Consider the following 57,386-nt stretch of genomic DNA (forward strand, 5'->3'; position numbering starts at 1 on the left):
TCTCGTCCTGACCCCAACACGCCCCCACACCCGCCAACCCATGACACAACGCGTCAACCATCTCACCCAGCGAATCCCCCACACCCAACATCCCGCGCCCCGACCCCACCCACGTGCCAGAACGCGCCACGTAGCCGGTGGGGGTCATCCGGTCACCCTCCTCGCCGTCGTGGAGCCGGTGTCCGGCTCCTCGGGTACGCGGTGGTGACCTCCCGCTTTCGGCTCCTCTCCCTTCGCCGAAACCGGCCTATACATGCGGCTCCCGCCGAAGTCTGAGAGTTCACCCAGATTTAACCGCTGTAACGCGGACATTACCCCGCGAGGGCGATCACAGGCTATATCCGGAGACGAACTTGTTAACTTCACTGTCATATCGGAGAAACGGTGGCCGCGTCCGCCGCGACGTGGCATGCGGCCTGGTGCCCGGGCCGCAGTTCGAGCAGTGCGGGCTCGTCCGTACGGCAGCGGTCCTCCGCCACCGGGCAGCGGGGGTGGAACCGGCATCCGGCCGGCGGCCTGGCCGCGTTGGGCACCTCGCCTCCCAGCATGGGCGCCGGGGTGCGCCGCGACGGATCCGGTACGAGCCCGGCGTCGCGGAGTGAGCGCGCGTACGGATGCAGCGGCTCGTCCGACACCTCGCGCCACGGGCCCACCTCCGCGACCTTGCCCAGGTACAGGACCAGGACCCGGTCGCTGATGTGGCGCACCATGGCGAGGTCGTGGGAGATGAACAGGTACGTGAGGTTCAGCCGCTCGCGCAGGCGTACGAGCAGGTTCATCACCTCGGCCTGTACCGAGACGTCGAGCGCCGACACGGCCTCGTCCAGGATGAGGACGTCGGGCTCGACCGCGAGGGCGCGCGCGATGCCGACGCGCTGCCGCTGGCCTCCCGACAGCTGCACCGGGTACCGGTCACGCAGCCGCGACGGGAGCCCCACCATCTCCATCAGCTCGGTGACCCGGGCGGAACGCTCGGCACCGCGCGCGGACAGCCCGTGCACGCCGAGCACCTCCGCCAGCGTCTGCTCGACGGTGAGGCGCGGATGCAGCGAGGCGTACGGGTCCTGGAAGACGAGCTGGACCCGCCGCCGGTACGGCCGCATCGCCCGCGGCCCGAGCGCGGTCAGCTCGGTGTCGCCGAGCAGCACGCGCCCGGAGGTGGGGTGCTCGAGCCGTACGAGCAGGCGGGCGAGCGTCGACTTGCCGCAGCCGGACTCGCCGACGATGCCGAGGGTCTCCCCCGGCGCGACCGTGAAGGAGACACCGTCGAGCGCGTGGACGACCGCGCCGCCCGCACCTTTGTAGTGCTTGACGAGGTTCTCCACCGTCAGCGTCTCGGTGTTGCTGATGAGTTCTCCTTCGTCGGAAGAGTGACCATGTCCGCGTGCTCTTTGGTTCACTCGCTTCGCTCGCTCACGAGTCCTCCTTCGCCCAGAGGCGCGCGTGTTCCTCGTTCGCTCGCTCACGCGGTCCACTCCTCCGGGGGCACGTGGCAGGCCGCCCGCTGTGGTCCGCGGTCGAGCAGGGGCGGCTCGGCGGTCGTGCAGACGTCGCGCCGCTGCGGGCAGCGCGGCCCGAACGGGCAGCCCGGCGGCAGGTTCGCCGGGTCCGGGGGAAGCCCGCCGATCTGGGTGAGCGGCGGCCGTTCGGCGCCCCGGTGCGCGGGCAGGGAGCGCAACAGCCCGGCCGTGTACGGGTGGGAGGGCCGGGCGAACAGCTCGGCCGTCGTCCCCTCCTCCACCACGCGCCCCGCGTACATGACCGCCGTGCGGTCCGCGATGTGCGCCACGACACCGAGGTCGTGCGTGATCCACACGACCGCCATGCCGTCCTCGCGCCGCAGCTCGTCGACCAGGTCGATGACCTGCCGCTGGATGGTGACGTCGAGCGCGGTCGTCGGCTCGTCGGCGATGAGCACCCGCGGTCGCTGGGCCACCGCGACCGCGATCATGGCGCGCTGCCGCATCCCGCCGGAGAGCTGGTGCGGGTACGCACGCAGCGCGCGGTCCACGGGCAGCCCGACGCGTTCGAGGGTCTCGGCGGCGCGGGTCCGTGCGTCCGCCGCCGCCATGCCGTGCGCGGTCAGGCCCTCGACGATCTGCGGCCCGATCCGCATGAGCGGGTTGAGCGCGGTCATCGGCTCCTGGTAGACCATGCCGACCTGCGCGCCCCGCACCGTACGCCGCTCGGCCTCGGGCAGCGCGACGACGTCGCGCCCGTCGACGCGTACCGAGCCGCCGCCGACCCGGATCGTGTCGGGCAGCAGGCCCATGACGGCGAGCGCGGTGAGCGACTTGCCGGAGCCGGACTCCCCGACCAGCCCGAGGGTCCGGCCGGGCTCGACCGCGAGGTCCACACCGCGGACGAGATCGACGCCCGTGGACCGTACGGTCACGGTGAGGCCCTCGACGGCCAGCGCGGCGTGAGGAACGACCACCGGGGCCGTCCTCTCGCTCCGTTCGGTCATGACCGGTCCTCCGCGGGGTCGAGGGCCGCGCGCAGCCCGTCGCCGAGCAGGTTGAGGCCGATGACCAGCACGACGATCACGGCCGCGGGCGCCACCAGCATCCAGGGCTCGGTGGTCAGGAACGTACGGCCGTCCGCCACCATCAGGCCGAGCGAACTCTGCGGCGGCTGGGTGCCCAGGCCCAGGAAGCTGAGCGTCGACTCCGTGAGTACGGCCCACGACATCGCGAGCGTGGTCTGCACGAGGATCGGCGCGGCGACGTTCGGCAGGACGTGCCGGCCCACGAGGCGGAGCGGCCCGAATCCGAGCACGCGGCCCGCCTTGACGTACTCGGCGTTCCGTACGGTCAGCGTCGGGCCGCGCGCGGTGCGGATGAAGATCGGCAGGTAGACGATGGCGATCGCCAGCGTCGTCTCGGGCCAGCCGCGGCCGAGCGCCGAGATCACGGTCAGCGCGAGCAGGATCGCCGGGAAGGCGAACAGCACGTCGGTGAGCCGTCCGACGACGGCGTCCGCCCATCCCCCGGCGTACCCGGAGACCACGCCGACGAGCGTGCCGGCCGCCGCCGCGGCAGCGACGGAGACGACGGCCACGCGCAGCGAGGCGAAGATGCCCGACAGCGCGCGGGAGAAGACGTCCCGCCCGAACTGGTCGGTGCCGAACGGGTGGCTCATCGAGGGCGGTTTCAGCCGCACCGCGACGTCCTGGGCGACCGTGTCGTACGGCAGGAGCCCGAACAGGCCGGCCAGGCCGCCGAGGACGATCACGCCGGTGACGACCATACCGATACGGCCGTTGCGGTCGGCCCAAAGGCGGCGCGCGACGCCCCGGCGGCCGGGCGGCGGCGGTCCGGCCGGGTCGAGGGCGGCGCCCACCGCCGCGGGCGCGGGTGGCACTGTCATGTCTCGGCCGTTCTGGGGTCGAGGGCGCGGTAGATGAGGTCGACGGCGAGGTTGACGACGACGAAGCCGGTCGCGATGAGCAGCACGGCCGACTGGACGACGGCGTAGTCGCGCTGCAGGATCGCGTTCAGCAGGAGCCGCCCGAGGCCGGGCAGCGCGAAGACCTGCTCGATGACGACGGTGCCGCCCAGCAGGTAGCCGAACTGGATGCCGACCATCGTGACGATCGGGACGCTGGAGTTGCGCAGCACGTGCCGCCAGCGGATGCGCCGGGGGAACAGGCCCTTGCCCCGTGCGGTGCGCACGAAGTCCGAACGCGCCACGTCGAGGTAGGCCGAGCGGGTGGTGCGCATCACCGTCGCCGCCAGGCCGACCGCGAGGACGAGCGCCGGATAGATCATCTGGCTGAGGTTCCCGCCGACCGACTGGGAGAGCGACACGAAGGTGCCGGCCGAGGGGAAGTAGCGGAAGACCGCGCCGAGCACGGCGACGACGACGGAGGCGAGGACGAACTCCGGCAGCGCCAGGCCGAGCAGCCCGGCGGACTGCACGCCGAGGTCGCGGGCGCCGCCGGGACGGCCGGCCGCGAGCACGCCGAGCGCGATGCCGAGCGGCGCGCCGATGAGCGTGGCGAGCACCGCCAGTTCGACCGTGACGGGGATCGCCGAGCCCAGCAGCGTCGCGACGTCGGTGCCGCTGTTCACCGAGACGCCGAGGTTGCCGTGCAGCACCTGGCCGATCCAGGTGACGAACTGGTGTGGGACGGACTGGTCGATGCCGTAGTAGCGGCGCAGCGCGGCGCGCTGGCCCGCGGTGAGCAGGCCCGCCTGCGTGCCGAGGTTCGCGTCGATCGCGTCGCCCGGTAGCAGGCGCAGCAGCGCGAAGACCACGACCGCGACGCCGATCAGGGTGCCCGCCAGCCCGGCGACCCGGCCTCCCACGGCGCGGAGCGCCGTCATTCCCCGGCTCACCCCCGCGTGGCGCTCTGCAGCGAGCGCAGCGAGTTGTCGGCGGTGATGCCCAGGCCCTTCACGTTCGGCTGCGTCGCCACGACGTTGTTGTCGGTGAAGAGCCACACCCACGGCGACTGCTGGAGCATGGTGCGCTGGAGCTGGGCCACGGTCGCGTCGCTGAGCCGCTCCTCGGTCGACGCGCCCGCCTGGGCGAGCAGCTTGGCGATCGGCGGCGAGTCCAGCCCGGCCGCCTTGGCGAGCGAGGCGCCGTCGCCGAAGTAGCGGGCGTACATCAGGTAGGGCGAGGACATGCCGCCGTTGAGCGCGAGGGCGACGTCGAAGTCGGCCTTGCTCCACCGCTTCACGTACACGTTGGTGGGCTGCTGGTCGATGGTGAGCTTGACGCCGATCTTCGACAGCTGGGCCTGGAGGTTCTGCGCCTCGTTGACGGCCGAGGCGTAGCCGCCGCTCATCACGAGCATCTTCAGGTCGACCGTCGTGCCGCCGAGCAGCTTCTTGGCCGCGGCGGCGTCGCCGGGCGTGCACGGCAGCCCGTCGGTCGGCGACAGGTGGTAGCCGGGGCTGGTGATCGGCCCGGTGACCGTGCCCTGGCCGGCCACGGCGGTGTCGACGACCTGCTTGCGGTCGATGGCGCAGGCGATCGCCTGACGGACGGGCAGCCGGTCGAGCGGCTTGCGCCGGCCGTTGAGCATGAGGGCGTGGTAGGCCATCGACGGCGTCTTGGCGATCTTGACGCCGCCGTGCGCCTGGGCGACGACGTTCGGGTCGGTGAGCACGCCGGCGTCGAACGACCCGGCGCGCAGGCCGGCCAGGATCGAGTTCTCGTCCGGGATGACGCGGAACTCCACGCCGGGCAGCTTGGGAGCGCCGCCGAAGTAGGCGGAGTTGGCGGTCAGGTCGACCTTCTGCCCCTGGGTGCGGCCGGCCAGCTTGAACGGCCCGGTGCCGTTCGCGGCCTGGGCGAGGCGTCCGGCCTTGATGTCGGCCGGGTCGAGGATGGCGGTGCCGGTCAGGGTGAGCGTGTGGAGGACGGAGCCGTCGGGGTGGCTCAGCTTGATCACCGCGGTGTTCGGGTCCGGCGCGGTGACCTTGGTCACGGCCAGCAGGTTCGACCGGACGACCGAGGCGGTGGCCTCGTCGCGGACGCGGTCGAGGGTGGCGACCACGGCGTCGGCGGTGAGGGCGTCGCCGTTGTGGAACCGCACGCCCTGCTGGAGGTGGAAGGTGAGCGTACGGCCGTCCTTGCTCGTCTCCCAGCTCTTGGCCAGCCCGGGGACGAGCCGGCCGTCGGCGTCCGTGCGCAGCAGCGTGTCGAAGATCAACTGGAGCGTCTGCACGGTGCCGAAGGCGGTCGCCACGGCCGGGTCGAGACCGTCGAGGTCGACCGTCCGTGCCACGACCAGCGGCCCGTGCGACTTCTTCCCGGCGTTCCCCGAGCCGGCCGGGGAGCAGGCCGCTACCACGGCCGAGACCGCCCCCGCCAGCGCGAAGGCGCGCAGGAGACGGTGTCTGAACATGCGCATGGGGTCCTCATCTCGCGCTGCGAAAAACAAGATGTACCACTATGGACCACAGTGACGTAAAAAAGTAACGCTCAGCCGCGAGTCTTTACCGGAGGTCCCTCGATGCCCGAACCCGCCCCGCTCACGGACGCCGTCACCGGCGCGGTCGGCGACGAGCGGGGCCCGACGGCCGCCGCGCTCGCCGTCGTACGGCGCGGCGCGGGCCCGCCCACCGTCGTCACGGCGGGATGGACCGGCCGGGAGGGTCCGGCTCCCCGGCCGGTCGAGCCGGGGACGCGCTTCGACCTGGCCTCCGTCTCCAAGATCGTGACGACGCTCGCCGTCATGCGCCTGCGGGCCGCCGGCGCGCTGGACCTGGACGCCCCCGTACGGTCGCTGCTGCCGGTGTTCGCCGGCGGGGCGAAGGACGCCGTCACCGTACGCGCACTGCTGCTCCACCGGGCCGGCCTGTGGGAGTGGTGGCCGCTGTACGCCCCCGCGGAGGACGGGGACGGCGTCCTGGGCGACCCGGCGGCGGCGGTCGCGCGGGCCGCCGCGCTGCCCCTGCGCTACTCGCCGGACTCCGGGCGGCACTACTCCGACCTGGGGTTCCAGCTGCTGGGCGCGATCGTCACGAGGGTCTGCGGCATGGATCTGCGGACGGCCGTCGCCGACCTCGTCACCGGGCCCCTCGGCCTGCGGGCGACCGCGTACGGACCGCTGACGGACCCTGACGTGGCGGTGACGTCCCGCGGCGACGCGTGGGAGCGGCGGATGATCGCGACCGGCGAGCCGTACCCCGTCCCCGTACGGTCCGTCCCGGCCGGGCGGGACCACTGGCTGCGGGGCGAGGCCGGCGACGGCAACGCGCACCACGCGTTCGCCGGCGCCGCCGGGCACGCGGGGATCTTCGCCCCGGCCGCCGAGACCGCCCGCCTGGGCGAGGTCATGTTCGGCGGCCATCCCGGCTGGCCGCCCGAGGTCGTCGCCGAGTTCGCCGCGCCCGGGCCCGACGCGGAGCAGGCGCTCGGCTGGCGGCGTACCGAGGTCACGACGCCCGATGGCGGGACGGTCACGGTGCTCGGCCACCCGGGCTTCACCGGGACCGAGCTGTCGGTCGCCCCGGCGCTCGGCCTGTCGTGGGCCCTCCTCACCAACCGGCTGCACCCCACCTCGACGCCGGTCGACGTGTCCGCGGCGCGCGCACGCGCCACCCGGCTCGTCCTGACGACCTGCTCGACGGGCCCGGAGAGCGGCACGACCGGCGGTTTCTGCCCGGATGTCGGAGTTTGACGCCTTCATCGCTTATCGATCATGCTGTTCGCCGAGTATCACTCCGACAGAGGACGGCGACGTGCGCATCGGACTGCTGGGAACCGGACCGTGGGCGGAGATCGCGTACGGGCCCGCGCTCCGCGACCACCCTGAGGTCGAGTTCATCGGGACGTGGGGACGCCGGCCCGAGGCCGCCGCCGCGATCGCCGAATCCTTCGGCGGCCGACCGTACGCGGACGTGGACGCCCTGATCGACGACTCCGAGGCCGTCGCGATCGCGCTGCCCCCGGCCGTCCAGGCGCCGCTGGCCGCACGCGCCGCACGCGTCGGACGCCATCTGCTGCTCGACAAGCCGCTCGCCGTGGACGTCGCGGACGCGCGGGCGGTCGTGGACGCGACCGCCGAGACGGGCGTCGCGTCGGTCGTCTTCTTCACCACGCGCTTCACCGGCGAGCCGGACAGGTGGATCGGCGAGCAGGCCGAACGCGGCGGCTGGTTCACCGGGCACGCGGACTGGCTGGGCGCGCTGGACAGCGGCGACAACCCGTTCGCGAACTCCCCCTGGCGCCGGCAGAAGGGCGGGCTGTGGGACGTCGGCCCGCACGCCCTGTCGGTGCTGCTGCCGGTACTCGGCGACGTCGAGAAGGTCGCGGCGGCCGTCCCCGGCCCCGGTGACACGGTCCACCTGGTGCTCCGCCACACCGGCGGCGCGTCCAGCACGGCGACGCTCAGCCTCACGGCACCGGGACCGGCCGCGGGCAACCGGGCCGAGTTCCGCGGCGAGTCCGGCGTCGTGTCCCTCCCGAAGAGCCAGGACACCGCCGTGACCGCACTGGCCCGGGCGATCGACGCGCTGATCGAGTCCGCCCACACCGGCCGCCCGCACCCGTGCGACGCACGCTTCGGCCTGCGCGTGGTGGAGATCCTCGCCGAGGCCGAGCGGCTGCTCTGACGGCACCCGGCCGCCACGCAACCTGGGTTACGGTCACGGACCTCAGTTCCCACGCTCATTTCCGAGCTTCGGCGGGCGGGTAGCCGATGGCCTCGAGAGTTCCGGTCAGAGCGGAGAGGTCTGCGTCGGTGTTGATGCGCCGGACGAGGTCGGCGGTCAAAGGGCGCTGCTCGAAGATCTGCCTGACATCGGCAGGGTCGAGTGTGACCTCGAAGTAGTCCTTGGCGTAGGCGCAATAGGCATCGGGAGTGCCCTCGGCCAGGAGACCGAACATCCAGCTCGAACCGTCGGGGTCTTGGGTCGGGCCTGACCGGGGGAAGTCGATGTCGCCGGTCTTCCAGGCGGGATCGTCGTGCAGCCGCCAGAGACAGACGGTGGCCGCGAGGAACGGGCCCGTGCCACCGTCGTGGCAGAAGGCCGGTTCGGTCACCTGCGCGGCGAACTCCCGGGGGACCGACTCGACGAGACCCGGCCAGGTCACGTAATCGTCATCGCCGTAGGGACTCATCGGCGACTCGTGATCGAATCCGCGGATGAAGGCACCGCAGGTGGTGAAGACGATCGAATACTCATCTCCGCTGCCGTTGTTCATCGACGCGAGTTCCTCATCCTCGCCCCACCGGCTGTCGAAGGCATAGGTCGCATAACCGTCGGGGCTCAAGATCGCATCCAGGAGGGCGAACGACTGGCTCAGCCTCCGGACGGTCGCTATGTCGGGCAGGCGCTGGGCGAGATCTACAGCTGTCACCCTTGGATTCAAGCGTCCGCCAGCGACAGAACCGTCATCAGACACCTCCGCAGCGGCCAAGTCGCACGGAGAGGCGTCACCCCGGCAAAGAGGGCCTGTTTCCATGTGAGTAGCCCGTAGAACGAGTCGACGGCCGGCTGACCCGTTTAGTTGGGGCCGGCCTGCTCGTCGGCTCCCGGGCACCGGTAGGGGAACCGCACCTGCCCGCATCCACGGCGCGAGATGCGGCGGCGGGCGGAACCATACGCAGCGAGGGATGGAACTGACCGGTGACGAAGTGGTCCACGAGGTCGATCCCGACGATCTCCACGGCAGGTCGACACCGGTGTCGAGCATGGTGGTGACGAAGGTGTGACGCCGCCGATCGGAGGGATCGCAGCGGTGCGGAGTGCCCCTTTCCCGCCCTCGCCGTCGTGGGTCCGCACCCGGTGGTGTGACGTGCTCCGTGCGCGGTCACCGGTGTGATGTGCTGGGCATGCGATGTGAGTAAGGGATTCGAACCCTTGCGCCTGCCCTCCGGCGCACCAAGAGATGAACCGGATTACCCGCCGGCTCTCGGGATGGTGCGCGCCCCCACGGTTGGCTACCTGCTCCGCATACCGTTGTCAGTCCAGCAGGTCGACCTCCCAATTGGTCCGCTGAATGAGCGTATCGACCTCGCGAAGCCGCCGGGCGAGATCATCGGCCTGGCCGCGCAACTCAGCCACCGGCAGCGCGGGAATCATCCGTAGTTCAGACCGCAACTGCCGCAACCCGCGCTGCCCCCTCCCCGACTGCGGCGCCGGCGGCGGCGGTGATCAGAGCGTGCCGCAGACGCAGCACATCACGGTGGGCGAGCGCGTCCGTCAGCGTGCCGGCCCCCACCTGGGTGGCGGCGTTGGTCCGATTGATCCGGCGGATCAGCGACTCGAGTTCACCGAACACCTCACCGGCCTCGGCGAGCAGAGCGGCGGCGTCCTCGGCGGGCGACTCACCCTCCTGATAACGGGCGCTGGCAGCGATACGAGCGCGGAGCTGTTCGGCGCGGCGCACCGCATCCGCACGCAGAGCAAGAGCCTCGGCAAGCTTCACGCCGACCAGTATGGCCGCTCAAGATCGTTCCTGCCCACTCGATATTCGTCCTCATCAGGACCACGGCCAAGGCCCCACGCACGATTCGCGGCATGAGCGGGTGATCTGTTCAGGCCAGGGCTCGGAGTGTAAGTGACCGCTACGTTGGTCGAGATGGCTAACGTCATCAGCGTTGCGTCGGAGCCGTGTAGGAGCCCTCATGGCCAAGTACGAGCCGTTGCAGAGCTATCTGGCCGCACGACCTGAGCAGATGAGTCGCGTCACGATGAGTTTCGATGAGATCGAAGCGCTCGTCGGATCGCTTCCTCCTTCTGCGCGTAACCATGGTGCATGGTGGGCGAACGACTCCAAGGTCCAAGCTCAGGCATGGCGGACCGCAGGTTGGCGTGTCGAGTCGGTCGACCAACGCGTCGGGCGAGTGGCATTCACACGAAGCATCGTTGGCGGTCCCCATCCCATCGCGCGGAAACCCAGGCCCAGCCCGGCAATACCGGCGCCCCAGCCGATCATGGTTTCAACATTGTCAGCCGAAGACGGAATGCCTGAGGCGCGGGCCCAGGCATTGCTCGTGACATACCTCGTCAGCGAGGGTTGGCGGATCCAGCGCGTCGCGGATACGACCACGAAGGAACAGGGGATCGACGTTCTCGCGACTCGTGGTGACCGGACCCTCGCCGTCGAGGTGAAGGGCTATCCGGGGCGACGGTATTCCGATCCGCGCCGCGTCGACGAGACCAAGCCGACGGCGCCGGCGACACAAAGATGATGGTCGCGTCCAGAAAGGCTGACTACAACGCCCGATTCCTGGGAGGTTTCGGTGGGACGGCGAGAAGCCGATATGCGTGAGCTCATCCGCGGGTGGGTAACCGCCGCGTGCCGCGAGTGGTCTTATCCGAATGTCTCTGAGCCCTACTTCGACGCCGTCTACGAGCGGCTACCGGTCGGCGTCCGGACGCTGGTGGCTTCGGGCCATCGAGACGGGCTGATCAAGCCGGTCGGAGGATACCGGTTCACGCTGCAGGGGCTGCCACCGGGTAAAGGCCCCTATGCATGGGTGAGCCGAAATGTGCAGGCGCAGGCGCCGGCCATCAACTGGGAGTACCTGATCCAGGCCGCCGAATACGCCCGAGTCTATGGGACACTCTCGCACAAGGGCTATCTCATCGCGGTGGAAGACCGGCTTATGGACATCACCGTCTCCGACCCTGATGGCGCCTTGCGATGGTACATCGAGGTCAAAGAGCGGGCGATCGACATACCTGGTCTCGTCGACCGGATCGGCACCTACGGTCATGAGGGTGTCGAGTTGAACGCACCCGACCGTGGCAACGATGCCCTCCGTAAGGCGAAATATCTGATCCAGTACCGGCCCGCCTACCTGTCCATCAGTGCCATCGGGCTTCGACGCGACTTCCAGGTCGCCTACGCGGCCGGGAACCGGTTCGCTCTGATCGACGACATGGTCCCGCTGATCTGATCCACGGCATCGGTTACGGCGCACAATCAAGCCTCATGACCATGCTGATCGTCGACATGAGCGCCCGATCAGCGGCACGAGCGGATAGTTGATCATAATCATGGCGCCTTCGTCGGGAAAATGCGTCGGACGTTGCCGGTCACCCAGTTCGGGGGGCGCCTCCGCTACTTCGGGACCTCGCTATCTGCGGCTCCGCTCGTGCAAAGCCCTCCAGTCACTGCCTGCAAGATCGCGGACTTACACCGTTAGTGCAGTAGCTCGATCACCGGGCTGGCTAACCTATTCGCTTGTGGAGCCTTCGCCAGCTTCGTGCTCGTCGCCGGCGCGTTCCTCGATGACCGGGTTCGACTCCTCGGCAGAAAGGTCCTGCTCGCGCTTGGCGAAGCTCCTCGCCTTGAGCTTTCGGTACCCGAAGGCGGCTCCCGCGACGACGAGGCCAGATGCGATCGTCACCCCGGCGCCGATTACTCCGCCCTTCGTGAAGCCGTCACCGAAGCCCTGATGGTAGCCGTGGCCCCATGCCGGGTTGCCCATGCTTGTCCCCTTACGCATTGCTCATGAATCGGGGTAGAGCCTAGCGGCGGGATGCCACCCGCCGCCCTCGTCATGAGCGGCAGGTCCAGGAGGCTGCGTCCGTTTGGGCTGAGGGCGAAGAGAGTCGAGTCACTCCGCCAAGATCTGGTCGTTGACGAGGCATTTCGGCTTGGCGTGGATGCCTTCGGTGTCGTCGGGCGTGACAGAGGTCTCTGGCGCATAGGCCGCGGTTGTCGAATGTGAACGCAGCGAGGATCTCTCGGTAGGGCTCGCCGATGACGGCCGTGTCGGCTGGCGTGGCCTCGTGCTGGGTAATGGGGATCAGGGTGGTTGCCAGGTCGGCCAGCTTGCACTCGATAGCGGCCAGCTCACCGGCAAGCTTGGTCATCTACTCATGCAGGTCGTCGCGAGCGGCTGCGGCCGCTGCTTGCCCGGGTTGTAACAGGCCATTTCGCGGCCTGCGGGCAGGCCGTGTTCCGCAGCAGATACCACATGCGTTCCAGCGATACCTCTGCTCCTGTCGCGGCGGCGGCCACAACCTACGTCGGCAGGCACCCGGTCGGGAAGATACCGCCAAATGATCTTGCGCCAGGCCCCGGCCGCTAGTCGGTCTATGTCTAACGGTAACTGCGCCACGTCGTCGCCAAGCGGACGAGTTCAAGACAACACGATCGCCTGCCCGCTCATCGGCAGAGCCGGACGTGTCCGCACGCGGATCGCCGATGGCATGCCCGACCAGCGGCAATAGCGGATGTTGACGGATGGTGGTCATGCCGCCAATGCAGACGGGCCGGCCCGACGATTCTTTGGCTAGGTCTGTCGTTCACCGATGATCTCGGTGGCCGGCAGGGTGGAGAGCACCTCTAGCGCGCGTAGGAACGCCGCCCGGTCGGCGGGGGCGAGGTGGGCGAGCACGCGGTCCTCGTTGCGCTGGATGTCGGTCTGGGCCGCACGGCGTTTCCGGCGGCCCTCGTCGGTGATAGTGACGAACCGCGCGCGCCGGTCCGCCGGGTCTCGGGTGCGTTCCAGCAGACCGTTGCCTTCTAGTTCGTCCAGCACGCCGATGATGCGGCTCTTGTCCGCGCCGATGAACTCCGCGAGCGCAGCCTGGGTGCGTACCGGCTGGCTGTCCAGGGCGTTGAGCACGACGTAGCCCCACATGCTCAGTCCATGTGCACGCAGCACCGGCTGCTCGGCGGCGATCAGCGCTCGTTGCAGCGGCGCGATCATCGCCGCGAGATCCCGTTGCCGACCGGTCATGATCAGTATGGTAACGACCTTTACCGGGTGATAAGCATGAGCATATCGTAGGCGCATGCTTATCAATGAGCTGCTGGGCCACCATCGCGCCGCGGTCCGCGCCAGCATCGCCATCGTCTCCCAGGTTCAAGCCGATGACCTGGGCCGACCCACGCCCTGTGCCGAGTGGACACTCGCCGACCTGCTTGCCCACATGACCGTCCAACATCGCGGCTTCGCCGCCGCGGCCCGAGGCCGAGGAGGCGATCGTACGGCGTGGCAGGTCCGGCCCATCGGCCCAAGCCCCGTGACCGAATATGCCGACGCCGCCGAGGATGTCCTTGCCGCGTTCGCTGAGCCAGGGGTGCCGCACCGGGAGTTTCACCTGCCGGAGTTCCGCCCGGTGTCGCACTTCCCGGCAGCCCAGGCGGTCGGCTTCCATCTGATCGACTACGTGGTGCACGGCTGGGACGTGGCACGCTCACTGCGACTCCCCTACCGATTGGCCCCGGAACTGGCCGGACCGGCACTGCGGATCGCGCTCGCGGTACCGGACGGTGACAACCGGTTGGCGCCCGGCGCAGCGTTCCGGCCCGCACTGGCCAGAAGCGACGACGCGGACCCGCTGCACCAGATTCTCACCACGTTGGGGCGCTCACCCGATTGGCCACAGGCCTGACACGGTTGAAGCCTTGCTGCGGACGCTGCACCCGCGCCGGACACGACCATCCACGGCCAACACCTGAAATATCCGTAATCCGGCATGAGCGGACGTGTCGCCAGCCGGTCAGCTTTGAAGCGGCCATCGATCACCAGTTCGCTTGGCACCTTGGAGATCACCTCGACCTCGACTCGCCCGCGAACGCCAGCCCTCCTGTGACCTCCCGAAGCCACGACCGACATGACAACCGACCTCGGTAAGAGGCACGCGGCGATCCTGAGGTGCGGGTTTCGGGCTGGGACCGGTCCCGGGACGGTGCGCTTACCGTCTGCTGTCCGATACGACGCAACGAACGTACGAGGGAGCACGCCCATGACATGCCCGTCGGCTGGAGTCCCGGCCTTCGCGCCGGTCGTTCTGGTCACCGTCGCGGCCCTGACGCTGGCCGGCTGCGGAGGCGGCGAGAGCGGATCCGCCGGCGCTTCGCCTTCCGCCCGGACGTCGAACCGGTCCGCGGTGCCGTCGCCCACACCGCGCCAGGCCGCGGACGGAACCAAGCTGAGCGCGTGCGAGGACGGCACCTGCGAGGTGACGGTGACCGGCCGGGCGCGGATCCCGGTGAACCGGAAGTCCGGGCTCGCCTCGCTGAAGGTGAGGTCGATCACGTCCGACGAGATCCGTCTCACAGGCATCGCGGCATCCACGCCGACGGGATATTCGTTCGCCACGTCGTGCGGAGGTGATGCTTCGTGCTCGACCTCAGTGGACAACGACAAGGCCGACGTGACGGCCCACGCCGGCGCGGAGATCACGCTCAACCGGCTCTTGATCCGGGTGACCTCCATCACCGGCGGATCCGCCATCCTTCGCCTGTCGCGCGCGTAGTTTCTTGAACGCGGACGCGGTCCGTCTCGGTTCCGGGCGGTCGTTCAGCGGCGGCGGGCGTTGGTACGGCGGGTCGGCTCCGCGGTGGCCGGGTCCTCCGGCCACGGGTGGCGTGGATAGCGTCCGCGCAGCTCCGCGCGTACGCTCCGGTAGCCCTCGCGCCAGAACGAGGCGAGGTCCGCGGTGACGGCGGCCGGGCGGCCGGCGGGCGACAGCAGGTGGACGACGAGCGGCACTCCGGCGACGCGTGGCGCCTCCTGCCAGCCGAACAGCTCCTGCAGCTTGGCCGCCAGCACCGGCCGCTCGCCCGTGTAGTCGATCCGGATCCGCGAGCCGCTGGGGACGGTGACGCGCTCCGGCGCGAGCTCGTCGAGCCGTGCCGCGCACTCCCACGGCAGCAGGCCGCGCAGCGCCGCCGTCACGTCGAGACGCCGCAGGCCCGCGCGGTCGCGGGCGGCCGAGGCCGGGTCCAGCGACGCGAGCAGGGCGTCGTCGTCCATCGCGGGCCAGGGCGGGCCGAGCTCCCGATGGCAGAACGCCAGCCGCGCGCGCAGCGCCTCGGCCTCGCGCGTCCAGTTCAGCAGGCCGAGCCCCTCGCGGCGCAGGCCCTCGCGGAGCGCGGCGCGGACGAGTGAGGGGTCGGGGTTGTCCAGGGGTACGGCGCCGAGCTCGATGGCACCGAGCCGCTCGACCCGGCGGGCCACCACGTCGCCGTCGCGCCAGACGACCTCCTCCTCCACCGTCGCCCCGACGGCGAGCCGCGCGGTCTCCTCATCGATCGGCACGGCCTGGCGCACGCGCGCCGACGGGGCGCCCGCCGCCCGGTCGGCGACCGCGATGGCGAGCCAGCCGGCACCGGTCAGCCGCGAGCCCCGCTCCGTGACGGCGGCCGTCCCCGACGCCATCAGGTAACCGCCGTCCCGCGCCCGCGCGACCCGTTCGGGGAAGGCGAGCGCGACCACGATCCCGGCGGCCGTCTCGTCGTCTGGCCCGGACACCGCCGCACGCCCGGACGCGCCCGCGCCGCCCCCGGACGGCCCCACGCCACCGCCGGACGGCGGCACGCCGGCTCGGAGTGCGCGGCGCAGCCGGCGTGTCTCGTCGCGGAAGGACGGCTCGCGGCGTCGCGTTCGCCACTGCGCGACCAGGTCGTCGTCACCGGAACGGCGGTCGTCGGAGAGCAGCGCCACGACCTCGGCCGCACGCTCGCCCACGTGCGCGGCGCCGTCGATGAGAGCGCGGGCCAGCCGCGGGTGCACGCCGACACGTGCCATCTCCCGTCCGCGCCCGGTCGCGCGCCCGCCTTCGTCGAGGGCGCCGATCGCCCGCAGCGTGGCTCGGGCCGCCCGCAGCGCGGCGGGCGGCGGCGGGTCCAGCAGGGCGAGCCCGGCGGCGTCCGGATCGCCCCAGCACGCCGCCTGCAGCGCGAAGCCGGTCAGGTCGGCCAGCTCGATCTCGGGCCGCGGCTGCTCGGGCAGCCGGTCGTGCTCGGCCGCGGACCAGCAGCGGTAGACCCGGCCCGGCGCCTCGCGCCCGGCCCGGCCGGCCCGCTGGTCCGCCGTCGCCCGCGAGGACCGTACGGTGGTCAGCGCGCCGAGGCCGCGTGCGTGGTCGACGCGGGGTTCGCGGGACAGGCCGGAGTCCACCACGGCGCGCACGCCCGGTACGGTCAGCGACGACTCGGCGACCGCGGTGGCGAGCACGACCCGCCGTGACCCGCCCTCGCGTGGCCGCAGGGCCGCCTCCTGGACCTCCGCGGGCGCCCGGCCGTGCAGCTGGAGCACCTCCAGCCCGGTGAGGGCGCCGGCCACCCGGCCCAGCTCGCGTACGCCCGGCAGGAAGCACAGCACGTCACCGTCCCCCTCTTCCAACGCCCGTCGCACCGTCCGCGCGACGTGGTTGAGCACCGCGGGGTCGACCGACAGCCCGTGCGGCGGGCGTACGGGCCGCGGCGGTGGCGCCCAGACCGTCTCGACCGGGTGCGCGGCCGCGTCGGCCGTCACCACCGGGGCGCCGCCCAGCAGCCGCGCCCACGCGGCGGTGCCGGCCGTGGCCGACGCGGCGACCAGGCCGAGGTCGGACCGGAGCGCCGCACGTACGTCGAGCAGGAACGCCAGCGCGGTGTCGGCGTCGAGGTGGCGTTCGTGGCACTCGTCGAGGATGACGACGTCCGCGCGCACGTCCGGGTCGTGCTGGAGGCGTTGCAGCAGGACGCCGGTGGTGACCACCTCGACCGCGCTGCCGGGCCGCCGCTCCCCGCGGATGGCGTACCCGACCCGCTCGCCGACCGGCTCACCGAGCATCCAGGCCATCCGGCGGGCGGCGGCGCGCGCGGCCAGCCGCCGCGGCTCGGCCACGATGACCCGCCGGCCCGTCTCGGCGAGGGCCAGCGGTACGAGCGTGGTCTTGCCGGTGCCGGGCGGCGCGGCCAGCACGGCGGCGCCCGCGGAGTCGAGCGCGCCGCGCAGGCCGGGCAGCGCGGCGGCCACCGGGAGGTCGAAGGAGCGCACGGCATCAGTCTCGCGGACGGGCGCCGGTGCGGCGGACGGTGGACCCACCGGCACACTGACGACCGGTGACCCGCCCGTGGAAGGGACGCGCACGGCCGACCACATGTCATCGCCCGATCACACGGGCGCGGCCGACGCCGCGCCTCCGGGTGGCGTCTCAGGCGTCCGGCGGCTCCGCCGCGGCGAACGGCGCGCGGAACGGTCCCTCGCTCTCGCCGGCGCGCCGGCCTCGCAGCGTGGCCTCGCCGTGGAGACCGGGGTCCGCGGCGAGGCGGCGCGTCGCCTCGCGGACCGCGCGCACGGCGTTCCGCAGGCGGCGGGGGCTCCACTCGCGGTCGAGCAGCTGCGACACGATCAGCAGGAGCCTCGCGGCCTGGGCGAGCGGCCCGCCGGGCTCGGCCGCGGCGCGCTCGACCGCGGTGAGGATGGCGTCCTGCTCGACGAACAACCAGGCGCGCGCCGCCTCGCGGGTGAGGCCGCGCGATCGGGCGCCCTCGCCCGCCTCCGACGGCGAGCCGCCGAGCACCCCGGCCGCCTCGCGCGCCGCCGCCAGGTAGTAGTCGAGCAGCCCGTGCACGGCGCGTACGCGCTCCTCCCGGGCGCCGGAACGGTTCAACGCGAAGATCCGGAGCAGGTCGTGGAAGCGGTACCGGTCCGGGGCACAGCTCTCCAGCAGGCTCAGGTCGGCGAGCGTCTGCAGGATGTCGTCGGCGCGCTGAGGCCGCAGGCCGAGCGCGGCGCCGGCGGCGCCGGTGGAGAAGCCGGGCCCGTCGGCCAGCGCCAGCAGCCGGAACGCCCGTGCCTCGTCCCTTCCCAGCAGGTCATAACCCATCCGGAAGCAGGTGACGGCCGCGGGCAGCTCCTCGATCCGGCCGCGGGCGAGACGGCGGGCCAGGGCGTCGATCCGCAGCGAGGGCCGGGCCGCCAGCCAGGCGCCCGCGCCGCGTACCGCGAGCGGCAGGAACCCGCAGGCGGCCACCAGGTCGAGCGCCGCCGCGCGCTCGGCCGCCACGCGTTCCGCGCCGGCCGCGCTCTCCAGGAGCGCCACCGCCTCGTACGGTTCGAGAACGTCGAGGTCGAGCCGCCGGGCCCCGGGCAGCCCGGCCATCGTGGCGCGGCTCGTCACCAGTACCGCGGTCCCGGGCGCTCCGGGCAGCAAGGGCCGTACCTGGGCCGGACAGCGCGCGTCGTCCAGCAGCACCAGCACCCGCCGGCCGGCCAGCTCGGACCGGTAGAGCGCCGCGCGCTCCTCCGGCGCCTCGGGGACTTCGCGCCGGCCGAGGGCGCGCAGCAGTCCCGCGAGCACGGCGTACGGCTCGGCCGGGCGATCGGCCATTCCGCGCAGGTCGACGTACAGGAGGCCGCCGGAGAACCGTCGCCGTACGGCGTGTGCGACGTGCACGGCCAGCGTGGTCTTGCCGACTCCGCCCATGCCGTTCACGGCGGCGATCGGCATCGCCCCGCCGGACTCGAGCACCCCGGTCAGCTCGGCGACGGCGCCGCGCCGCCCGACGAAGTCCCCGGTGTCCGGCGGAAGCCGGTACGGCATCGCAGGTTCCTCCGCGTGAACGTGTCGAGAAAGAGAGCCCTGCACCGGTCCGTCACCTCCGGTGCAGGGCTCCGGCTTCCCGGCCGGTACGGCACGGGTCGCCACCCCCGTCCTCGCCCGGCAACGCAGCGGCATTGGCCTCCGGGCGAATGGCCGGGCCTTTACCCCCTCGGCCCGTCCACGTGAAAGATTCTGCGGGGCGGCGATCAACGTCCGATCAACGCGGAATCAACGCGGCCCTGGCCGCGGGACGCGGCCGGCCGCGCCGCCGGAAGGCCACCACTTCACCACCGCGTGACGGCCGGGCCGACTCCGGGGAGAAGCCGGTCTCGCTACAGGTAGAAGCCGGTCTCGGTGGCCGGTGCCGGGGTGGCCGCCTCGCGCCCGTCGCGGAGGGCGTACAGCTCGGCGAGCGTCGCGCCGTGGCGCAGGTCGTGACCGTCGGCGTCGGCGCCGAGCCAGGCCGCGGCCTCCGCCGGTGACATCCGGCCCACCTCTACCTGGGCCAGGCAGCGTCCCGGCCGTACGACGGCGGGGTGCAGGGCCGCGAGCGGCTCGTTCGTGGTGATCGCGACGAGCACGTCGCGGCCCTGGCCGAGCAGGCCGTCGGTCAGGTTGAGCAGCCGGGACAGTCCCTGTCCGGTGGCGGCCTTGGCGTCGCCGCTGATCAGCTCGTCGCAGTCCTCGACGACGAGGAGCCGCCAGCGCCGGTCGTCGTCGTCCTCGCCGACCGCGACCTCCATGAGGTACGCCGGGTTGCTGAAAAGCTGCTCGGGGTCGAGCACGCAGTCGAACTGGCACCACTTGGACCACTCGCGGGCCATGGCGCGCAGCGCGGTGGTCTTGCCCGTGCCGGGCGGGCCGTGCAGGAGCACCAGGCGTCCGTTGATGTCGCCGGGAGTCACCTCGGTGAGCCGGTCGACGGAGGCCGCCGCCGCGGCGGTGTAGTTGTCGCGGATCTCCGGCCAGGTCGCCGCGGTGATGGAACGCTGGCTGCGCGCCGCGCCGTGCGATCCGAGGTGCCAAAAGCCCATCTCGACCCGGTCCTGTTCCGGAGGCGACGGCTCGACGGCGTCGCGGATCGCCTCCTCCAGCACCGAGGCGCACAACTCGTCGCTGACCGCCGTCACCTCGACCATGCCCGACCCGCCGCGCCAGCGTACGGACCGCAGCGTCCAGCCGTCGCCGCGGGCGAGCACGGCCTCGCGGTTCTCCTCTCGCGAGGTGCGCAGCACGCGCGCTCCGGCCGGCCGCAGCGGTGCGTCGGGCCGGATGCGCTCCATCCGCTTGGACCGCGCGAACGGCTGCCGCCCCGCCGCGAACGCCTCCATGGCCAGCACGTCGATCACGTCACCGACGGTGTCGGTCGTGTCGAGCTGGAACGTCACGGGGGGCTCCGGCTCGGCTCCGTTGATCGGCAGTAGGTCGGACATGACGTCCATGATCAGGTCATCCGCGCGTCCACGTCCACTCAATACCCGCCAGGAAGTCACGAAGAAGCGCGCACGCCTGGTCAGGGTCCTCGCGGAAGATTCCGTGACCCACGTCCGGTACGACGTTCAGGCGCGCGGCCGGCAGCGCCGCGGCGAGGCGCCGGGCGGCGGGCACCGTCGCCACCGGGTCGTGCTCCCCCGCCAGGATCATCGTCGGGCACGTGACCCGGCCGAGCCGTGGCCAGGGGTCGAAGGAGCCGGCGAGCGCCTGACGGAAGTGTTCGAGCACGCCGGGGTTCCAGCGGATGCGCCGCAGCCGGTCGGAGCCGTCGGGGTCACCGCCGGGTCGCCGGGAGTAGAGAGGAAGACACACGCGCGAGTACGCCTCCCGTATCTCGTCGGTCGCCTCGCCGTTCCAGTAGCGCCGGGCGATCTCACGGGCCTCGGCGCCGCCGAGCCGCTCCATGATGGCGAGCCGTTCGTCCATCGCGCCGGGCATCACGCTGTCGAGCACGATCCCGCCGAGCCTGGCGGAGTGCCGGACCGCGGCCGTCAGCGCCACCCAGCCGCCGGCGGACGTGCCGAGCAGGACCGGCTCGGCGATGTCCAGCGCGTCGCAGAAGGCGATGACGTCGTCGGCCCAGCGCTCCCAGGTCCAGAGGTCCGGGCCGCTGCGGTCCGACCGCCCGCTCCCCCGCTGGTCGAGGTAGATCACCTGCGCGTACTCGGTGACACCGTCGAGCACCGGTTTGAAGGTCGTGTGGTCGGCGCCCGGCCCGCCGTGCAGGGCGATGACCGTCGGGCGTTCGGCCATCGTGGGGCCGTCGGGGACGAGCCCGCAGCCGTCGACGTCGAAGTACAGGGAGATGTCACCGATCGCCACGCGCATGAGGCAACGATCGCCTCAACGGCGCGTCATTTCCAGTACTCGTCCTTGAGCAGCCGCTTGTAGAGCTTGCCGGTCGGGTGGCGGGGCAGCTCACCGCGGAAGTCGACCGTGCGCGGGCACTTGTAGTGCGCCAGGTTCGCCCGGCAGTGCTCGATGAGCTCCCGCTCCAGCTCCGGGCCCGCCTCGGCGAGGTCCATCGGCTGCACGACCGCCTTGACCGCCTCGCCCATCTCCGGGTCCGGCACCCCGATCACCGCCACGTCGGCGACCTTCGGGTGGACGGCGAGGACGTTCTCCGCCTCCTGCGGGTAGACGTTCACCCCGCCACTGATGATCATGTACGACAACCGGTCGGTGAGGTAGAGGAAGCCTTCCTCGTCCACGTACCCGACGTCGCCCAGCGTGGTCCAGCCACGGCCGAGCGGGTCGCGGGAGGACGCGGTCTTCGCCGGGTCGTCGTGGTACTCGAACTCCGGGCCGCCGCCGAAGTACAGCGTCCCGGTCCGTCCCGCCGGAAGCTCGTCGCCCTCCTCGTCGCAGACGTGGATCTCACCGAGCAGCGGCCGGCCGACCGTGCCGGGGTGCTCCAGCCACGCCTTGGAGTCGGCGTAGACGAAGCAGTTGCCCTCCGTGCCCGCGTAGTACTCGTGCAGCACCGGCCCCCACCAGTCGATCATCTGCTGCTTGACCTCCACCGGGCAGGGGGCGGCGGCGTGCACGGCGTACTTCAGGCTCGACAGGTCGTAGGCCGACCGGGTGGACTCCGGCAGCTTGAGCATCCGGATGAACATCGTCGGCACCCACTGGCTGTGCGTCACGCCGTACCGCTCGATCAGCCGCAGCGCCTCCTCGGGGTCGAACCGCTCCATCACCACCACGGTCGAGCCGAAGCGGTGGAAGGTGAGGCAGTAACGCAGCGGCGCGGCATGGTACAGCGGCGCCGGCGACAGGTACACCGAGTGCTCGTCCGGCGGGAAGAGGAAGGACACCAGCTGGGTGAGCTTGTTCGGCGTGCCCATGGGCGCGAGCGACAGCCTGGGCTTGACGCCCTTGGGCCGTCCGGTGGTGCCGGAGGAGTAGAGCATGTCCACTCCCTCGCACTCGTCCTCGATCGGCCCGGCGGGCTGCCCGGCGATGCGCTCCTCGTACGAGTCGAAGCCCGGCGCGACGCCGTCGAGCATCAGCCGCAGCTCGACCCCGGGAGTCCGGTCGGCGACCGCGGTCGCCACCTCCGCCAGCCGGGCCGAGGTGAGGAAGACGCGCGCCCCGCAGTTGTCGATGATGTAGGCCAGCTCGTCGGCCTGCAGGCGTGAGCTGATCGCGGTGTAGTACAGCCCGGAACGCTGCGCCGCCCACGCGATCGCCAGGTACGACGGGTGGTTCTCCAGCATGAAGGCCACGTGGTCGCCGGGACGCAGGCCCTCGGCGCGCAGCAGGTGGGCGAGCCGGTTCGACTCCTCGTCCAGCTCGCGGAAGGTGATGACCTTGCCCGAGCCCGCCATGATCACTGCTGGTTCGTCCGGCGTCAGGGCCGCGATGTGTCCCAGGTGCACGAAACCGAACGCTACTCGGTTTGGGCGTGGCGCGGAAGGACACCGGTCCCGGCGGGAGCGGGTTCCGGGCGGTTCGGACGACGGTCCATCGCCCCGTCCCGTATGAGGTGGTCCGGCCCCGCGTGGGGCCGGACCGGACCAGGATGTCAGGCGACCTGGCGCAGGCCGAAGACGTTGCCGTCCGCGTCCTTCACCGTGGCGATCAGCGTGCCGCCGCCGACGTCACGGACGTCCTGCAGCGTCTCCGCGCCTGCCTCGAGCAGTGCCTGGAGGCTCGCCTTGATGTCCTCGACGTGCCAGTACGCGACCGGCCCGGCGCCGCCCTCGCGGTGGCCGTTCGGGTCCAGCCCGATGTCCTGGCCGCCGACCTTGTAGCCGACGTAGTACGGCGTGTCCGCGTAGGGCTCGACGCCCGCCAGCCCGCCGTACAGGGCCTTGGCCGCCGCGATGTCGGTGACGGGGAAGATTACGGTCTTGATGCCTTCGGTCATGGCGTGCTCCTCCAGTCGATCGAGGTGGAGCCGTCGCGAAGGCCCCACGTCGAGAACGCTACGGACCACACGGCGACGGAGGCTTCTTCATTCCTGACCGGTTGGGCGGGCAGGCCTCAGATCCGTTTGTCCTGGTCCGCCCAGTACGGATCGCGGATGAGGCGTTTGTAGAGCTTGCCGGTCGGCGTCCGCGGCAGCGCGTCGAGGAAGTCCACCGACCGGGGCGCCTTGTAGCCGGCCAAGGTGCGCCGGGAGAAGTCGATCAGCTCCTGCTCCAGCGCGTCCGAGGGTTCGTGCCCGTCCTCGAGTTCGACCGCCGCCTTCACCTGCTCGCCGTACTCCCGGTCCGGCACGCCGAAGACCGCGACGTCGCGTACGGCCGGGTGGGTGATGAGCACGCCCTCGATCTCGGCCGGGTAGATGTTCACCCCGCCACTGATGATCATGTCGATGACGCGGTCGGAGAGGAACAGGTAGCCGTCCTCGTCGAGGTGGCCCACGTCGCCGGTGGTGAACAGCCCGTCGCGGTGCACGGAGGCGGTCTTGTCGGGGTCGCCCCAGTACTCCACGTCGTCGCCGCTGGTGTAGCGGAACCAGAGCTGGCCGCGCTCCCCCGTGGCGGCCGGCGAGCCGTCCTCGCGCAGCACGTGGATCTCGGCCGTCGGCAGCGCCCGGCCGACCGTGCCGGGCCGCTCCAGCCACTCCGGCGACGACACGATGGTGTTCACCGACGACTCCGTGGAGCCGTAGTACTCGTACAGGATCGGGCCGAGCCAGTCGATCATCTGGCGCTTGACCTCGGGCGAGCACGGCGCGGCACCGTGCCAGACCGCGGCGAGGCCGGACAGGTCGTACCTCCGCCGGGTCTCCTCGTCCAGGCGCAGGAGACGGACGAACTGGGTCGGCACCAGGTGGACGTTGGTGATCCGGTGCTCCTCGATGAGGCGCAGCGTCTCCTCGGGGTCGAACGACCGCCGCATGACGACCGAGCGCCCCGCGCAGAGCATGACGTAGGACCACAGCCACTGCGCGGAATGGTAGACCGGCCCGACCAGCAGCGACCGCCCGCCTTCGGGGATGGACAGGATCTGCGCGAAGCTCTCGGCGACGAGCTTCATCGTCTCCAGCGGGGCGCCGGTCGTGACGAGCCTGCGCTTCACGCCCTTCGGCCGCCCGGTCGTGCCGGAGGTGTAGATCATCGGCCAGCCCATCACCTGACCGGCCGGTGCCCCGTCCGGCCCGCCGGCGAGGAACTCCTCGTACGGCCGGAAGCCGGGGACCTCGCCGATGCCGATGCGGAACGGCGTGTCCACCGCCGCCTCGGCCGCCACGTCCGCGAAGGCGTCCTCGGAGAACACCGCCCGGGCCCCGGAGTCGGCGAGGACGTACTTCAGCTCGTCGGCGGTCCAGTGCCAGTTGACCACGACGTAGCGCAGCCCGATGTGCGTGGCCGCGGCCATCAGCTCGAAGTACTCCCGGCGGTTGCCCGAGTGGATCGCGATGGCGTCGCCGTCGTCCAGGCCGAGGCCCCGCAGCGCACCCGCGAGGCGGTCGACCCGCGCCTCGAAGTCGCGCCATGTGGTGACACCGCGCTCGTCGGTGACGGCCGGTTCGTCCGGTCGCGCCTCGGCGTACGGGCGGAGCAGTTCGGCCATGAGGACCTCCCGTCGTTCAGTGCGTGCGGGCCCCGGCCATGCGCAGTGCGAGCCCGACATAGCGGGCCTCCAGCTCGGCGTGACTCAGCGGCCGGTGCTCGTGGAACCATTCGCTTATGTGCACGCACATGTCAAGGATCGGCAGCGCGGTGAGCACGGCCGCCGTACGGTCATCGCCCCCGACCAGGTCGAAGACCTGCTTCTTCTGACCGGCGAGCAGCACCTCGACCACGGTGTCGCGCAGGCGCCGCCGGATCGCGACGACCTCGTCGTAGCGCGCCCCGGTCAGTAGGGGGAACTCCCGGTTGGCCACGCGGGCGGTCTCCCGGTGGTCGGAGTGCCGTGCGACGTAGACGCGCACGATCGCGCTGAGCTCGGCGACCGGATCGCCCGCCACCCCCGCTACCGCCGCCGTCAGGGCGCCCTCCAGCCGCAGGTGGATGTCGCGCACCACGGCGTAGAGGAGCTCGTCCTTGGACTCGAAGTGGTTGTAGAGCGCACCCGGGGTGAGGCCGCACGCCTCGGTGATCTGCCGGACCGACGTCGCGATCGCGCCCTGCCGGTAGAACAGCTCGACGGCGGCGGCGGCCAGACGCCGCTGGATCGGGGATCCGCTGACGGGCAGGCCGAAATCCGTCACCGCGTCACTCTCCTGTCTTGACATGCCACTTAATTCGAGCGTACTAATGTTTCCAACGCGTGAATGAACGCTCATTTACCCAATGATTGCACAGGTCATGCGGCACACGGCCTCGGGGGCGGGGCGTCTAATGGCGCTCTGGAGCAGCTCGCCCAAGGGAAAAAGAGGAAGCGATGGCTCCAACCAACCCGACGGCTCCCGCGGCGGAGGGATTCACGATCGACCGGCTCTGGCGCCGCGGCCTCGACCGGTATCCGAGCACGGGAGCGCGCTACTGGTACCTGGCCGTGGCGGTGTTCGTCACGATCATCCTGTACTACGAGCTCTATGTGGCGGGCGGCGTCGCGCCGCTCATCCTGGAGCACTTCAAGATGTCGTTCATCTACTACGTCAACATCCTGGTGCTGGCCAACCTCGTCGGCGCCTTCGGCTCCCTCGCGGCCGGCCTCGCCGACCGCTGGGGCCGCGCCAACCTGGTCGCGTACGGCCTGCTCGTCACCGGGGTGCTCGCGCTGATCACCCCGTTCGCCCCGAACAAGTTCGTCTTCGGGCTGTTCGCCGTGCTGGGCGGCATCGTCGAGGGCATGTGCCTGGTCGCGACGCCGGCACTCGTGCGCGACTTCTCCCCGCAGATCGGCCGCGCGTCCGCGATGGGCTTCTGGACGCTCGGGCCCGTCGTCGGCAGCCTGGTCGTCAGCTTCGTCGCCAACCGCACGCTGCCGCACCTGGACAACTCCTGGTCCAGCCAGTACTACATCGTCGGCGTGGTCGGGCTGGTGGCGTTCGCGATCGCGCTGTTCGGGCTGCGCGAGCTCAAACCCGGGCTCCGCGACCAGGTGATGGTCAGCGCCGGCGACCGCGCGCTCATCGAGGCGCGCGCCGACAGCGCCGAGCGGACGGCCGACCTCGACCGGCCGTGGGGGCAGATGATGCGCCTGGACATCCTGGCCCCCGCTCTCGGGATCAGCATCTTCCTGCTGATCTACTACACCGCGGTCGGTTTCTTCACCGTCTACCTGACCTCCAACTTCGGCTTCACGACGTCGAAGGCCAACGGCATCAACACCTGGTACTGGGCGATCAACGCGGTCAGCCTCGTGGTCGTCGGCGCGCTCTCGGACCGGCTGCGGGTACGCAAGCCGTTCATGGTGGCCGGCACCGTGATCGCGGTGGTCATGACGTTCCTCTTCATGACCCGGACGACGCACCCGCACACGAGCTCGACCACGCTGATCGTGATCATCGCCCTGCTCTCGCTCGGCCTCGCGACGGCGTACGCCCCGTGGATGGCGGCGTTCACCGAGACGATCGAGAAGCGCAACCCCGCGCTGACCGCGACCGGCCTGGCGATCTGGGGCTGGATCCTGCGCATCGTCGTCTGCCTGGCCTTCTTCGTCCTCCCCTATGTCGTCAGCGCGGTGGACAAGCTGGTCGAGGCTCCGGCCGTACTGGCCCAGGTGAAGGCCGCCGGCGCCAACCCGCCACCGGCGCTGCTCGCCGAGGTCGGGAAGATCAAGAGCGCCGCCGCCGACGCGCCGCACCAGTGGCAGGCCTGGTGGTGGGTGTGCATCGTGGCCGAGATCCTGTTCCTCGGCCTGATGCTGCCGCTCGTCGGCCGCTGGAGCCCGAAGGCGGCCAAGGCCGACGCCGAGGCGCACGACCGTGAGGTCGCCCGCCTCACGGGCGCGTCCTGAGGGAACCTCACCGGCCGCCCGGTCGTCGCACAGTGGTGAGTCTCACCAGTGAACAGCGAGACCGGGCGGCCGGAGTGCTGCTCGGCGCGGCCTGCGGCGACGCGCTCGGCGTGCCGTACGAGTTCGCCGCCCGCCTGTCCGCCACGGCCGTCCCCGAGATGATCGGCGGCGGGCTCGGCCCGTACGAGCCGGGCGAGTACAGCGACGACACCCAGATGCAGGTGTGCGTCGCCGAGGTCGCCGCCCGCGGGCGCGGCCTGCGGTCGGACCTCGCGCTGGACGGTGTCGCCGTGCGGTTCCTGCGGTGGTACCGCGAGGGCGCCAGCGACATCGGGGCCCAGACCCGCACGGTGCTCGCGTCCGTCGACCGCGCCGGCGGGATGTCGGCGGAGATGCGCCGCGCCGCCGAGGACCTCCACGCCCGTACGGGCCGCAGCGCGGGCAACGGATCGCTGATGCGCACCGCCGTCGTCGCGCTGCCGTACCTGGAGGACTCCGTCGCCATGATGGAGGCGGCCCGGCTGGTCAGCGGTCTGACCCACACCGACGACCTGGCCGGCGACGCGTGCGTGCTGTGGTGCTCGGGCGTACGCCGCGCGGTGCTGGAGGGCACCTACGACGGCGTACGCGAGGGGCTGGCCTACCTGCCGCCGTCGCGGCGCGACCGGTGGGCCTCCTGGCTGGACGAGGCCGAGGCCGCGCCACCGCACCGGTTCAGCCCGAACGGCTTCGTCGTGCCGGCGCTGCAGGCGGCCTGGTCGGCGGTGACGCACACGGCGTCGCTGCCGGACGGCCTGTTCGCCGCGGTACGCGCCGGCGACGACACCGACACGGTCGCCGCGATCGCGGGCGCGCTCCTGGGCGCACGCCACGGCGCCTCGGCGGTACCCGAGGAGTGGCGGGCGAAGGTGCACGGCTGGCCGGACCTGACCGCCGAGGACCTCACCGCTCTCGCCCTCCGTGCCGCCGAGTCCGAGTAGCTCCTTCACGAGGGCCGCCGGGCCTTCGAGATGATGGGCGGGACGCGAGGATCGGGGGCGAGGCCGGGTGGGTGAGCCGTTGCGGGCGGAGGTGGCGTCGCTGCGGGCCACACGGTGGTTCGCCGACACACCGGTGCCGACGCGCGAGATCGTACGAGCGCTGGAGGCGGCGCGCTGGACCGGGTCGGCGCGCAACCGCCAGCCCTGGAGATTCGTCGTCGTCCGGGACGGCGCCCTGCGGGAGAGGCTGAGCCTGCTGGGCGGCTACGCGGCGCACCTGGCCACGGCTCCGGTGGCCGTGCTGCTCGCGGTGGACCACGCGACCGGGGGCGAGGACGCGGAGTTCGACGCGGGCCGGGCCGCCCAGAGCCTCATGCTCGCCGCGCACGGCCTCGGCCTGGGAAGCTGCCCGGTCTCGTTCTTTCCCGCGTCCAACGCCGAGCAGGCCGGACGGCTGGCCGGCGTCGAGGCCCCGTGGAAGGTCCGGACGGCCATCGCGCTCGGCTACCCCGCACGCGCGCCCCGCGGCCGATCCGCGATCCCCTCGGGACGCCTGCCGCTGGACCGGCTGGTCCGCTGGATCGACTCCTGATGTGACGGGAGGTCTTATGCGTCGTCGGGCGGGAGGTCTTCTCCTTCGCCCTCCGCGGTGAGGAGACGGGTCAGGTAGTCGAGGTCCTGCCGAAGCAGGGCGACGGCGCCGAGTGGAGTGGGCGTGTCCGGGGTACGCCCGGCCTCTCGAGCCACCATCGCCACCGCGTTCTCCGCGATCTGTTCGGCCACCGGTTCGGCGGGGTGCGCCGGAGACGGATGGAACCACCATGCCACCCAGTTGCACATTCCGATGATCGACAGCGCTGTGACGCGTGCGTCGACAGGACGGAAACGGCCGGCCGTGATCCCCTCCTCGATGACGCCGGTGATCTCCCGGAGGACCGCCCGACGGCCCTGGAGGTGCTTCTTCGCGATCTCCGGAGGGAGCGCCTGGTCGCTGCGATCGAGCGTACGGAACTGCGCCGGCTGCTCGGCGCGGCGCAGGACCAGGGCGCGGACGAGCATGCGCAGCTTGTCCGCCGAGTCGAGATCGGTGCGTTGCCGGACCTCCCGCAGCGCGTTCGCCGCGCTCTCAGTCGTCGCCTCGACCATCGCCACGAGCAGATCTTCCTTGCTCTTGACATAGTTGTAGAGGTTGGGACGGCTCAGCCCGACGGCGTCCGCGACGTCCTGCAGGGTGGTCCCGTCGTAGCCGCGTTCAGCGAAGATGCGCATGGCCTGGTCGACGATCTCGCTCATGAGGAGCTTGCGTCGGGGCGCCGCGCCGCGACGGGAGTCCGGGCGGCCACCCGACCGTCCCTGCGCCTTGGAGTCCTCCGCAGCCACCACACACTCCTCGGCCTCGGCTTCAGCCTGGCGCGACGGTCGTCATGTGCGCCGTTCCTGCCCGGTCAGCCGGTCATCATAGTCACCGGCGACGGTCGCCCGCGCTGCGCACTCCCACGCGAAGGCCAGCTGCCGCAGGTGGAGGGCCCGGGAGAGTCGATGGTGGTCGAGGTTGTGACCGGCGCCCGCCTGAAGGCCGGCCTCCACCCACGGGGCGGAGCCGAAGTACCCGGCGAATGTCGCCACGCGACTCGCGTCGACGACCCACAGGCCGTCGTATTCGGCGAGCGTGTACTGCCCTGTCGCCCGCCGAGGTCGAGCAGGGAGTGACCGGGCACGTCGAAGTACCCGGAGCCGTATCCCCCGCCATGAAGGGCCACGATCAACGGAGCCCCTGCGGCACCGCCGGCGGCGGCGCGGCCGGCGATCTTTCGGCCTTCGACGGAGAGATCGATCCACATCGTGGTCATTCGGTGCCGTCCCTTCACAGTCGTCAGAACGCGTCCTGTCACCCGCGCGGCGAGGCGGTCATCGGGCGCCTCGCGTCGCCCGGACCCCGTCACCCCGCCTGTCGATACTAAGGCGTCAGAATATTGACGGTTGCGACAGGGTCGCTCTACGCTCGGCGTCACCGAGTTGGTCGCGAGAGGAGTACGCAGATGCCATCACCGGAGCATGACCCGCTTGCGCACACCGTGCGGGGCGTCGATCACGCGGCGTTTCCCACCTTCGATCCGCGGGCCACCATCACCTTCTACCGGGATATCCTCGGCTTCCCGGTCGTCCACGCGACATGCGCGCTCGGGTGGGGGCCCGGCGACCACCCGGACTTCATCCACTTCTTCTTCGACATCGGCAGCGGCGATCGGCTGGCGTTCTTCTACTACTTCGGAGTCGAGCCCTACCGGGACACCGGGATCCCCGATCTGCTCCGCCGTGCCCGGCACCTCGCGATCCACGTCGACACCGAGGAGGATCTGCTGGAATACCGGCGCCGGCTGGACGCGAGCGACTGGCCGTGCGAGTCGCAGGTGCGGCACGAGACAGTCGAGTCGATCTACGTCACCGACCCCAACGGGTACCTGATCGAGATCACCCGTCCGCTGCGGGCGATCACCACCGAGGACGACATCGACGCCAACCTGAGCGTCGACGCGCTCATGGACGTGACGGCGGAGCCCGATCCCTCCCTGGAGAAGTTCTTCGCGCGGAAGGCGAAGCTGATCTCGGAGCGCTACGCGGGCGAGCCGGACTTGGTGACGTTCGCATGACCACGCTGTTCGTCCTCGACGTCGGCGACTTCCGCCCGCTGGCCGAAGTCGCCGGCAAGGATCCCGACGTGACCGTCCGGCGGCGCGGCCCCTACCTCGAGGTCGCCACGCCCGGCTCGATCCGCATCGAGCGCAACGCCACGGGTTGCCGCAACGCCGTCTGGTACAGCGCGGTCGCCGCGGTCGAGGACGGCCGGGTGAGCCGCTGGGACAAGTCGGAACTGGTGGTCCAGCCCACAGGAGCGAAGGGATGAGCCCGCTGGCGGTGGACCGGCTCGGCGCGGGCCGGGACGTCCAGCGGGCGGAGACGCCGCCCGGCGTCACGGTGAGCACGCACCAGCTCACCACCTTCGACGGCGCCAAGATCGAGGGAGTGCTGTACTCCCTCGACGGCGCGGCGACGGCGGTCACCGTCATGCACCCGCGCCAGTCGGTGACGCACCATCCGATGATCCCGCTGCTCCTGCGAAGCGGCGTCTCGGTCTGGACCCAGGGCTCCCGGTCGCCCAACAACGACCTCGCCCTGGTCCACGAGCAGGCGTTGCTGGACGCGGCGGCGGGCCATGTGTTCCTCCGGGACACCGGGTTCGACACCGTGCTGACCTTCGGCCACTCCGGCGGCGGAACGCTGTCGGCCTTCTACATCGAGCAGGCGTCCCTGGAGCCGGGTCTGCGGCTGGATGTGACACCGGCCGGCCGGCCGATCACGCTGGCGGGCGCGCGGATGCCCGTTCCGGACGGCGCGATCTTTCTGGCGCCGCACCCGGGTCAGGGACAGGTGCTGCTGCACTGCATCGACCCGTCCGTCGTGGACGAGTCGGACCCCATGTCGGTGGATCCCGCGCTGGACATGTACTCGCCGGGAAACGGATTCGCCGAGCCACCGGAGCCGAGCCGCTACAGCGCCGACTTCCTCCGCGCGTACCGTACGGCCCAAAGAAACCGGATCGCCCGGATCGACGCCCGCGCCGTCGAACTCGCCGCCGAGACCTCGAAGGCCCGGGCCCGGTTCGCCCGCACCGGCGACCCCGCCGACCGGCGGACCGGCCTCGCCCCGAGAGTGATCACCACCTACCGCACCGACGCCGACCCCTGTTACGTGGACCTGTCGATCGATCCGAACGACCGGCCCTACGGCTCGTTGTTCGGCCGCCGCCCGGATCTGATCAACTACGGCCTGGTGGGTTTCGGCCGGCTGACCACTCCCGACGCGTGGTTGTCGACCTGGTCGGCGAACCACACCAACGCGGATTTCGTGCGGTGCGCGGCCGGAGTGCGGCTGCCAGCGCTCTACCTGGAGTTCAGCGGCGACCAGGCCGCGCTCCCCAGCGCCAGTGCCCGGATGTTCGAGGCCCTGGCCGGTGAAGACAAGACCCGCCATGTCGTCCGGGGCCAGCACTTCGGCCAGCCCATCGTGGAGGGCGAGCCCACCGGATACGCCGCCGCCGCCGTCCACATCGACCGCTGGCTGAACGGCCGGTTCGCCACGGCATCACCAAGGAGGACAAGGTGACGGAAGCGCGCTCCATCGGAGTCGTCTACGACAGTGGCTACGGCCATACCGCCGCGCAGGCCAGAGCGGTGGGGGAAGGCGCCGCCTCGGTCCCGGACACCGACGTCGCGCTGTACTTCGCCGAGGAGGTCGCCACCGATCCCCGTCAGCTCGACCACTGCGACGCGCTGATCTTCGGCACCCCGACCTACATGGGCAGTGGTTCGGCGGTGTTCAAGTCGTTCATGGAGGCCAGCGCGAAGATCTGGCTGGCCCAGGAGTGGAAGGGCAAGCTCGCCGCGGGGTTCACCAACTCCAGCGGTCACTCCGGGGACAAGCTCAGCACCCTCACCCAGCTCTGGCTCTTCGCCATGCAGCACGGGATGGTCTGGGTCGGACTCGGCCTGCTGGACGGCAACGGACGCAGCACGGGGTCCGACTCCGAACTGAACCGGCTCGGCTCCTACGCCGGGGCCATGGCGCAGTCGAACTCCGACCAGGGTCTGGAAGGCATGCAGGACAGCGACCTGCGAACGGCGTCGGCACTGGGCGAGCGCGTCGCGCACCACGTCGTGTCGTGGCGGGGAGGTGGACGGTGACATCCGGAAAACCCATGAGGATTCTGGTGGTCGGCGCCGGCCCCGCGGGACTCTTCTTCTCGATCATCGCCAAACGAGCGATCCCCACGGCCACGATCCACGTCAGGGAGCGAAACCCGCACGGCGTGACGTACGGCTGGGGCGTGGCGTTCAGCGAGAGCGCAGCCGACGCGCTCCGGCCCGCCGCACCTGATGTGATCGACGCACTCACGACCGAGACCCGCCACGATCGGATGGTCCTCAGCCTGGATGGTGTCGGCGTGCCGGTCAAGGTCGGCCGCAGCCACCTCAACGCCCGCTGGTCGCTCCTGGCCATACTGGAGAAGTTCGCCCTCGAGGCCGGGGTGAGCATCGAGCATGACCGCGACGCCGCAGTGACCGAGAGCGACATGGCGGCCTGGGATCTCGTGATCGGTGCCGACGGCGTCAACAGCCGGACCCGCGAGCGCTTCGCCGAGCACTTCCTGCCGAGCGTCGAACTCGGCACCAACTGGCTGGCCTGGTACGGCACTCCGAAGCCCTACCCGCCGTCGATCATCCTCCAGAACAGCGAGTACGGAATCCTCATGGTCCATGCCTCTCGGTTCTCGGCCGAGATGAGCAACTTCACCGTCGAGGTCGGCCAGGAGACGTTCGACCGGCTCGGGTTCGCCGGCATGACCGAGGACGAGTCGCGCGAGTTGTGCGAACGGCTCTTCGCCGAGGCGCTGGACGGCGCGCCGCTGCGCAGTGACCACTCGCCGTGGTTCCAGACCAAGTTCATCAGCTGCGCGCGATGGACCCACCGCAACCTCGTGCTGATCGGGGACGCCCTGCACACCGTCCACCCGTCGATCGGATCCGGCACCCGGTTCGCGATGCGTGACGCCGTCTACCTGACGCAGGCGCTGGACGGAGCGGCGTGGGACGTCGAGGTGGGGCTGAGGGAGTTCGAGCGGGTGCGCAAGCCCGTCGCCGACGCCTTCCAGACCGCCGCGAAGCGCAGCATCGCCTGGTACGAGGGGCTCCCGTCCCGCACCATCACCCATCCGACGAAGTTCGCGCTCGAGTACCTGATGCGCACGGGACGCGTCTCCTACCGGGACTTCCGGCGGGAGAACCGCGAGGTCGTCCTCGGCTACGAGCGCGACCTGTGCTGACCACGCCCGGCACCGCAGAGGAGAAAGACGCGATGACGCTCGCACCCGACATCTCCGGCAAGCTCGTCCTCTATCCGGCCGAGGATGAGGCCCGCTACGTCCGCGAAGGACTGTGGGAGTCGCCCACCATCGCCGAGCACCTGCACATCACGGCGCAGGAACACGGCGACCGGGATGCCCTGATCTGCGGTGATGTCCGCTTGACCTTCGCGGAGCTGGACCGCATCTCCGACCGACGCGCCGCGGGCCTTCATCGGCTTGGGCTGGAGCCCGGCGGTGCGGTTCTGCTGCAGGTGCACAACACCGCCAACACCGTGATCGCCTGGTACGCGCTGCTCAAGGCGGGTCTCGTACCCGTGTGCACGCTGCCGTTGCACCGCGGGCACGAAATCGGGGAGATCGCGCGCCAGACCCGCCCGGTCGCGCACCTGGTCGCCGCCCGCGACCCTCGCTTCGACCTCGTCGGATTCGCCTTCGAACAGGCCGAGGCGGCCGGTGTGGAGCGCACGATCCTGGTCTCCGACGGCCCGGCCGGCGACCCCCGAGCCGTCGAGATGGACGGACTCGGCGAGGACCTCGACGACGCCGAGGCCCGCGGGATCGTCGAGGCCGTCCAGGCCGGACTCGGCATGCAGTCGCTCGCGGTGTTCCAGCTCTCCGGCGGCACCACCGGTGTCCCCAAGGTGATTCCCTGCCTGCAGGCCCCCTACTGGCACTACGGTGCGAGCCTCGCCCGCGCGATGGGATGGGGGCCTGGGGACCGCGTCGCGTTCATGATGCCGATCGTGCACAACGCGGGCGTCATCATCGGTCTGCAGGGCCCGCACAGCGTGGGGGCGACCCTCGTGCTCGGAGTGCCCGACGCGTCAGCCGCACTCGACCTCGTCGTCCGGAACGAGGCGACGGATGTCCTGCTCGGTCCGTTCGCCTTCGAACTGGCCCTGGATCCGCGTCTGGCCGATGCCACCGCGCTGCGGCGGGTGCTGTTCAGCGGCAAGAAGGTGCCCAGCCGGTACATGGCGGTGCTGGACGCGCGCGGCATCTGGGGCGGGCAGATCTTCGGGATGAGCGAGGGGCTGTGCCTCACCACCCCGCTCGACTTCCCGCTCGACGCCCGCACGGCGAGCGTCGGGATACCGATCTCTCCCGCGGACGAAGTCCGGCTGTACGAACCCGGGACCGAAACGGAGGTGGCGCCCGGCGAGGTGGGCGAGTTCTGCGCCCGAGGCCCTTACACCCTGCACGGCTACTGGGACGCGGCCGAGCACAACCGGCGAGCCTTCACCGCGGACGGCTTCTACCGCAGCGGTGACCTCATGGCGGAGCGAACGATCGCCGGCGTCCGCTGCTACACCGTCGAGGGCCGCATCAAAAACATGATCAGTCGCGGTGGCGAGAAGATCAACACCGAGGAGGTCGAACTCCTCCTCTGCTCCCACGACGCGATCGCCGAGGCCGCCCTGGTGGCGATGCCCGACGCCCGGCTGGGCGAACGGGCCTGCGCCTTCGTCGTGAGCCGTGACGGATCGGCGATCGATCTCACCGAAATCCGCGCCCACTTCGACCGCCTCCAGGTCGCGAAGTACAAGTGGCCGGAGCGCCTGGTCGTGCTCCCGGAGATGCCGCGGGTCAGCCAGGTCGGAAAGATCGACCGCCGCCGTCTGCGGGAGATCGCCGAGACACTCGGGGCCGAGCCGAGATAGCACCCACCGGGCGCAGCGGCCGAGTGCCCGGCCGACGACGCTGACGCCCGCCGCCGATCACCCCGTACGCCTCGCGCACGACGGACCGGCCCGCGCGCAGCGGACAGACCGTCGAGCCGACACACCACACTCGCCGCGTCAGTGCAGAGGAAGGAGCCGTCATGACAACAGATCCCGCCTTCGATCACCTCGACGGAACCCTGCCCGCCAATGAAGTCCATCGTGCCCGCGCCGAGATGCGGGAAGCATGCCCGGTCGTACACAGCGACCGGCATGGCGGATTCGACTACCTGACCCGCTACGACAACGTCCGCACGGCGCTGACGGACACCGGGTCGTTCTCCTCGGCCGATGGTGTGCACATCCCGCCCAGTGGGCTGCTGCCGCCGATCCCCGCTCTGGAATTCGACGAACCCGAACACTCCGCGTGGCGCAGAGTCCTGAACGGCCCGCTGACCCCGCGCGCCGTACGAGCGTTCGAACCGGTCATCACCGAGGTCGTCGACCTTCTGATCGACGACTTCGCGACCGCCGGCAAGGCCGACCTGGTGGACCGCCTCACGGAGCCGCTACCCGCGATCGTCATCGGGCGAATGATCGGCCTCGACCAGGCCGAGGCGGTGCGCGCCCGCGGTGTCGCGGCGGCGCTGTTCGCCGCCACGGGTTCCGAGGAGCTCCCGGCGCGGTTCGCGGAGTTCTCCGACCACACCCAGCGCTGGTTGGCCGACCGCCGTGAGAACCCCCGCGACGACATGCTCACCGAGATGGCGAGCGGCGTCGTCGACGGCAAGGAGATCGACGAAGCGGGCGCCACCGGGCTGCTTCTCGCCTACATCGTCGGTGGCCACCACTCGACGGGCTCGGCCCTCGGCGGTCTCATCCGGCACGTGCTGACCGTGCCCGGCCTGCGAGACGATCTCATCGCCGACCGGCGCGGGCTGCCACGGGTGATCGAGGAGAGCCTGCGGCTGACCACACCACTGCAGCTGTTCGCACGCACGCTCCGGTGCCCGGTCCAGGTCGACGGCCACGAGCTCGCCGAGGGCGGCCGAGTCCTCCTCGACCTCGCGGCCGCCAACCGGGATCCGCGGGAGTTCACCGACCCGGAGGAGTTCGATCCACGCCGGACCCGGAACCGACACGTCAGCTTCGGAGCCGGACCCCACGTCTGCCAAGGTCAGCACCTCGCCCGAGCCGAACTCCGGATCACCCTCACCCGCCTTCTCGACCGGCTGCCCGACCTGCGCCTCGACGGGGAGCCGGTCGAGAGCGGACTGGTCGGCGGATCTCTGATGACCCACTTCGCGCTGCCTGTGGCCTTCACTCCGGAGAACGCCGCATGAACGGTCCCCGCGAGCTCCGGCTCACCGTCGGCAGGCGAACGACCGTCGCGCTCGGCGTGGTGGAGTTCGAGCTGCGTCCGGTCGACGGCGGCGAACTGCCGTCCTGGTGTCCGGGTGCTCACATCGACGTCGTGACCGAACCCGGAATCGTCCGCCAGTACTCGCTGTGCGGTGACCCTGACGATCGCACCGTTTACCGGATCGCCGTTCTGCGACAGGCCGACGGCCGGGGCGGATCGGCATGGCTGCACGATCGGCTCCACGAGGGCGACCGGATCCTCGCCGGCAGCCCACGCAACCACTTCCCGCTGGAAACGGGCCCCGGCTACGTGTTCCTGGCGGGCGGGATCGGGATCACGCCACTGCTGGCCATGGTTCGCCGGGTGGCCGCGGACGGCGCGGACTGGACGCTGCACTACGGCGGCCGGACTCGAGCGTCCATGGCCTACGTCGACGACCTTCAGGCCATCGACGCGAGCCGAGTGCGCCTGTTCCCCTTCGACGAGTGCGGCCTGATCGATCTCGACTCCGCGCTCGGCGACGTGGACCGGGAGGCGTACGTCTACTGTTGCGGTCCCGAGCCGCTGATCGACGCGATCGAGGCGGTGTGCGCACGTCGCGGCATGCGACCGCGAACGGAACGTTTCTCGCCGAAGGACGTCGATTCCTCGTTGACGGATTCCCCGTTCACGGTGCGAATCGCCTCGACCGGCGCCGATCTGACGGTGCCCGCGGACCGTTCCATCGTCGACGTGCTGATCGAGGCAGGCGTCGACGTGCTCACCTCGTGTGAGGAAGGCACCTGCGGCACCTGCGAGACGGGCGTCCTCGACGGCCGCCCGGACCACCGTGACTCTGTGCTGACCGAGGAAGAGCAGGCCGCGGGGGACCGGATCCTGCCCTGCGTCTCACGGTCCCGCACACCTCAGCTCGTACTCGACCTCTGACCCGCTAGCCGTTGCGGACAGACGACCGCCGGGGCATATAGTCGGTTCCTAATATTAGAGATCGACTTCAGGAGACCGATCATGACGGCATCCGCCGGCCTGCTCTTCGGCATCTACCCCGGAGGTGCCACCGGGGACGACACCGGAGGGCTGGCCCGGGGCCCGGCGGACGACCCGGAGCGGATCAGGGCCGCCATCGGGAAGCTGCGGCCGGGCGGCCGGCCCTTCCTGGTCCGCGGTTATGTCTCCTTCGTCGATTCCGACGACACGCGGGAGATCACCGAGGCTCCGGACGGCGTGGAACGGTACGCCGGAGACGGACGCGTCCTCGACCTCGTCGCGCAGTACCAGTCCCACCGGGGGGACGTCGCCGGGTACACCGGTTTCATCCGACGGCTGGTCCGCGACCACGGGCGCAGCACCGCGACACTCCAGATCACCGAAGAGCCGAACGTCGCCGGCAATCCGACGCTGGACGGGTACTACCCGAAGGTCCGGGACGCCCTCGTCGAAGGGGTGCTCGCCGCCGACGACGAGGCCCGGCGGCAGGGCTTCGACCACCTCCGGATCGGGTTCAACACGACCCCGCTGTTCGGCCCGGGCGAAGGCTTCATCACCGCGCTCACCGAGCGCGGCGGCAAGGAGTTCACGGCCGCCCTCGGCTACGTCGGCCTCGACTTCTTCCCGGACGTCTTCCGGCCCGTGCCGCCGAAGGGGCTCCACGACGCGGTCACCGGCCTGCTCCGCCTGCACCGGACCGAACGCCTCACGCCCGCCGGCATCGATCCCGCCGTCCCGCTGCACATCACCGAGAACGGCTGGCCCACCTTCGGCGACCGGACACCCGAACGGCAGGCGGAGGTCCTGGAGGCGACCGTCACGGCGATCGCCGGTTGCCGGAGCGAACTCGCCATCGGCGCCTACACGCACTTCGCCCTGCGCGACGCCGACAGCGATGCGCCCGGCCTGTTCCACCACTTCGGCCTGCTGACCGACGACTACCGGCCGAAGCCCGCCTTCACGACGTACCAGGCGCTCATCGAACGGTTCGGCCGGTAAGCCGGGCCGTTGACCGCCGAGGGGCGCGCGTACGCCGGTGAAGCCGCCGCCGGCGCCCGATCCGGATCAGGTGGCGTCCGGCGTACGGGGCAGGTCGGCACCGCAGAGGGCGCAGACGTAGTCGTGCTCCTTGACCAGGTTGCGCTCGCCGCACCGGGGGCAGTGGCGGAAGACGACCGGGCCGGTGAAGCGGCCGGGGTGCGGCAGGCCCGCCGCGTCGAGGGCGGCGCCGACGGCGGGCCAGGAGGCCGGATCGGGGCAGTAGCCGGTCGAGTGGTTGCTGACCTCGCTCACGGTCCAGCGGTGCCCGTCGCGGGAGAAGGCCATCTCTCCGGCGCTCAGCACGGGCGCCCCGCCGGCACAGGCGACGTGCTCGCTCCGCCGGGGCGCGAGGCGCAGCGTCCCGTCCAGGTCGACGACGAAGGTGAAGGGCTCGGCACGCTCGTCCGCGTCGCGTGAGCCCAGCCAGGCGGCCAGGTCGTCCACCGACCCGACCCGGTGCCCGGCGCCGCCGGGCGGTGCCGCGGCGAGCAGGTCGGCGGGGCCGACATAGGAGTACCGGCGCACCGGCCGATGCTATCCGCCCGCACATTCCACGGCGATCGTCCCGATGGGCCCGCACGGTGAGCCGCGAGCAGAGGAACGGCGTAGGAGGCCGGGCCGCCACCGCACGGCGTCCGTGTGCGGGGGCGGCCCGGCCGGTCAGGGTGGGCCCGGTTCGGGGCCGGTCAGGTCGCGGCGTTGTGCGCGGACAGGATCGGTTCGAGGTTCGTCGCGTGCGACAGGCCCGGGTAGGTGTCCTCGGGGCCGCCGTTCTTGTTGTCGCGGTAGCTGTAGACGACGTCCGCGCCGGCGCCCGGCAGGACCCTGTCCCACTCCGCGAGGAGGTTCTGGAGCTGCGTCGCGCTCGGGATCTTCCAGCCGTCGCCGCCGAAGACCTGGTAGACGGGGGCGAGCTCGCTCTCGGCGTAGTACTGCTTGGCCGTGGCCGCGGCGTCGTCGACCTGGCTCATGTCGCAGGTCGTCGAGCCGTCCTTGTTACAGGGGTACGGGTCGAGGCCGAACAGGTCCACGTGGGTGATCGACTTGGCCACGGCGGCATAGTCGTGGCTGTACTCGTCCACGAGATACGCCTTCTGCGAGGTCTTTCGCGGAATGATGTTGCCACTGGCGTCCAGGCAGTTTCCGGCGTTGTCCACCTTCGGATGCTGCTTAGCGCCGTCCCAGAAGGAGTTGCGCCAGCCGGAGCAGTGAATGTAGTCGGCGCGGTCACGCAGCTTCGACGCGATATTCGTACAGCCGTGAGTGTCGGGTTCGTCGAAGATGAAGTAGCCGAACACCTTGGAGCTGTTGCGGTTGCTGTCGACAAGAGCACGGAAGTCCGCCCAGGACATGATGCCGTCGCTGTCGCAGATCGCGCCGCCGGTCCATTCCATTCCCTGCATTCCGGCCGGCAGGTCGGCGGACTCGCCGGGACCGACGTCGAGCACGGTGTAGCCGAGCGACTGCAGGTGGGCGGCGTCGTCCACGGTGGTGTTCTGGATGAAGTGGGGACGGTGCGTGACGGTGGCCTGCGCCGAGGCGGCCGTCGCGGCGGCGTGAGAGGCGGCGCCGTGTGCCGAGGCGACCCCCGGGACGACGGCGACGGCGGCCACGGCGGCGGTCAGCGCGCCGAGCACGATACCGAGGCGGCCCGCGGCCGTGCCCCTGGCCCGTCTGGTACGGAAGACCCTCACAAGCACTCCTAGTGGCTTCGGGGGTTGATAAAGACGGTTCATCAACTCGGGATTTTCGCGACCGTCCCGGACGGCGCGAATTTCCCCGCCACCCGAGAGAACACACTGCTTATCGCCGAATCGGCGTCACCATATAGCAGCACTCGACATGGCAGCAAGATTGTAGTTTCCACCGAAATACCGAGGGTCGGATGATGCTGACACACCGTGATCTAACGCATTATGAAACAAATTCGCGTCGGCCGCTGAGCTGGGTCTTGTTGTACGCGAAAAGTAGAACGGCCTTCGGTTAAGCGCGGTCGAGGCACCGAGAAGCGACCCGCGATCGGGTGAATGCCGGAGCACTTTGGTGATTCGCACAATGGGCGGGCCGATTGCCGGGCGCACGCGTCCGGCCGGCCCCGTCAGTCCTCCGTCGTGCGGCCGCCGGCCCAGGGGCGGACCTGCCGGCCCTGCTGGTGGGAGTCGTCGTGGCGATGGGCGATGCGCACGGCGTACTCACGAGGCGACACTCCCAGCTGCCAGGAACAGACCGAACAGCTCAGGTGGTCGTGGGTGGTCCGCTCGTCGTGCTCCACCTCGACGACGCCAATCCGCAGGTTCTCCACGGCCCGAAACCGTACACGGAGCGTAGCCGCATACTCCACCTTGGTGACCGTCGTGTCGTCTACGGGATGCGTTCGCGGTCGCGTTCGGCGGCCAGGCGCAGGGTCTCCGCGGACAGCGGTGCGAGCAGGAGGGCCGCGACCAGGTCGATCAGGTGGCCGGTGAACAGCCGGTCGTCGGCGTGCGGCCCCGACTGGGCGCGGCGGGCCAGCTCGATCATCGTGAAGCGCACCGCGACGAACCGCCGGTGCAGGCGGGTGGCGTCCTCCTCCAGGAGCGGGGCGGTCAGGGCACGCCAGCGGTAGGTGCTGTCGGCCGGGTCGCTGACGGTCGCCCGGCCGATCAGCGGCTCGGGACGGTTCACCAGCTCGCCGAGGATCCGCAGGTACGCACGGCCGCTGGGGTAGGCGAGCTCGGCCGCGAGCGGGCGGACCAGCGCGGCGGACAGCGCGCGGACGTCGTCGCGTTCGCCGGCCTCGTACGCGTCCAGCAGGGCGTGTCGGGCCGACTCGACCTCGGCGCGGTGCCGTTCGAGCACGGCGCGCAGCAGGCCGTGCCGGTCGCCGAAGTGGTACTGCAGGGCGGTGACGTTGCGCGCACCCGAGGCGCGCACGATCTCTCGCAGGGATACGCCGTAGACGCCCTCGGTGGCGAAGAGCCGCTCAGCCGTCTCGATAAGGCGCTCCCGCGTCTCACGTCCGGCGGTGCCCATGGGTGAATTGAACCATATTGACCTTTAATGCAGGTGAATCATAGGCTCATGCATGCGGAGGTTCTCCCTGGATGCAGCCTGATGACATCGACCCGTCGCTGGTCGACTTCGGCGTTCTGGCGCGCTGGATGGACGCCGACGGCCTGCCCGGTGGGCCGTTCGAGCGGGTCGAGCGGCTCGGCGGTGGCACGCAGAACGTCCTGGTCCGGTTCTGCCGCGGCGACCGTGCGTACGTCCTCCGCCGCCCGCCCGTCCACCCGCGGCCTCGCAGCAACGACGCGCTGCGGCGCGAGGCACGGGTGCTGTCCGCCCTCGACGGCACGGGAGTGCGAGCGCCGCGCCTGATCGCCGCCTGCACGGACGAGACGGTCATGAACGGCGTGGTCTTCTACCTCATGGAGTCGGTGCGCGGCTTCAACCCCACGACGGCGCTCCCCCCGCGGTACGCGGGCGACCCCGCCGTACGCCACCGCATGGGCCTGGACGCCGCCGCCGCGCTCGCCGAACTGGGCGCGGTCGACCACGTCGCCGCCGGCCTGGGCGACATGGGCCGTCCGGAGGGATTCCTCGAACGCCAGGTCGGCCGGTGGCTCTCGGAACTGGAGTCCTACAACGCGCTCGACGGGTACCCCGGCGCGGACATCCCCGGGCTGACCGAGGTCGCGACCTGGCTGGAGGCGCACCGGCCGCACGAGTGGCGGCCCGGCATCATGCACGGTGACTACCACCTCGCCAACCTGCTCTACGACGCCGACGCCCCGAGGGTGGCGGCGATCGTCGACTGGGAGATGTGCACGATCGGCGATCCGCTGCTCGACCTGGGCTGGCTGATCGCGACCTGGCCCGTCGGGGAGGCGGCGCCGCTGGCCGGCGCCATCGGCACGGCGGGCGGACTGCCCACGACCGGCGAGCTGGCCGAGGTCTACGCCGCCCGTACGGACCGCGACCTGTCCGCGCTCACCTGGTACGCCGTGCTCGCCTGTTTCAAGCTCGGCATCGTGCTGGAGGGCACGCACGCCCGCGCGTTCGCCGGTCAGGCGCCTGAGGACGTCGGGGACCTGCTGCACGCGACCACGCTCGGGCTGTTCGCCCGCGCCCGCACCTTCATGGAGACCTGATGTGGGACTTTTCCACCGAGCCTGAGTTCCAGGCGAAGCTCGACTGGATGGACGCGTTCATCCGCGACGAGATCGAGCCGCTCGACCTGGTCTACGGCGGCAAGGCGTACGAACCGCTCGGCGACGAGCTGCGCGGCATCGTCGAACCGCTCAAGGCGCGGGTGCGCGAGCAGGGGCTGTGGGCCTGCCACCTCGGCCCCGAGCTGGGCGGGCAGGGGTACGGGCAGCTCAAGCTCGCGCTGATGAACGAGCTCATCGGCCGCTCGCCGTGGGCGTCGGTCATCTTCGGCTGCCAGGCGCCGGACACCGGCAACGCCGAGATCATCGCGATGTACGGCACGGACGAGCAGAAGGCCCGCTACCTCAAGCCGCTGCTGGACGGCGAGTGCTTCTCCGGCTTCTCGATGACCGAACCGCACGCCGGCTCGGACCCGCGCCTGTTCCGTACGCGGGCGGTGCGCGACGGCGACGGCTGGGTGATCAGCGGGGAGAAGTACTTCACCTCCAACGCGGCCAACGCGGCGTTCCTCATCGTGATGGCGGTGACCGACCCCGACGCGCACCCGTACCAGCGGATGTCGATGTTCCTGGTGCCGACGGACACGCCGGGTGTGGAGATCCTGCGCAACATCTCCACGATGGGTCATCGCGGCGACGGCGGCCACGCGCACATCCGCTACAACGACGCCGCGGTCGGTCCGGACGCGCTGCTCGGCGAGGTCGGCGGGGCGTTCGCCATCTCGCAGGCGCGGCTCGGCGGCGGGCGGATCCACCACGCGATGCGCACCGTCGCGGCGGTGAAGAAGGCCTTCGACATGATGTGCGAACGCGCCCTGTCGCGCGAGACCCACGACGGCAACCTCGCCGGCAAGCAGCTCGTCCAGGCGGCGATCGCCGACTCCTACCTGCAGATCCAGCAGTTCCGGCTGCTGATCCTGCACACGGCCTGGCTGATCGACCGTTCCTCCACGAAGGAGGCCCGTACCCAGATCGCCGCCTGCAAGGTAGCGGCGGCGCGCGTCTTCCACGACGTGGTCTACCGGGCGATGCACATCCACGGCGCGCTCGGGGTGTCCAGCGACACTCCGCTGGCGCGGCTCTGGCAGGCCGCGCCGCTCATGGGGATCATGGACGGCCCGACCGAGGTCCACCAGGCCTCGATCGCCCGTCGCGTGCTGCGTGAGTACGAGCCCTCCCCCGGGCCCTGGCCCACCGAGTACCTGCCGGACAAGATCGCCGCCGCCCGCGAGAAGTACGGAGTCCGATGATGCTGAGTGTGGAAGAGGCCCGCGCGATGGTCACCGCGCCGGGGCAGCTGTTCGAGATGGACGAGGTCGAGATCCGCGGCGTGCGCACGCGCGTGTGGAAGAACGCACTGCCGTCGCTGCGCTCACTCCTGGAGGTCACGCGGCTGCACGGCGACGCGACGTTTCTCGTGTACGAGGACGACCGGCTGACGTTCGAGGAGCACTTCCTGCGCGCGGCGACCTTCGCCCGGCGGCTCACCGAGCGGTACGGCGTGGGCAAGGGCGACCGGGTCGCGATCGCGATGCGCAACTTCCCCGAGTGGTCGGTCGCCTTCTTCGGCGCCGCCGCGGCAGGCGCCGTCGTCGTACCGCTGAACGCCTGGTGGACCGCGCCGGAGCTGGAGTACGGCCTGCGCGACAGCGGTGCGAAGGTCCTCGTCGCCGACCAGGAACGCGCCGAGCGCCTCACGGGCGTGCTGCCGGACCTCGGCATTCCGACGATCGTCGCTCGTGTCGAGGGCGAGCCTCCGGCGGGCGCGGAGGAGTTCGACGCGGTGCTCGGCGAGCTCGGCGACACGCTGCCGGACGTGACGATCGACCCCGACGACGACGCCACGATCTTCTACACCTCTGGCACGACCGGCCGCTCGAAGGGCGCACTCGGCACCCAGCGCAACATCACCACGAACCCGATCAGCCTGGCGTACGCGATGGCCGCCGCCGGGCTGCGCGCCGGGCACGCGCTGGAGGAGGTGGTCGGGGCGCCGCGCCGGGTGTCGCTGCTCAGCGTGCCGTTCTTCCACGCGACCGGCTGCCACTCCGTGCTCGTCGCCAGCGCGCTCGCCGGCAGCACGATCGTGTTGATGCACAAGTGGAACCCCGAGCGCGCCCTGGAGCTGATCGAACGCGAGCGCGTCACGATGTTCGGCGGCGTACCGACGATGGCGTGGCAGGTGCTGACGTCGCCGCACTTCGACAAGTACGACACCTCCAGCCTGACGTCGGTCTCGTACGGCGGCGCACCCGCCCCGCCGAAGCTGGTGGAGAAGATCAAGGAGCTGCTGCCCGACCGGGTCCCGGGCAACGGGTACGGGCTGACCGAGACGTCCTCGGTGACGACGTACAACTCCGGCGTCAACTATCTGGCACACCCCGACAGCGTCGGCCTGCCGGTCGCGGTGTGCGACGTGAAGGTGGTCGGCCCGTCGGGCGACGAGCTGCCCGCGGGCGAGGTGGGCGAGCTGCTGATCAAGGGTCCGAACGTCATCAAGGGCTACTGGAACCGCCCCGACGCGACCGCCCAGGCGATCGTCGGCGGCTGGTTCCACAGCGGCGACCTGGCGCGCGTGGACGAGGACGGCTTCGTCTACATCGTGGACCGGGCGAAGGACATGCTCATCCGCGGCGGTGAGAACGTCTACTGCGCCGAGGTCGAGGCGGCCCTTTACGAACATCCGGCCGTCGCGGACGCGGCCGTCATCGGCGTCCCCCACGACGAGCTCGGCGAGGAGGTCGGCGCGGTCGTCTGCCTGCGACCGGGCACGGCCCTGACCGCGGAGGAGCTCCAGGCGTTCCTGCGCGAGAGGATCGCGGCGTTCAAGGTGCCGTCCCACGTGTGGTTCCGGGAGAACGAACTGCCCCGCAATCCGGGCGGCAAGATCCTCAAAACCCACCTGCGCGCCGAGGTCCTCGGCTGAGGGAGAGCCGGTTCTCTTGTGAGGCCGCCGAATCCATACTGCGCTTTTCTCGGACAGCGTCTTGAGGATGCTCGCCCGACGGGTGGTCGGCGGGGTGGGTGCGCATTCGTGCGCGAAAATGACCTGTTTCGCTCTTGACTGTGCAATTTGTCGATCTTACGTTCAGTGCGAGCATCTCGCCCCGGAGGTTCGATGGACATCCGCCGCCGGCTCGCGGTCCTTTGTAATGCCGCCTGTCTTGTCGCGTCCCAGGTCGTCGTCACGCCCGTGTTCGCCGCCGCCTCGCCCGATCCCGCCCCGAACGTCACGCCTGCGCTGCGCCAGTGGACCGGCGCGAGCGGCACGTTCCGGCTCGGCCGGGGCGCCCGCATCGTCGTCGCCCCGGCCCAGGCCGCCGACGCGCGTACGTTCCGCGACGATCTGGCGGCCATCACCGGCCAGGCCCTGCCCGTCGTCCTCGGTGACACGGCGCACCCCGGCGACCTGCGGCTCCTCGTCGATCCTGCCGCCCCCGCGACGCTCGGCGAGGAGGGGTATCAGCTTCAGATCGCCGACACCCTGACAGTGCGCGGGCGTACACCGGCCGGTGTGGCGCACGGCACGCAAACCGTCGAGCAGTTGTTCACCCTCGCCCCGGACCGCGCCCAGGTGCCGCACGGAACGGCGATGGACTGGCCCGACGTACGGCAGCGCGGGTTCATGCTGGACGCCGGGCGCAAGTACTACCGGCCCGAGTACATCCTCCAGCAGATCCGTACCGCCGCCTGGCTCAAGCTGAACACGGTGCACCTGCACCTGACCGAGCACAACGCGTTCCGCCTGGTCAGCGACCGGTTCCCGGGCCTGGCCGCGGCGGACGCGTACACCAAGGCGGACATCCGCCGGTTCGAGGACGAGGCGCGGAAGTACCACGTGACGCTGCTGCCGGAGATCGACCTGCCCGGCCACTCCAACGCGATCGCGCAGTACCGGCCGGACCTGAAGTTCTCCTGTCCCGCGCTGGCCGACGGCTGGACGCTCGACGTCACCAAGCAGGCCACCCGCGACTTCGTGAAGAAGCTGCTGGATGAGTTCGTGCCGCTGTTCGATGGGCCCGAGTTCCACGTCGGCACCGACGAGTACCAGACGCAGGCCACCCAGGAGCAGTGCCCCGAACTCGTCGACTACGCCAGGGAGCATGGGTACGCGAGCACCGCGGACGTGTTCGTCGACTTCATCAATTTCATGAACAAGGTGGTCCGCTCGCACGACAAGCGGGCCGTCATATGGAACTGGTGGGACTACCAGCAGGCCCCGTCCACCGCGCCCGACAAGAACATCAAGGTCGAGGCGTGGGTCGGCGACGGCGTACAGCACTACCTCGACCTCGGGTACGACGTGGTGGCCTCGCCCGGCGACCTGCTGTACGTGACGCCCGGCGCCCCGCCTGGCGGGGCGCTGCTGCCGGACGACCGAAGCCTGTACGCCCAGTGGACGCCGACACAGAACGACCACCTGACCGGGTACCTGATCTCCCGCTGGTCCGACAGCGCCGAGACGCAGAGCGACGCTTACTTCGACTGGTTCGCCAACCGGCCACAGCAGGTGCTCGCGGACCGCGCCTGGGGCGGACCGCGCCAGGGCACCAGCTTCGACTTCGAGGACCGGATCGACCGCCTCGGCCCGCCACCCGGCGTCGCGTACCCGCCGACCGGGACCGTGAAGCTGACCGGCACCTCCTACGGCGCCGGCCCCGCGTACGGCGGGTCGGACAACACCTACGACAAGGTCTTCGACGGCGATCCCAACACGGCGTACGACTATGAGAAGGCCGACGGCGGGTACGCCGGCATCGACCTGGGCGCGGGGCACACGGCCCGGGTGGCGAAGATCCGGTTCGTGCCGCGGGCCGGCCAGGCGGGCCGCATGGTCGGCGGCCGCTTCCAGGGCTGCACCGACGGGCCGGACAAGGGCTGCGTCGATCTGGCGACCGTGCCGTGGACGCCGATGGCCGACTGGACCCAGTTGACGGTCGAGGACAACGGCCGGTACCGCTGGCTGCGGTACGTGAGCCCGCCCGGCGGCTTCGCGAACATCGCCGAGGCCGAGTTCGACACCGCGCCCGAGACGCCGGGCCGCCTCGACGTGGCCGCGCCCGGCACCCTGCGCGCCCTCGGTCACTCCACGGTGACCACGACGTTCACCAACACCGGCACGAGCGCGCTGAACGACGTGCGCCAGACCCTCACCGCGTACGCCACGAGCAGCGTCGTGCCGCTGGCCGCGCGGCCCATCGGCGACCCGGTCGCCGAAGTCGTGGCGCCGGGACACAGCGTGAGCGTGCGCTGGCAGGCCGACCTGCCGCTCGACGTCATGCCCGGCACCTACCGGCTCACCGGCGGCGTGACCTGGGCGGGCGGCGGCCGTACGACGGGGGCCGCGGCGGTCAAGGTGCCGGCGCCACTGACCGCGACCGCCGATCCGGGAACGCTGGTCGTCTCGGGCGGCAAGGACGCCACCGCCACGGTACGGCTGACCAGCCCGGCGGACGCACCGCTCACCGCGCGCTGGGCGGTGAACTCGCCGAGCGGCGTCACGGCCCGCCCGGCGAGCGGAACGGTACACGTCCCGGCGGGCGGCACGGCCTCGGTGCGCGTCACGGTCACGGCGAACGACAAGCCCGGCGCGTACGACCTGCCGGTCGCGCTGACGGCGCGGGCGGGCGGCGGGCGCGTCGACGTCACCGCGCCACTGCGAGTCTCGGTCCCGTACCCGGCGCTGTCCGGCGCGTTCGACAACACCGGGACGACCGACGACGGCACGCCCGCGCCCGGTGGCCTGAACGGCGGCATCGACTCCGACGGGTCGAGCTACTCGGCTCAGGCACTGGCCGCCGCGGGAGTCACGCGGGGTGGCACGTTCACCTACGACGGGCAGACCTTCACCTGGCCCGACGCCGCGCCCGGAACCCCGGACAACGTCCTGGCCAACGGGCAGACGATCAAGGTCGGCAAGCAGGGTGGCCGGCTCGGCCTGCTCACCGTCGGCACGTACGGCCCGATCGGCGGCACCGGCCTCGTCAGCTACGCCGACGGCAGCACGCAGCCGTTCACCGTCACCGACCCGGACTGGCAGGTACCGTCCCTGCCCGGCGACGCCAAGGCGGCGATCACCATGCCGTACCACAACCTCGCCGGCACCGGCCGCGTCAACCGCACCACGTACGTCTTCGCCCACGAGGTGGCGCTCGACCCGGCCAAGACCGTCGCCTCGGTGACCCTTCCGACCGTCAGTTCGACGGCCCGCGGCGGCCTCCACGTCTTCGCCCTGACCGTGTCCAGCTCGTAGACCGTGGGCGGCCCCTGACCGTTGGCATGCCGGTCAGGGGCCGCCCTACGGGCGGGGACGCGCGCCGGGCCCGTCCCCGCGCCGGGGTCAGCCGTTCGGCACGGGGATCCTCCACACGCTGCGGCCGAACGTCGCGGCGTAGATGGTGCGGTGGTCACCGGTGATCTTGATGTCGAACACCGGGGTGTCGGGCAGGCCGTTGCCGAGGCGCTTCCAGTTCTTCTTGTCGTTCTTGTCGTAGAAGACGCCGTAGTCGGTCGCCGCGTACAGCTGGTGGCTCACCTGGTCGTAGGTGAGCATCTCGACCGGTGCGTTCGGCAGTTTCCCGCTGATGTTGTGCCAGCTGCCGCCGCCGTTCGTGGTCTCCCACACGTTCGCCGCGGTGTCGCCCTCCCGGTAGCCGGAGTAGGCGACGTACACGTGGTCGGCGTCGGCGGGGTCGACGACGATCGAGTTGACCCACCGGGTGGGCAAGCCCTTGCCGGTGAACTCGGTCCAGTGCGCGCCGAGGTCGGTCGTCTTCCACAGCCGGCCGGTGTCGGTGCCGAGGTAGATCGTGTTGCCGTCCGTCTTGGCCGGCGCGATCCAGGTGATCGTGGCGTACTGGTTGGCGTAGAACGGCCCCTGGTCGTCCTCATCCGGCGGTACGGGGCCGGTCAGGTAGTCACCGGGCGGGCTGATCTGGGTGAACGTCGCACCCCGGTCGGTCGAGCGGTCCAGGACGTTGCCGCCGAAGTACAGCACCGACGGGTTGCTCGGGTCGAGCACGATCGGGGCGTCCGTGGTGATCCGCGCGGAGTGCCGCTGCCCGAACCGGAAGCTGTGCGAGGTGCCGCCGCTGTCCTCGTGCCGGGTGCACACACCGACCTGCGAGCACTCGTAGTAGATGTCGTGATTGCTCGGGTCGATCAGGACCTCGTGGCCGTCGCCGCCGCCGTAGGCGTTCCACTGCGACAGGTCCGACGCCCCGGCGGTGTTGGTCCACGTACGGACGCTGCCGTTGTCCTGCAGGCCGGAGGCGAGCCGGTTCGGGTCGTCCGCCGCCACCGCCAGGTGGTACGACTGGTTCCACGGCGCGTACGTCGCGTGGACCCATGAGCGGCTCGCACCGTTCTCGTCCGAACGGTAGATGCCCCCGTCGTTGCCGAGGTAGATCCGGTCGGCCACCTTCGGGTCCCACTGCAGTGCGTGCTGGTCCGAATGCACGCCGTCCGAGTCGGACCAGGTGGCGCCGCCGTCCTTGGACTCACGCAGGCTGACGTCGGCGCTGAACAGATGGTTCTCGTCCTGGGGGTCCACCCACATGCGCCCGAACCACCACTGGTAGCCGCCCGAGGAGCCGGGCCGGCCGCCGGGCTTGAAGGTGTCGCCGCCGTCGTCCGAGACGTAGAAACCCTTGTCCGGGCCGTACGGGCTGCCGCTGACCACGTACACGCGCCGGGGGTCGTTCGGGGCGACCGCGACGCCGATCCGGCCGAGGCTCGCGTCGCTCTTCAGCCCGGTGCCCGTGGTGTCGGCCGGGTGGGTGCCGATGACGTTCTCCAGCCGCTTCCAGTGGTCACCGCCGTCGTCGGAGCGGAACAGGCCGGAGCCGACGCCGCCGTACACCCGCGCGCCGTTGTTGCGCTTGTGGTCCCACAGCGCGGCGTAGACGCGGTTGCCGTTGGCGGGGTCGAGCGCCAGGTCGATGCCGCCCGTGGTGTTGTTCGGCGTCTTGAGCACCAGTCTCCAGCTCTTGCCGTCGGGACCGAGCCGGTAGATGCCGCGCTGTCCGGCCGTGCCGGACAGGTTGCCGGCGGCCGCGACGAAGACCCGCTTCGGGTTCGCCGGGTCGACGACGATCTTTCCGATCGCGCCGCTGTCGGTGAGGCCCCACTGCTTCCAGTGCGCGCCGCCGTCGGTCGACCGGTAGACGCCGTCGCCGAAGAACGTCAGGCCGCCACCGGACGGGTTCGCCTCACCGGTGCCGGCCCACAACGTGCCGTCGGAGCCGAGCGCGATGGCGCCCATCGTCTGCGTCTGGTCGACCGGCCAGGCCGGGGTGAAGGTCTTGCCGGCGTCGATGCTCCTCCAGATACCGCCGCCGGACACCGCCACGTAGAAGGTGTTCGGGTGGTTCGGGTCCACGACGAGGTCGGTGACGCGGCCTCCGACGTTGGTGGGGCCGACCTGTCCCCAGTTCCCGCCGCCGTGCTTGAGCGCCCTGGCCTGCGTGCGGGCGTGCTTGATCTGGTCCGGCTTGACGTCGTGACCGGAGGTGAACTTCTGCGTGAGGTACTCGGCCGGGGCCGTCGGACCGCCTTCTTCCTCCTCCTCTTCCTCGCCCTCCTCGCCTTCTTCTTCCCCTTCTTCTCCGCCGTCGGCGTCGTGCACGTGTTCGGCGGCGGCTTCGCCCCGCTCGTTGCCGCTCGCGTCGTTCGGCGCGGTGAGCCCGTGGACGAAGAGAGCGACGATCGCGAGGGAGAGAACGCTCGCGAGGATGAGTCTCAGCGTCGTCCCGCGCTGCCGTGAGTTCGTGGCCGCGGGTTCAGGGGCCGAGTCCGGTGCGCCGTGTCCGGTCTCGTCTGGGTGGTCGTCCGTCATTGCGCCTCCTGGCCGTGGGCGTGATTCGCCCCCGGGCAGACGGTAAAGATCGGACAGGACACTAGTCATCAGACAAATGGTGAAATCGGATGTCCGATATCGGACAAGTTTCCGCCGAGGACTCGGCTCGCCGAGTCAGTCCTCGAGTTCGCGGCTCAGGCGGTGCAGCCGCAGCGCCAGCTGCACTTCCAGCGTGTGGTCCGGGCTGTTCCAGTCCACTCCGAGCAGGCGTTTCACCCGGTCGAGGCGCTGGGTGACGGTGTTCGGGTGGATGTGCAGCCGCTTCGCGCTGGCCACGAGGCTCTGCCCGGTGGTGAAGTAGGTGTCGAGCGTCTCCATCAGCATGGTCGAGCGCTGTTCGTCGTGCTGGATGACCGGGCCCAGCGTCCGCGCCACGAACTCCCCGGCGGACGCGCTGTCGCCGAGGAGCAGTCCGGTGTACCCCAGGTCGGCGGCGGTCGCGGCGGTGCCCGCACGGTCGAGCCGGATCAGCGCGTGTGCGCAGGCCAGCGCCTCCCCGTAGGCGGCGGGCAGGTCGGCCGGATCGTCGACCGGCCCGGCGGCGCCGACGGTGACCGGCGCCCCCAGGCGCTTGGTCATCGACCGCGCCGTCCGGCGGCCGGTCAACGACGGGTCGTCGGAGGGGATGACCAGGACCGCCCGGTCGTCCCGTACGGTGCTCAGACCGCCGCGAGCGGCCGCGAGGTCGGACGCCACGGACGCGAGGCTCTGCCGGTTCTCCGCCCGGATGTGCGCGACGACGACGGCATGCCGCTTTTGCGGCTGGTAGCCGATCCGCAGGGCGCGCTCGGCCAGTGAGGAGTACGTGCGGGGGTTGGGCGTGAGCAGGTCGTCCAGCAGTTCGCCGCGCACTCTGGCCTCCGCGGCGGCGAGGTTACGGCGGAACAGCTGGAGCAGCGAGGTGACGACGGCCGCCCGCTCGAGCAGCCGCACGTCCAGGTCGCCGACCTCGCCGGACGCGGCCGGCGGGGCCCAGGCCAGCGTGCCGAGGGCCTCGGTGCCGGCCACCAGGTCGGTGACCCAGTACGTCCCGCCGTCGACGCCCTGGACGCCGCCGCGGGCCTCGACCGTCGCGGCGGACATCGCCTTGAGCACATCCTCGGGCGCCCCGGGGGTCCAGGCGACGGGGGTCTCGAACTCGTCGAAGATGGCGAGCACGCCACCGAGCCGATTCCCCGCGGCGGTCACGACCTCCTGCACGCCGCCGCCCCGGAGCACGATGTCCATGGTCTGGTCGAGCACGGCGACCGCTCTCTCCTGGTCGGCCGCACGCCGGCGAAGGGATTCGCCGGCCTGGCGCAGATCCCGCAGTGTCCGGTCCCGTTCCTGCCTCGACCGCGCCTGCTCGATCGCGCTCGTGGCGAGGGCGGCGAAGGAGCCGAGGAGAGCGATGGCGTCGTGGGAGAACGGGCCCGGTGTGCGGTTGGAGGCGAAGAGCACGCCGATGACGGCGCTGTTGCGCAGCGGCACGCCGACGATCGACACCTGCCGCTCCGCCCTGACCGAGGCGTCGACGGCGGGGTCGTGCGTCAGCCGTTCGTCGTTGAAGTAGTCGGGCGTCGAGAACGGCGTACCGGTGGCGGCGACCCTGCCCCCGACACCGGTTCCGAACGGAATCCGGACGTCCTTCCAGGCCGAGGACGTGGCGCCGACCATCACGCGCATGCAGGTCGCGCCGCCTTCGTCGTCGTTCAGGCTGAGGTAGGCCATGTCGCAGCCGAGAAGTCGCTGTGCCTGCGCCACGATCAGAGTCAGGATGGTGTCCGGATCGCTGCGGTCTTCGGCCAGTTCCTTCGCGCACTCGACCAGCGCACGCTGCTGCTCGTGGCGAGCGCGCTGCTTCTCCAGTGTGTCGCGGAGGTGGAGGGCGAGCGTGTGTTCGGCCTGCAGATCCTCTGCCTCGGCGGGCGAGGCGGCGCCGGCGACCGCCTCGCGCAGGACCTCGTCGTAGAGGGGCAGCGGCGCCCCGTCGACGACAAGCCGGAGAAAACTGCGCCTGTTCACAACCGTTCGCTCCCGTCGACGCGGGCTCGTCCACCGGTCTCGTCCGAGGATGCCGACGCCGTCGGCCGCCGCACGGTCGGTGAATAAGCGCATAGTCACTGAGTAGGATTCCCGTGTCAAGGCTCGCCGCGAGCCAGGGCCGGACCGCGGGCGACGTCCGGCGGGACGCCCGCGAGCGCATCGGTACCACGCCCCGGACCCGAAGGAGGCGAGAGTCGCGGATGGCCAGACGGCAGGCCCGGTTCACCGCACAGGAGCTGGCGGACGACCCCCGGCTGCGGGACCACTCTTCCGGCCTCTGGAGAGAGGGGCTCGGAGACGTGCAGCGCGGCCTGCTGACGTCGGCGGTGCGGTGCTTCGCCGCGAACGGTTTCCACGCCACGACCACCCGCGACATCGCCGAAGGGGTGGGGCTCAGCCCGGCGGCGCTGTACGTCCACTTCCCGTCGAAGGAACTGGTCCTGTTCGAGATCGTACGGACCGGTCATGAGCGGGTGCTCACGAGAGTTCAGGACCCGTCCGTGCTGAGCGCGCGCGGCGACGGGCCGGCGGACCGGCTCCGAGCGGTCATCGCGGAGTACACCGCCTGGCATGCCCGCCACCACGTGGCGGCGCGCGTCTGCCAGTTCGAACTGCGCGGGCTCACGGCAGGGCACTACGACGAGATCCTGGAGCTGCGCCACCGGACCAACGCGTTCTTCCGCGACACCGTCGCCCGCGGCGTCGCCGACGGGTCGTTCGCGCAGGTGGACGTCAAGCGGGTCACGCGCGCGATGCTGTCGCTCAGCATCGACCTCGTCCGGTGGTACCGGCTCGGCGGTTCCGACTCGCCGGAGGAGCTCGGCGAGTTCTACGCCGGCCTCGCACTCAAGATGGTCGCCCGGTAGGGCTCAGCAGGCGACGGGCCGTTCCCCAGATGCCCCGGCGGAAGAGCAGCACGATCACGATGAAGATCAGGCCGGTGACGATCCCGGTCTCCTCGAACCCGGCGGTCGCCAGGAAGTCCTGGAGCTGGACGACGACGGCCGCGCCGATGGCCCCGCCCCACAGGGTGCCGATGCCGCCGAGGACGACCATCATCACCGCCTGCCCGGACGTGGTCCAGTAGACCCCGTCGAGCGAGGCGAAGCCGTGGCCGATGGCGAACACGCCCCCGGCCACGCCGGACAGCGCGGCGGACAGGACGAAGGCCAGGAGCCGGTACCGGTCGACGGGGTAGCCGAGGGCACGCGCCCGGGCCGGGTTGTCGCGGATGGAGACCAGCACCCGGCCGAACGGCGAACGGACGATGCGCCAGGCCGCGAACAACCCGGCGAGCACGAACGGCAGGCCCGCGTAGTAGAAGAAGAACGGCTCGGACAGGTCGAGGCCGAACAGCTCCCGCGGGATGCCCTGCAGGCCGTTCTCCCCGCCCGTGAGGCCCCGCCACTGATTGGCGATGAAGTAGATCATCTGTGCGAAGGCCAGGGTGACCATGGCGAAGTAGATCCCGGTCAGGCGTACCGACAGATACCCGATCGGGAGCGCCAGCAGCGCCGCGAACGCCGCGCCGCCCAAGATGGCGACCGGGAAGGGCATCCCGGTGTGCAGCGCGATCAGGCCGGTGCAGTAGGCCGACCCGCCCCAGAACGCCGCATGGCCGAACGACAGCAGCCCGGTGAAGCCGAGCAGAAGGTCCACGGCCGCGGCGAACAGCGCCCAGCACGCGATGTCGAGCGCCACCGGCGGATAGATCATCCAGGGCAGCGCGAGGGCGATGAAGACCCCGATCACCAGGAGCAGCGGCCCGGTCCGGCCCGAGCGGGCCAGCCTGAGAAGGATCAACGCGACGCCTCCTCGCGCCCGAACAGCCCGGCCGGGCGCCACAGCAGCACCGCGGCCATGAGGATGAACACCAACGTCTGCGACAGCCATGGGACGTAGTAGTTGCCGAGGGCCGACACGATCCCGACCGCGAACCCGGCGGCGACCGAGCCGAACACCGAACCGAGCCCGCCGATCACGACGACGGCGAACACCGTGATGATCAGGTCGGAGCCCATCAGCGGCGTGACCGCCCGCATCGGCGCGGCCAGCACCCCGGCGAACGCGGCCAGCGCCACGCCGAAGCCGAAGACCGGGGTCACCCACCGGCCGACGTCGATGCCGAGCGCGCGGGTCAGCTCGGGCCGCTCGGTCGCCGCCCGCACGATCACGCCGACGCGTGTGCGGGTCAGCACCACCCACACCGCCGCGCAGACCACGACCGACACCGCCAGCACGAACACCTGGTAGGCGGGGTAGGTGAACAGCCCCAGGTCGACGGTGCCGCTGAGCGCCGACGGCCTCGGGTAGGGCTGGGAGTCCGCCCCGTACTCCCGCTTCATCAGGTCCTGCAGGATCAGCGCGAGGCCGAAGGTGAACAGGAAGTTGTAGAGCGGGTCCAGCGGCGTCAGCCGCCGGACGAACAAGCGTTCCACGACGATGCCGGCCACGCCCAGCAGCGGCGGGACCAGCACGAGGGCCACCCAGAAGCTCAGGCCGAACGAGTCGAGCGCGATGAACGCCCCGAAGGCGCCGAGCATGTAGAAGGCGCCGTGGGCGAGATTGACCACGCCCAGCATTCCGAAGATGACGGCCAGGCCGAGGGCGAGCAGAGCGTAGAACGCCCCGCCCACCAGCCCGTTGAACGCCTGCTGGAGCACGCCGGCCGCCTACAGGTGGCAGGACGGGTCGGGCTGCTGGAACGCCTCCGACGCCGGAATCGTCTTGAGGACCTTCACGTAGTCCCAGGGCGTCTTGACCTCGCTGGACGGCTTCACCTGCGAGAGGTACGCGTCGTGCAGCAGCAGATGGTCCTGGGCGCGGATGGTGGCGTCGCGGGCGAAGGCGTCCTCGAACTTGTGGCCCTCCAGCTGCTTCACCACGTCGGCGGACTTGTCGGTGCCGGCGCGCTGCACGGCCTCCAGGTACTGCAGTGCGGCCGAGTAGTTGGCGGCCATGTTGGCGGTGGGACGCTTGCCGGTCCTGGCCTGGAACTTGTCGGCCCAGGCGCGGCTCTTGTCATCGAGGTTCCAGTACCACATGTCGGTGTAGCGGCTCCCGGCCAAGGCGTCGGGGCCGAGCGAGTGGATGTCGCTGAGGGCCAGCAGCCCGACCGCGAGGCCGACGCCCTTGTCGCGCAGCTTGTACTCGTTGTACTGCTTCACCAGGTTGACCAGGTCGCCGCCCGCCTGCATCGTGCCGAGCACCTGCGGTCTGGGGTTGAGGCCGGGCGCCTTGAGCAGGAAGGTGGAGAAGTTGTCGTTCGGGAACGGCGTCGGGTCGCTCTTCACGACGCTG

The 57,386-nt window shown here is 70.9% G+C and carries 52 protein-coding genes (1 of these 52 running past the window's edge); 23 read left to right on the forward strand and 29 right to left on the reverse strand.

The genetic code is table 11. The features are described from left to right. Positions 1–368 precede the first annotated feature (368 nt). The 5 genes from ABEA10_RS49760 to ABEA10_RS49780 form a co-directional block, all read right to left on the reverse strand. Positions 369–1,400 carry an ABC transporter ATP-binding protein gene (locus ABEA10_RS49760; RefSeq protein ID WP_345475726.1) on the reverse strand — a complete coding sequence of 344 codons (1,032 nt, stop codon included), beginning with the start codon at positions 1,398–1,400 and terminating at the stop codon, positions 369–371. A 62-nt stretch (positions 1,401–1,462) separates the two neighbouring features. Next, the gene (locus ABEA10_RS49765; RefSeq protein WP_345475727.1) at positions 1,463–2,467 is read right to left on the reverse strand and encodes an ABC transporter ATP-binding protein; all 1,005 of its coding nucleotides are present in this window, start codon (positions 2,465–2,467) and stop codon (positions 1,463–1,465) included. Next, positions 2,464–3,369, reverse strand: coding sequence for an ABC transporter permease (locus ABEA10_RS49770; protein ID WP_345475728.1), 906 nt, complete (start codon positions 3,367–3,369; stop codon positions 2,464–2,466). Before ABEA10_RS49770 ends, ABEA10_RS49765 begins: the two co-directional genes overlap by 4 nt. Further along, a complete protein-coding gene (locus tag ABEA10_RS49775) occupies positions 3,366–4,328 on the reverse strand; it encodes an ABC transporter permease (protein ID WP_345475729.1) in 963 nt (320 codons plus the stop codon). The genes ABEA10_RS49770 and ABEA10_RS49775 overlap by 4 nt, the downstream gene beginning before the upstream one ends. 8 nt (positions 4,329–4,336) lie before the next feature. Next, on the reverse strand, positions 4,337–5,866 hold the full coding sequence (locus ABEA10_RS49780; protein ID WP_345475730.1) for an ABC transporter substrate-binding protein: 1,530 nt from the start codon (positions 5,864–5,866) through the stop codon (positions 4,337–4,339). Positions 5,867–5,968: 102 nt separating this feature from the next. Here ABEA10_RS49780 and ABEA10_RS49785 point away from each other — a divergent pair, with 102 nt between their 5' ends. Further along, a complete protein-coding gene (locus ABEA10_RS49785) occupies positions 5,969–7,138 on the forward strand; it encodes a serine hydrolase domain-containing protein (RefSeq protein WP_345475731.1) in 1,170 nt (389 codons plus the stop codon). 61 nt (positions 7,139–7,199) lie between these two features. Further along, a complete protein-coding gene (locus ABEA10_RS49790) occupies positions 7,200–8,072 on the forward strand; it encodes a Gfo/Idh/MocA family protein (protein ID WP_345475732.1) in 873 nt (290 codons plus the stop codon). A gap of 55 nt (positions 8,073–8,127) precedes the next feature. Here ABEA10_RS49790 and ABEA10_RS49795 read toward each other — a convergent pair whose 3' ends face one another. The 3 genes from ABEA10_RS49795 to ABEA10_RS49805 all read right to left on the reverse strand — a co-directional run bounded on the left by ABEA10_RS49795 (position 8,128) and on the right by ABEA10_RS49805 (position 9,891). Continuing rightward, complete coding sequence (locus ABEA10_RS49795; RefSeq protein WP_345475733.1) at positions 8,128–8,733, reverse strand: hypothetical protein; 606 nt, start codon at positions 8,731–8,733, stop codon at positions 8,128–8,130. 692 nt (positions 8,734–9,425) lie between these two features. After that, positions 9,426–9,545 (reverse strand): DIP1984 family protein, encoded by a 120-nt coding sequence (locus ABEA10_RS49800; RefSeq protein WP_345475734.1) that lies wholly within the window; start codon positions 9,543–9,545, stop codon positions 9,426–9,428. A gap of 7 nt (positions 9,546–9,552) precedes the next feature. Next, complete coding sequence (locus ABEA10_RS49805; RefSeq protein WP_345475735.1) at positions 9,553–9,891, reverse strand: DIP1984 family protein; 339 nt, start codon at positions 9,889–9,891, stop codon at positions 9,553–9,555. 199 nt (positions 9,892–10,090) lie between these two features. On the opposite strand from ABEA10_RS49805, the gene ABEA10_RS49810 reads away from it, so the two are divergent. Continuing rightward, positions 10,091–10,657, forward strand: a complete 567-nt coding sequence (locus tag ABEA10_RS49810) for a DUF7662 domain-containing protein (protein WP_345475737.1) — start codon at positions 10,091–10,093, stop codon at positions 10,655–10,657. A 72-nt stretch (positions 10,658–10,729) separates the two neighbouring features. Continuing rightward, positions 10,730–11,368: a hypothetical protein gene (locus ABEA10_RS49815; protein ID WP_345475738.1), complete on the forward strand. Its 639-nt coding sequence runs from the start codon at positions 10,730–10,732 to the stop codon at positions 11,366–11,368. Between the two features lie 279 nt (positions 11,369–11,647). Here the strand turns inward: ABEA10_RS49815 and ABEA10_RS49820 are convergent, their stop codons facing one another. Next, positions 11,648–11,902, reverse strand: a complete 255-nt coding sequence (locus tag ABEA10_RS49820) for a hypothetical protein (protein WP_345475739.1) — start codon at positions 11,900–11,902, stop codon at positions 11,648–11,650. A gap of 810 nt (positions 11,903–12,712) precedes the next feature. Further along, entirely contained in the window at positions 12,713–13,162 is a 450-nt protein-coding gene (locus ABEA10_RS49825) for a MarR family winged helix-turn-helix transcriptional regulator (protein ID WP_345475740.1), read from the reverse strand. 55 nt (positions 13,163–13,217) lie between these two features. On the opposite strand from ABEA10_RS49825, the gene ABEA10_RS49830 reads away from it, so the two are divergent. After that, positions 13,218–13,820: a TIGR03086 family metal-binding protein gene (locus tag ABEA10_RS49830; RefSeq protein ID WP_345475741.1), complete on the forward strand. Its 603-nt coding sequence runs from the start codon at positions 13,218–13,220 to the stop codon at positions 13,818–13,820. Between the two features lie 354 nt (positions 13,821–14,174). Beyond that, complete coding sequence (locus ABEA10_RS49835; RefSeq protein ID WP_345475742.1) at positions 14,175–14,687, forward strand: hypothetical protein; 513 nt, start codon at positions 14,175–14,177, stop codon at positions 14,685–14,687. A 44-nt stretch (positions 14,688–14,731) separates the two neighbouring features. Here ABEA10_RS49835 and hrpB read toward each other — a convergent pair whose 3' ends face one another. The 8 genes from hrpB to ABEA10_RS49875 form a co-directional block, all read right to left on the reverse strand. Beyond that, entirely contained in the window at positions 14,732–17,197 is a 2,466-nt protein-coding gene (gene hrpB / locus ABEA10_RS49840; protein WP_345475743.1) for an ATP-dependent helicase HrpB, read from the reverse strand. Positions 17,198–17,354: 157 nt separating this feature from the next. Continuing rightward, positions 17,355–18,746 carry an NB-ARC domain-containing protein gene (locus ABEA10_RS49845; RefSeq protein ID WP_345475744.1) on the reverse strand — a complete coding sequence of 464 codons (1,392 nt, stop codon included), beginning with the start codon at positions 18,744–18,746 and terminating at the stop codon, positions 17,355–17,357. Positions 18,747–19,078: 332 nt separating this feature from the next. Then, entirely contained in the window at positions 19,079–20,179 is a 1,101-nt protein-coding gene (locus ABEA10_RS49850; RefSeq protein ID WP_345475745.1) for a DUF5925 domain-containing protein, read from the reverse strand. Between the two features lie 16 nt (positions 20,180–20,195). Further along, a complete protein-coding gene (locus ABEA10_RS49855; RefSeq protein WP_345475746.1) occupies positions 20,196–21,068 on the reverse strand; it encodes an alpha/beta fold hydrolase in 873 nt (290 codons plus the stop codon). Positions 21,069–21,094: 26 nt separating this feature from the next. Then, a complete protein-coding gene (locus tag ABEA10_RS49860) occupies positions 21,095–22,621 on the reverse strand; it encodes an AMP-binding protein (RefSeq protein WP_345475747.1) in 1,527 nt (508 codons plus the stop codon). A 146-nt stretch (positions 22,622–22,767) separates the two neighbouring features. After that, positions 22,768–23,112, reverse strand: a complete 345-nt coding sequence (locus ABEA10_RS49865) for a VOC family protein (RefSeq protein ID WP_345475748.1) — start codon at positions 23,110–23,112, stop codon at positions 22,768–22,770. Between the two features lie 116 nt (positions 23,113–23,228). Then, positions 23,229–24,767 (reverse strand): AMP-binding protein, encoded by a 1,539-nt coding sequence (locus ABEA10_RS49870; protein ID WP_345475749.1) that lies wholly within the window; start codon positions 24,765–24,767, stop codon positions 23,229–23,231. Between the two features lie 16 nt (positions 24,768–24,783). After that, entirely contained in the window at positions 24,784–25,407 is a 624-nt protein-coding gene (locus ABEA10_RS49875; RefSeq protein WP_345475750.1) for a TetR/AcrR family transcriptional regulator, read from the reverse strand. 173 nt (positions 25,408–25,580) lie between these two features. On the opposite strand from ABEA10_RS49875, the gene ABEA10_RS49880 reads away from it, so the two are divergent. From ABEA10_RS49880 to ABEA10_RS49890, 3 genes are all read left to right on the forward strand, one after another. After that, entirely contained in the window at positions 25,581–27,101 is a 1,521-nt protein-coding gene (locus tag ABEA10_RS49880) for an MFS transporter (protein WP_345475751.1), read from the forward strand. A 35-nt stretch (positions 27,102–27,136) separates the two neighbouring features. After that, positions 27,137–28,081 (forward strand): ADP-ribosylglycohydrolase family protein, encoded by a 945-nt coding sequence (locus ABEA10_RS49885; protein WP_345475752.1) that lies wholly within the window; start codon positions 27,137–27,139, stop codon positions 28,079–28,081. Positions 28,082–28,148: 67 nt separating this feature from the next. After that, a complete protein-coding gene (locus ABEA10_RS49890; protein ID WP_345475753.1) occupies positions 28,149–28,673 on the forward strand; it encodes a nitroreductase family protein in 525 nt (174 codons plus the stop codon). A gap of 14 nt (positions 28,674–28,687) precedes the next feature. Here ABEA10_RS49890 and ABEA10_RS49895 read toward each other — a convergent pair whose 3' ends face one another. Then, a complete protein-coding gene (locus tag ABEA10_RS49895) occupies positions 28,688–29,461 on the reverse strand; it encodes a TetR/AcrR family transcriptional regulator (protein WP_345475754.1) in 774 nt (257 codons plus the stop codon). A 42-nt stretch (positions 29,462–29,503) separates the two neighbouring features. Further along, positions 29,504–29,707, reverse strand: coding sequence for a hypothetical protein (locus ABEA10_RS49900; RefSeq protein ID WP_345475755.1), 204 nt, complete (start codon positions 29,705–29,707; stop codon positions 29,504–29,506). Positions 29,708–30,120: 413 nt separating this feature from the next. Between ABEA10_RS49900 and ABEA10_RS49905 the strand changes: the two genes are divergently transcribed. The 9 genes from ABEA10_RS49905 (at position 30,121) to ABEA10_RS49945 (ending at position 39,014) form a co-directional block, all read left to right on the forward strand. Next, positions 30,121–30,732, forward strand: a complete 612-nt coding sequence (locus tag ABEA10_RS49905; RefSeq protein ID WP_345475756.1) for a VOC family protein — start codon at positions 30,121–30,123, stop codon at positions 30,730–30,732. Continuing rightward, on the forward strand, positions 30,729–30,986 hold the full coding sequence (locus ABEA10_RS49910; protein WP_345475757.1) for a hypothetical protein: 258 nt from the start codon (positions 30,729–30,731) through the stop codon (positions 30,984–30,986). Before ABEA10_RS49905 ends, ABEA10_RS49910 begins: the two co-directional genes overlap by 4 nt. Next, positions 30,983–32,245 carry a hypothetical protein gene (locus ABEA10_RS49915; RefSeq protein WP_345475758.1) on the forward strand — a complete coding sequence of 421 codons (1,263 nt, stop codon included), beginning with the start codon at positions 30,983–30,985 and terminating at the stop codon, positions 32,243–32,245. The genes ABEA10_RS49910 and ABEA10_RS49915 overlap by 4 nt, the downstream gene beginning before the upstream one ends. Further along, a complete protein-coding gene (locus tag ABEA10_RS49920; protein ID WP_345475759.1) occupies positions 32,242–32,823 on the forward strand; it encodes a flavodoxin family protein in 582 nt (193 codons plus the stop codon). Before ABEA10_RS49915 ends, ABEA10_RS49920 begins: the two co-directional genes overlap by 4 nt. Positions 32,824–32,837: 14 nt before the next feature. Next, positions 32,838–33,962 (forward strand): FAD-dependent monooxygenase, encoded by a 1,125-nt coding sequence (locus ABEA10_RS49925; RefSeq protein WP_345475760.1) that lies wholly within the window; start codon positions 32,838–32,840, stop codon positions 33,960–33,962. Positions 33,963–33,994: 32 nt separating this feature from the next. Continuing rightward, positions 33,995–35,665, forward strand: coding sequence for an AMP-binding protein (locus tag ABEA10_RS49930; protein WP_345475761.1), 1,671 nt, complete (start codon positions 33,995–33,997; stop codon positions 35,663–35,665). Between the two features lie 161 nt (positions 35,666–35,826). Next, positions 35,827–37,008, forward strand: coding sequence for a cytochrome P450 (locus tag ABEA10_RS49935; RefSeq protein ID WP_345475762.1), 1,182 nt, complete (start codon positions 35,827–35,829; stop codon positions 37,006–37,008). Beyond that, positions 37,005–37,955 (forward strand): PDR/VanB family oxidoreductase, encoded by a 951-nt coding sequence (locus ABEA10_RS49940; RefSeq protein WP_345475763.1) that lies wholly within the window; start codon positions 37,005–37,007, stop codon positions 37,953–37,955. Before ABEA10_RS49935 ends, ABEA10_RS49940 begins: the two co-directional genes overlap by 4 nt. Positions 37,956–38,036: 81 nt before the next feature. Beyond that, the gene (locus tag ABEA10_RS49945; RefSeq protein ID WP_345475764.1) at positions 38,037–39,014 is read left to right on the forward strand and encodes a hypothetical protein; all 978 of its coding nucleotides are present in this window, start codon (positions 38,037–38,039) and stop codon (positions 39,012–39,014) included. Between the two features lie 66 nt (positions 39,015–39,080). Here the strand turns inward: ABEA10_RS49945 and ABEA10_RS49950 are convergent, their stop codons facing one another. From ABEA10_RS49950 to ABEA10_RS49965, 4 genes are all read right to left on the reverse strand, one after another. Continuing rightward, positions 39,081–39,581 carry a TFIIB-type zinc ribbon-containing protein gene (locus tag ABEA10_RS49950; protein ID WP_345475765.1) on the reverse strand — a complete coding sequence of 167 codons (501 nt, stop codon included), beginning with the start codon at positions 39,579–39,581 and terminating at the stop codon, positions 39,081–39,083. Between the two features lie 161 nt (positions 39,582–39,742). After that, positions 39,743–40,750: a hypothetical protein gene (locus ABEA10_RS49955; protein WP_345475766.1), complete on the reverse strand. Its 1,008-nt coding sequence runs from the start codon at positions 40,748–40,750 to the stop codon at positions 39,743–39,745. Positions 40,751–41,154: 404 nt separating this feature from the next. After that, complete coding sequence (locus tag ABEA10_RS49960; protein WP_345475767.1) at positions 41,155–41,358, reverse strand: hypothetical protein; 204 nt, start codon at positions 41,356–41,358, stop codon at positions 41,155–41,157. A 59-nt stretch (positions 41,359–41,417) separates the two neighbouring features. Further along, positions 41,418–42,068 carry a TetR/AcrR family transcriptional regulator gene (locus ABEA10_RS49965; RefSeq protein WP_345475768.1) on the reverse strand — a complete coding sequence of 217 codons (651 nt, stop codon included), beginning with the start codon at positions 42,066–42,068 and terminating at the stop codon, positions 41,418–41,420. A gap of 71 nt (positions 42,069–42,139) precedes the next feature. On the opposite strand from ABEA10_RS49965, the gene ABEA10_RS49970 reads away from it, so the two are divergent. The 4 genes from ABEA10_RS49970 to ABEA10_RS49985 all read left to right on the forward strand — a co-directional run bounded on the left by ABEA10_RS49970 (position 42,140) and on the right by ABEA10_RS49985 (position 49,457). Further along, positions 42,140–43,186, forward strand: a complete 1,047-nt coding sequence (locus tag ABEA10_RS49970; protein ID WP_345475769.1) for a phosphotransferase family protein — start codon at positions 42,140–42,142, stop codon at positions 43,184–43,186. Then, positions 43,186–44,454 carry an acyl-CoA dehydrogenase family protein gene (locus ABEA10_RS49975; RefSeq protein WP_345475770.1) on the forward strand — a complete coding sequence of 423 codons (1,269 nt, stop codon included), beginning with the start codon at positions 43,186–43,188 and terminating at the stop codon, positions 44,452–44,454. The genes ABEA10_RS49970 and ABEA10_RS49975 overlap by 1 nt, the downstream gene beginning before the upstream one ends. After that, positions 44,454–46,130: a class I adenylate-forming enzyme family protein gene (locus ABEA10_RS49980; RefSeq protein ID WP_345475771.1), complete on the forward strand. Its 1,677-nt coding sequence runs from the start codon at positions 44,454–44,456 to the stop codon at positions 46,128–46,130. Before ABEA10_RS49975 ends, ABEA10_RS49980 begins: the two co-directional genes overlap by 1 nt. A gap of 192 nt (positions 46,131–46,322) precedes the next feature. Further along, complete coding sequence (locus tag ABEA10_RS49985) at positions 46,323–49,457, forward strand: family 20 glycosylhydrolase (RefSeq protein WP_345475772.1); 3,135 nt, start codon at positions 46,323–46,325, stop codon at positions 49,455–49,457. 87 nt (positions 49,458–49,544) lie between these two features. Here the strand turns inward: ABEA10_RS49985 and ABEA10_RS49990 are convergent, their stop codons facing one another. Next, positions 49,545–52,040 (reverse strand): WD40/YVTN/BNR-like repeat-containing protein, encoded by a 2,496-nt coding sequence (locus tag ABEA10_RS49990; protein ID WP_345475773.1) that lies wholly within the window; start codon positions 52,038–52,040, stop codon positions 49,545–49,547. Between the two features lie 135 nt (positions 52,041–52,175). Further along, the gene (locus ABEA10_RS49995; protein ID WP_345475774.1) at positions 52,176–54,065 is read right to left on the reverse strand and encodes a helix-turn-helix domain-containing protein; all 1,890 of its coding nucleotides are present in this window, start codon (positions 54,063–54,065) and stop codon (positions 52,176–52,178) included. Positions 54,066–54,286: 221 nt separating this feature from the next. Between ABEA10_RS49995 and ABEA10_RS50000 the strand changes: the two genes are divergently transcribed. Next, a complete protein-coding gene (locus ABEA10_RS50000) occupies positions 54,287–54,952 on the forward strand; it encodes a TetR/AcrR family transcriptional regulator (protein WP_345475775.1) in 666 nt (221 codons plus the stop codon). Here the strand turns inward: ABEA10_RS50000 and ABEA10_RS50005 are convergent. The 3 genes in view from ABEA10_RS50005 to ABEA10_RS50015 are tightly spaced (at most 9 nt apart) and all read right to left on the reverse strand, a layout consistent with a single transcriptional unit that may run on beyond the window. After that, complete coding sequence (locus ABEA10_RS50005; RefSeq protein ID WP_345475776.1) at positions 54,933–55,889, reverse strand: branched-chain amino acid ABC transporter permease; 957 nt, start codon at positions 55,887–55,889, stop codon at positions 54,933–54,935. The genes ABEA10_RS50000 and ABEA10_RS50005 overlap by 20 nt on opposite strands. Continuing rightward, on the reverse strand, positions 55,886–56,749 hold the full coding sequence (locus ABEA10_RS50010) for a branched-chain amino acid ABC transporter permease (protein ID WP_345475777.1): 864 nt from the start codon (positions 56,747–56,749) through the stop codon (positions 55,886–55,888). The genes ABEA10_RS50005 and ABEA10_RS50010 overlap by 4 nt, the downstream gene beginning before the upstream one ends. Before the next feature lie 9 nt (positions 56,750–56,758). Further along, on the reverse strand, positions 56,759–57,386 hold the 3' portion of the coding sequence (locus ABEA10_RS50015) for an ABC transporter substrate-binding protein (RefSeq protein ID WP_329259179.1). The gene runs 611 nt beyond the window's last position; only the last 628 of its 1,239 coding nucleotides appear in the window; its start codon lies off the right edge, out of view; it ends in the stop codon at positions 56,759–56,761.

Origin of the sequence: Actinoallomurus oryzae, assembly GCF_039541955.1 — a bacterium.
Lineage (GTDB): Bacteria > Actinomycetota > Actinomycetes > Streptosporangiales > Streptosporangiaceae > Actinoallomurus > Actinoallomurus oryzae.

Bases quoted from the DNA above. Each gene is read 5' to 3' on its own strand.
- ABEA10_RS49765 (WP_345475727.1), bottom strand. From the start codon at position 2,467: ATGACCGAACGGAGCGAGAGGACGGCCCCGGTGGTCGTTCCTCACGCC.
- ABEA10_RS49770 (WP_345475728.1), bottom strand. From the start codon at position 3,369: ATGACAGTGCCACCCGCGCCCGCGGCGGTGGGCGCCGCCCTCGACCCG.
- ABEA10_RS49775 (WP_345475729.1), bottom strand. From the start codon at position 4,328: ATGACGGCGCTCCGCGCCGTGGGAGGCCGGGTCGCCGGGCTGGCGGGC.
- ABEA10_RS49780 (WP_345475730.1), bottom strand. From the start codon at position 5,866: ATGCGCATGTTCAGACACCGTCTCCTGCGCGCCTTCGCGCTGGCGGGG.
- ABEA10_RS49785 (WP_345475731.1), top strand. From the start codon at position 5,969: ATGCCCGAACCCGCCCCGCTCACGGACGCCGTCACCGGCGCGGTCGGC.
- ABEA10_RS49800 (WP_345475734.1), bottom strand. From the start codon at position 9,545: ATGATTCCCGCGCTGCCGGTGGCTGAGTTGCGCGGCCAGGCCGATGAT.
- ABEA10_RS49810 (WP_345475737.1), top strand. From the start codon at position 10,091: ATGGCCAAGTACGAGCCGTTGCAGAGCTATCTGGCCGCACGACCTGAG.
- ABEA10_RS49815 (WP_345475738.1), top strand. From the start codon at position 10,730: ATGCGTGAGCTCATCCGCGGGTGGGTAACCGCCGCGTGCCGCGAGTGG.
- ABEA10_RS49820 (WP_345475739.1), bottom strand. From the start codon at position 11,902: ATGGGCAACCCGGCATGGGGCCACGGCTACCATCAGGGCTTCGGTGAC.
- ABEA10_RS49825 (WP_345475740.1), bottom strand. From the start codon at position 13,162: ATGACCGGTCGGCAACGGGATCTCGCGGCGATGATCGCGCCGCTGCAA.
- ABEA10_RS49830 (WP_345475741.1), top strand. From the start codon at position 13,218: ATGCTTATCAATGAGCTGCTGGGCCACCATCGCGCCGCGGTCCGCGCC.
- ABEA10_RS49835 (WP_345475742.1), top strand. From the start codon at position 14,175: ATGACATGCCCGTCGGCTGGAGTCCCGGCCTTCGCGCCGGTCGTTCTG.
- ABEA10_RS49845 (WP_345475744.1), bottom strand. From the start codon at position 18,746: ATGCCGTACCGGCTTCCGCCGGACACCGGGGACTTCGTCGGGCGGCGC.
- ABEA10_RS49850 (WP_345475745.1), bottom strand. From the start codon at position 20,179: ATGTCCGACCTACTGCCGATCAACGGAGCCGAGCCGGAGCCCCCCGTG.
- ABEA10_RS49855 (WP_345475746.1), bottom strand. From the start codon at position 21,068: ATGCGCGTGGCGATCGGTGACATCTCCCTGTACTTCGACGTCGACGGC.
- ABEA10_RS49865 (WP_345475748.1), bottom strand. From the start codon at position 23,112: ATGACCGAAGGCATCAAGACCGTAATCTTCCCCGTCACCGACATCGCG.
- ABEA10_RS49870 (WP_345475749.1), bottom strand. From the start codon at position 24,767: ATGGCCGAACTGCTCCGCCCGTACGCCGAGGCGCGACCGGACGAACCG.
- ABEA10_RS49880 (WP_345475751.1), top strand. From the start codon at position 25,581: ATGGCTCCAACCAACCCGACGGCTCCCGCGGCGGAGGGATTCACGATC.
- ABEA10_RS49905 (WP_345475756.1), top strand. From the start codon at position 30,121: ATGCCATCACCGGAGCATGACCCGCTTGCGCACACCGTGCGGGGCGTC.
- ABEA10_RS49910 (WP_345475757.1), top strand. From the start codon at position 30,729: ATGACCACGCTGTTCGTCCTCGACGTCGGCGACTTCCGCCCGCTGGCC.
- ABEA10_RS49915 (WP_345475758.1), top strand. From the start codon at position 30,983: ATGAGCCCGCTGGCGGTGGACCGGCTCGGCGCGGGCCGGGACGTCCAG.
- ABEA10_RS49925 (WP_345475760.1), top strand. From the start codon at position 32,838: ATGAGGATTCTGGTGGTCGGCGCCGGCCCCGCGGGACTCTTCTTCTCG.
- ABEA10_RS49930 (WP_345475761.1), top strand. From the start codon at position 33,995: ATGACGCTCGCACCCGACATCTCCGGCAAGCTCGTCCTCTATCCGGCC.
- ABEA10_RS49935 (WP_345475762.1), top strand. From the start codon at position 35,827: ATGACAACAGATCCCGCCTTCGATCACCTCGACGGAACCCTGCCCGCC.
- ABEA10_RS49940 (WP_345475763.1), top strand. From the start codon at position 37,005: ATGAACGGTCCCCGCGAGCTCCGGCTCACCGTCGGCAGGCGAACGACC.
- ABEA10_RS49945 (WP_345475764.1), top strand. From the start codon at position 38,037: ATGACGGCATCCGCCGGCCTGCTCTTCGGCATCTACCCCGGAGGTGCC.
- ABEA10_RS49965 (WP_345475768.1), bottom strand. From the start codon at position 42,068: ATGGGCACCGCCGGACGTGAGACGCGGGAGCGCCTTATCGAGACGGCT.
- ABEA10_RS49970 (WP_345475769.1), top strand. From the start codon at position 42,140: ATGCAGCCTGATGACATCGACCCGTCGCTGGTCGACTTCGGCGTTCTG.
- ABEA10_RS49975 (WP_345475770.1), top strand. From the start codon at position 43,186: ATGTGGGACTTTTCCACCGAGCCTGAGTTCCAGGCGAAGCTCGACTGG.
- ABEA10_RS49980 (WP_345475771.1), top strand. From the start codon at position 44,454: ATGCTGAGTGTGGAAGAGGCCCGCGCGATGGTCACCGCGCCGGGGCAG.
- ABEA10_RS49985 (WP_345475772.1), top strand. From the start codon at position 46,323: ATGGACATCCGCCGCCGGCTCGCGGTCCTTTGTAATGCCGCCTGTCTT.
- ABEA10_RS49990 (WP_345475773.1), bottom strand. From the start codon at position 52,040: ATGACGGACGACCACCCAGACGAGACCGGACACGGCGCACCGGACTCG.
- ABEA10_RS50000 (WP_345475775.1), top strand. From the start codon at position 54,287: ATGGCCAGACGGCAGGCCCGGTTCACCGCACAGGAGCTGGCGGACGAC.